At 42.5% G+C, this 57,671-nt stretch carries 60 protein-coding genes (2 of these 60 running past the window's edge); 6 read left to right on the forward strand and 54 right to left on the reverse strand.

Translation table 11 applies throughout. From position 1 onward, the window contains the following. The 9 genes from recA to rpoB form a co-directional block, all read right to left on the reverse strand. Positions 1-462, reverse strand: partial view of a recombinase RecA gene (gene recA / locus EL140_RS08405; protein ID WP_001085515.1) — the beginning only. The gene continues 687 nt to the left of window position 1, outside the view; the window shows 462 of its 1,149 coding nt (coding positions 1-462); the start codon lies at positions 460-462; its stop codon lies off the left edge, out of view. A 54-nt stretch (positions 463-516) separates the two neighbouring features. Next, the gene (locus EL140_RS08410) at positions 517-1,773 is read right to left on the reverse strand and encodes a competence/damage-inducible protein A (protein ID WP_000642669.1); all 1,257 of its coding nucleotides are present in this window, start codon (positions 1,771-1,773) and stop codon (positions 517-519) included. A gap of 72 nt (positions 1,774-1,845) precedes the next feature. After that, a complete protein-coding gene (gene lytR, locus EL140_RS08415) occupies positions 1,846-2,886 on the reverse strand; it encodes a glycopolymer--peptidoglycan transferase LytR (protein ID WP_000592174.1) in 1,041 nt (346 codons plus the stop codon). Positions 2,887-2,890: 4 nt separating this feature from the next. Next, a complete protein-coding gene (locus EL140_RS08420; RefSeq protein ID WP_000455521.1) occupies positions 2,891-3,412 on the reverse strand; it encodes a GNAT family N-acetyltransferase in 522 nt (173 codons plus the stop codon). Further along, complete coding sequence (tsaE, locus tag EL140_RS08425; protein WP_000556960.1) at positions 3,402-3,845, reverse strand: tRNA (adenosine(37)-N6)-threonylcarbamoyltransferase complex ATPase subunit type 1 TsaE; 444 nt, start codon at positions 3,843-3,845, stop codon at positions 3,402-3,404. Before tsaE ends, EL140_RS08420 begins: the two co-directional genes overlap by 11 nt. Positions 3,846-3,928: 83 nt before the next feature. Then, the gene (locus EL140_RS08430; RefSeq protein WP_000240908.1) at positions 3,929-4,552 is read right to left on the reverse strand and encodes a hypothetical protein; all 624 of its coding nucleotides are present in this window, start codon (positions 4,550-4,552) and stop codon (positions 3,929-3,931) included. Positions 4,553-4,686: 134 nt separating this feature from the next. Next, positions 4,687-5,106, reverse strand: a complete 420-nt coding sequence (gene ndk, locus EL140_RS08435; RefSeq protein ID WP_000438309.1) for a nucleoside-diphosphate kinase — start codon at positions 5,104-5,106, stop codon at positions 4,687-4,689. Positions 5,107-5,217: 111 nt separating this feature from the next. Then, the gene (rpoC, locus tag EL140_RS08440) at positions 5,218-8,916 is read right to left on the reverse strand and encodes a DNA-directed RNA polymerase subunit beta' (protein WP_000228752.1); all 3,699 of its coding nucleotides are present in this window, start codon (positions 8,914-8,916) and stop codon (positions 5,218-5,220) included. A 32-nt stretch (positions 8,917-8,948) separates the two neighbouring features. Next, positions 8,949-12,560 carry a DNA-directed RNA polymerase subunit beta gene (gene rpoB, locus EL140_RS08445; RefSeq protein WP_000907178.1) on the reverse strand — a complete coding sequence of 1,204 codons (3,612 nt, stop codon included), beginning with the start codon at positions 12,558-12,560 and terminating at the stop codon, positions 8,949-8,951. 442 nt (positions 12,561-13,002) lie between these two features. On the opposite strand from rpoB, the gene EL140_RS08450 reads away from it, so the two are divergent. Next, positions 13,003-16,719 (forward strand): pullulanase, encoded by a 3,717-nt coding sequence (locus EL140_RS08450; RefSeq protein ID WP_000723746.1) that lies wholly within the window; start codon positions 13,003-13,005, stop codon positions 16,717-16,719. A 202-nt stretch (positions 16,720-16,921) separates the two neighbouring features. On the opposite strand, the gene EL140_RS08460 is transcribed toward EL140_RS08450, so the two are convergent. Genes EL140_RS08460 through EL140_RS08490 form a run of 7 tightly spaced genes read right to left on the reverse strand, consistent with a single transcriptional unit; the run spans position 16,922 to position 22,257 of the window. Further along, positions 16,922-17,686, reverse strand: a complete 765-nt coding sequence (locus EL140_RS08460; protein WP_000942256.1) for an amino acid ABC transporter ATP-binding protein — start codon at positions 17,684-17,686, stop codon at positions 16,922-16,924. Between the two features lie 9 nt (positions 17,687-17,695). Continuing rightward, the gene (locus EL140_RS08465; RefSeq protein WP_000350563.1) at positions 17,696-18,418 is read right to left on the reverse strand and encodes an amino acid ABC transporter permease; all 723 of its coding nucleotides are present in this window, start codon (positions 18,416-18,418) and stop codon (positions 17,696-17,698) included. Between the two features lie 3 nt (positions 18,419-18,421). Beyond that, on the reverse strand, positions 18,422-19,114 hold the full coding sequence (locus EL140_RS08470) for an amino acid ABC transporter permease (protein WP_000255460.1): 693 nt from the start codon (positions 19,112-19,114) through the stop codon (positions 18,422-18,424). A 32-nt stretch (positions 19,115-19,146) separates the two neighbouring features. Next, complete coding sequence (locus EL140_RS08475; RefSeq protein WP_000037003.1) at positions 19,147-20,025, reverse strand: transporter substrate-binding domain-containing protein; 879 nt, start codon at positions 20,023-20,025, stop codon at positions 19,147-19,149. 11 nt (positions 20,026-20,036) lie between these two features. Further along, positions 20,037-21,035, reverse strand: coding sequence for a uroporphyrinogen decarboxylase family protein (locus EL140_RS08480; protein WP_001291552.1), 999 nt, complete (start codon positions 21,033-21,035; stop codon positions 20,037-20,039). Positions 21,036-21,037: 2 nt separating this feature from the next. After that, complete coding sequence (locus EL140_RS08485; protein ID WP_000837741.1) at positions 21,038-21,241, reverse strand: hypothetical protein; 204 nt, start codon at positions 21,239-21,241, stop codon at positions 21,038-21,040. Positions 21,242-21,252: 11 nt separating this feature from the next. Beyond that, a complete protein-coding gene (locus tag EL140_RS08490; RefSeq protein ID WP_000157303.1) occupies positions 21,253-22,257 on the reverse strand; it encodes a uroporphyrinogen decarboxylase family protein in 1,005 nt (334 codons plus the stop codon). 367 nt (positions 22,258-22,624) lie between these two features. On the opposite strand from EL140_RS08490, the gene EL140_RS08495 reads away from it, so the two are divergent. After that, entirely contained in the window at positions 22,625-23,482 is an 858-nt protein-coding gene (locus tag EL140_RS08495; protein WP_000703382.1) for a 5'-nucleotidase, lipoprotein e(P4) family, read from the forward strand. A gap of 229 nt (positions 23,483-23,711) precedes the next feature. Here the strand turns inward: EL140_RS08495 and EL140_RS08500 are convergent, their stop codons facing one another. Then, the gene (locus EL140_RS08500; protein ID WP_000229786.1) at positions 23,712-24,764 is read right to left on the reverse strand and encodes an LLM class flavin-dependent oxidoreductase; all 1,053 of its coding nucleotides are present in this window, start codon (positions 24,762-24,764) and stop codon (positions 23,712-23,714) included. A 110-nt stretch (positions 24,765-24,874) separates the two neighbouring features. Continuing rightward, on the reverse strand, positions 24,875-26,683 hold the full coding sequence (gene glmS / locus EL140_RS08505) for a glutamine--fructose-6-phosphate transaminase (isomerizing) (RefSeq protein ID WP_000334293.1): 1,809 nt from the start codon (positions 26,681-26,683) through the stop codon (positions 24,875-24,877). Between the two features lie 215 nt (positions 26,684-26,898). Here glmS and EL140_RS08510 point away from each other — a divergent pair, with 215 nt between their 5' ends. Then, a complete protein-coding gene (locus EL140_RS08510; RefSeq protein WP_000264208.1) occupies positions 26,899-27,312 on the forward strand; it encodes an EamA family transporter in 414 nt (137 codons plus the stop codon). 38 nt (positions 27,313-27,350) lie between these two features. Here EL140_RS08510 and EL140_RS08515 read toward each other — a convergent pair whose 3' ends face one another. The 10 genes from EL140_RS08515 to leuS all read right to left on the reverse strand — a co-directional run bounded on the left by EL140_RS08515 (position 27,351) and on the right by leuS (position 39,514). Further along, positions 27,351-28,730, reverse strand: coding sequence for a glycoside hydrolase family 1 protein (locus tag EL140_RS08515; protein ID WP_000911347.1), 1,380 nt, complete (start codon positions 28,728-28,730; stop codon positions 27,351-27,353). A gap of 98 nt (positions 28,731-28,828) precedes the next feature. Beyond that, entirely contained in the window at positions 28,829-30,682 is a 1,854-nt protein-coding gene (locus EL140_RS08520; RefSeq protein WP_000814019.1) for a proline--tRNA ligase, read from the reverse strand. A 16-nt stretch (positions 30,683-30,698) separates the two neighbouring features. Beyond that, positions 30,699-31,955 carry an RIP metalloprotease RseP gene (rseP, locus tag EL140_RS08525; RefSeq protein WP_000579739.1) on the reverse strand — a complete coding sequence of 419 codons (1,257 nt, stop codon included), beginning with the start codon at positions 31,953-31,955 and terminating at the stop codon, positions 30,699-30,701. 15 nt (positions 31,956-31,970) lie between these two features. Further along, a complete protein-coding gene (locus EL140_RS08530; protein WP_000159117.1) occupies positions 31,971-32,774 on the reverse strand; it encodes a phosphatidate cytidylyltransferase in 804 nt (267 codons plus the stop codon). An 8-nt stretch (positions 32,775-32,782) separates the two neighbouring features. Continuing rightward, complete coding sequence (locus EL140_RS08535) at positions 32,783-33,541, reverse strand: isoprenyl transferase (RefSeq protein WP_000466699.1); 759 nt, start codon at positions 33,539-33,541, stop codon at positions 32,783-32,785. A 204-nt stretch (positions 33,542-33,745) separates the two neighbouring features. Beyond that, positions 33,746-34,330, reverse strand: coding sequence for a nucleotidyltransferase family protein (locus EL140_RS08540; protein ID WP_001098877.1), 585 nt, complete (start codon positions 34,328-34,330; stop codon positions 33,746-33,748). Next, the gene (ruvB, locus tag EL140_RS08545; protein ID WP_000086801.1) at positions 34,311-35,309 is read right to left on the reverse strand and encodes a Holliday junction branch migration DNA helicase RuvB; all 999 of its coding nucleotides are present in this window, start codon (positions 35,307-35,309) and stop codon (positions 34,311-34,313) included. The genes EL140_RS08540 and ruvB overlap by 20 nt, the downstream gene beginning before the upstream one ends. Positions 35,310-35,693: 384 nt before the next feature. Beyond that, positions 35,694-36,110, reverse strand: a complete 417-nt coding sequence (locus EL140_RS08550) for a GNAT family N-acetyltransferase (RefSeq protein WP_000628400.1) — start codon at positions 36,108-36,110, stop codon at positions 35,694-35,696. 11 nt (positions 36,111-36,121) lie between these two features. Further along, a complete protein-coding gene (locus EL140_RS08555; RefSeq protein WP_001144889.1) occupies positions 36,122-36,817 on the reverse strand; it encodes a GNAT family N-acetyltransferase in 696 nt (231 codons plus the stop codon). Between the two features lie 195 nt (positions 36,818-37,012). Then, positions 37,013-39,514 carry a leucine--tRNA ligase gene (gene leuS, locus EL140_RS08560; protein ID WP_000011738.1) on the reverse strand — a complete coding sequence of 834 codons (2,502 nt, stop codon included), beginning with the start codon at positions 39,512-39,514 and terminating at the stop codon, positions 37,013-37,015. Positions 39,515-39,832: 318 nt separating this feature from the next. Between leuS and EL140_RS08565 the strand changes: the two genes are divergently transcribed. From EL140_RS08565 to EL140_RS08575, 3 genes are read left to right on the forward strand one after another with little or no spacing between them, the layout of a single operon-like run. After that, positions 39,833-40,873 (forward strand): ABC transporter substrate-binding protein, encoded by a 1,041-nt coding sequence (locus EL140_RS08565; protein ID WP_000753273.1) that lies wholly within the window; start codon positions 39,833-39,835, stop codon positions 40,871-40,873. A 12-nt stretch (positions 40,874-40,885) separates the two neighbouring features. Beyond that, positions 40,886-41,977, forward strand: coding sequence for an ABC transporter ATP-binding protein (locus EL140_RS08570; RefSeq protein ID WP_001289678.1), 1,092 nt, complete (start codon positions 40,886-40,888; stop codon positions 41,975-41,977). Then, positions 41,967-43,625, forward strand: coding sequence for an ABC transporter permease (locus tag EL140_RS08575; protein WP_000676640.1), 1,659 nt, complete (start codon positions 41,967-41,969; stop codon positions 43,623-43,625). The genes EL140_RS08570 and EL140_RS08575 overlap by 11 nt, the downstream gene beginning before the upstream one ends. 94 nt (positions 43,626-43,719) lie before the next feature. On the opposite strand, the gene EL140_RS08580 is transcribed toward EL140_RS08575, so the two are convergent. The 26 genes from EL140_RS08580 to rplV all read right to left on the reverse strand — a co-directional run. Then, complete coding sequence (locus tag EL140_RS08580; RefSeq protein ID WP_000049286.1) at positions 43,720-44,421, reverse strand: histidine phosphatase family protein; 702 nt, start codon at positions 44,419-44,421, stop codon at positions 43,720-43,722. A gap of 236 nt (positions 44,422-44,657) precedes the next feature. Then, complete coding sequence (locus tag EL140_RS08585; protein WP_000354908.1) at positions 44,658-45,995, reverse strand: PFL family protein; 1,338 nt, start codon at positions 45,993-45,995, stop codon at positions 44,658-44,660. A gap of 9 nt (positions 45,996-46,004) precedes the next feature. After that, positions 46,005-46,271 (reverse strand): ACT domain-containing protein, encoded by a 267-nt coding sequence (locus tag EL140_RS08590; RefSeq protein ID WP_000644135.1) that lies wholly within the window; start codon positions 46,269-46,271, stop codon positions 46,005-46,007. 263 nt (positions 46,272-46,534) lie between these two features. Beyond that, positions 46,535-46,921, reverse strand: a complete 387-nt coding sequence (gene rplQ / locus EL140_RS08595) for a 50S ribosomal protein L17 (RefSeq protein ID WP_000331493.1) — start codon at positions 46,919-46,921, stop codon at positions 46,535-46,537. An 11-nt stretch (positions 46,922-46,932) separates the two neighbouring features. Beyond that, on the reverse strand, positions 46,933-47,868 hold the full coding sequence (locus tag EL140_RS08600; protein WP_000568984.1) for a DNA-directed RNA polymerase subunit alpha: 936 nt from the start codon (positions 47,866-47,868) through the stop codon (positions 46,933-46,935). Between the two features lie 42 nt (positions 47,869-47,910). After that, positions 47,911-48,294: a 30S ribosomal protein S11 gene (rpsK, locus tag EL140_RS08605; protein WP_001118385.1), complete on the reverse strand. Its 384-nt coding sequence runs from the start codon at positions 48,292-48,294 to the stop codon at positions 47,911-47,913. A 17-nt stretch (positions 48,295-48,311) separates the two neighbouring features. Further along, the gene (rpsM, locus tag EL140_RS08610; RefSeq protein WP_000090781.1) at positions 48,312-48,677 is read right to left on the reverse strand and encodes a 30S ribosomal protein S13; all 366 of its coding nucleotides are present in this window, start codon (positions 48,675-48,677) and stop codon (positions 48,312-48,314) included. 17 nt (positions 48,678-48,694) lie between these two features. Next, positions 48,695-48,811, reverse strand: coding sequence for a 50S ribosomal protein L36 (gene rpmJ, locus EL140_RS08615; RefSeq protein ID WP_001808836.1), 117 nt, complete (start codon positions 48,809-48,811; stop codon positions 48,695-48,697). Positions 48,812-48,835: 24 nt separating this feature from the next. Next, entirely contained in the window at positions 48,836-49,054 is a 219-nt protein-coding gene (infA, locus tag EL140_RS08620; RefSeq protein WP_001029883.1) for a translation initiation factor IF-1, read from the reverse strand. A 116-nt stretch (positions 49,055-49,170) separates the two neighbouring features. Next, the gene (locus tag EL140_RS08625; RefSeq protein ID WP_001050433.1) at positions 49,171-49,809 is read right to left on the reverse strand and encodes an adenylate kinase; all 639 of its coding nucleotides are present in this window, start codon (positions 49,807-49,809) and stop codon (positions 49,171-49,173) included. Positions 49,810-49,954: 145 nt separating this feature from the next. Continuing rightward, a complete protein-coding gene (gene secY / locus EL140_RS08630; protein ID WP_000465385.1) occupies positions 49,955-51,265 on the reverse strand; it encodes a preprotein translocase subunit SecY in 1,311 nt (436 codons plus the stop codon). 12 nt (positions 51,266-51,277) lie between these two features. Next, the gene (gene rplO, locus EL140_RS08635; RefSeq protein WP_000766089.1) at positions 51,278-51,718 is read right to left on the reverse strand and encodes a 50S ribosomal protein L15; all 441 of its coding nucleotides are present in this window, start codon (positions 51,716-51,718) and stop codon (positions 51,278-51,280) included. Between the two features lie 144 nt (positions 51,719-51,862). Next, positions 51,863-52,045, reverse strand: coding sequence for a 50S ribosomal protein L30 (rpmD, locus tag EL140_RS08640; protein ID WP_000057241.1), 183 nt, complete (start codon positions 52,043-52,045; stop codon positions 51,863-51,865). Positions 52,046-52,058: 13 nt separating this feature from the next. Further along, a complete protein-coding gene (gene rpsE / locus EL140_RS08645) occupies positions 52,059-52,553 on the reverse strand; it encodes a 30S ribosomal protein S5 (RefSeq protein ID WP_000874204.1) in 495 nt (164 codons plus the stop codon). Between the two features lie 17 nt (positions 52,554-52,570). Next, positions 52,571-52,927 (reverse strand): 50S ribosomal protein L18, encoded by a 357-nt coding sequence (gene rplR / locus EL140_RS08650; RefSeq protein ID WP_000624044.1) that lies wholly within the window; start codon positions 52,925-52,927, stop codon positions 52,571-52,573. Between the two features lie 83 nt (positions 52,928-53,010). Next, complete coding sequence (gene rplF, locus EL140_RS08655; RefSeq protein ID WP_000086626.1) at positions 53,011-53,547, reverse strand: 50S ribosomal protein L6; 537 nt, start codon at positions 53,545-53,547, stop codon at positions 53,011-53,013. 192 nt (positions 53,548-53,739) lie between these two features. Further along, complete coding sequence (rpsH, locus tag EL140_RS08660) at positions 53,740-54,138, reverse strand: 30S ribosomal protein S8 (protein WP_000245504.1); 399 nt, start codon at positions 54,136-54,138, stop codon at positions 53,740-53,742. Positions 54,139-54,422: 284 nt separating this feature from the next. Continuing rightward, positions 54,423-54,608, reverse strand: coding sequence for a type Z 30S ribosomal protein S14 (locus tag EL140_RS08665; RefSeq protein WP_001085697.1), 186 nt, complete (start codon positions 54,606-54,608; stop codon positions 54,423-54,425). 17 nt (positions 54,609-54,625) lie between these two features. Then, entirely contained in the window at positions 54,626-55,168 is a 543-nt protein-coding gene (rplE, locus tag EL140_RS08670) for a 50S ribosomal protein L5 (protein ID WP_000013542.1), read from the reverse strand. A 23-nt stretch (positions 55,169-55,191) separates the two neighbouring features. After that, positions 55,192-55,497, reverse strand: coding sequence for a 50S ribosomal protein L24 (gene rplX, locus EL140_RS08675; RefSeq protein ID WP_000497691.1), 306 nt, complete (start codon positions 55,495-55,497; stop codon positions 55,192-55,194). A 78-nt stretch (positions 55,498-55,575) separates the two neighbouring features. Then, positions 55,576-55,944: a 50S ribosomal protein L14 gene (gene rplN, locus EL140_RS08680; protein WP_000616545.1), complete on the reverse strand. Its 369-nt coding sequence runs from the start codon at positions 55,942-55,944 to the stop codon at positions 55,576-55,578. A gap of 25 nt (positions 55,945-55,969) precedes the next feature. Beyond that, positions 55,970-56,230 carry a 30S ribosomal protein S17 gene (rpsQ, locus tag EL140_RS08685; protein WP_000440801.1) on the reverse strand — a complete coding sequence of 87 codons (261 nt, stop codon included), beginning with the start codon at positions 56,228-56,230 and terminating at the stop codon, positions 55,970-55,972. 24 nt (positions 56,231-56,254) lie between these two features. Then, positions 56,255-56,461 carry a 50S ribosomal protein L29 gene (gene rpmC, locus EL140_RS08690; RefSeq protein WP_000772918.1) on the reverse strand — a complete coding sequence of 69 codons (207 nt, stop codon included), beginning with the start codon at positions 56,459-56,461 and terminating at the stop codon, positions 56,255-56,257. Positions 56,462-56,470: 9 nt separating this feature from the next. Beyond that, a complete protein-coding gene (gene rplP, locus EL140_RS08695) occupies positions 56,471-56,884 on the reverse strand; it encodes a 50S ribosomal protein L16 (protein WP_000960946.1) in 414 nt (137 codons plus the stop codon). Between the two features lie 3 nt (positions 56,885-56,887). Further along, the gene (gene rpsC, locus EL140_RS08700; RefSeq protein WP_000529936.1) at positions 56,888-57,541 is read right to left on the reverse strand and encodes a 30S ribosomal protein S3; all 654 of its coding nucleotides are present in this window, start codon (positions 57,539-57,541) and stop codon (positions 56,888-56,890) included. Positions 57,542-57,553: 12 nt separating this feature from the next. Continuing rightward, on the reverse strand, positions 57,554-57,671 hold the end of the coding sequence (gene rplV, locus EL140_RS08705; protein ID WP_000818137.1) for a 50S ribosomal protein L22. It continues 227 nt past the right edge of the window; only the last 118 of its 345 coding nucleotides appear in the window; its start codon lies beyond the right edge, outside the window — the gene reads right to left on this strand; the stop codon is at positions 57,554-57,556.

Genomic DNA, 57,671 nt, shown 5'->3' on the forward strand with positions numbered 1-57,671 from the left:
AAGGTCAACTGCACCTGAGTCAATCAATTTTCCAGCAATTTCAAGACCTTGTTCACCTGAGTCTGGTTGTGACAAGAGCAATTCGTCAATATTCACACCAAGGGCTGCAGCATAGGCTGGGTCAAGAGCATGTTCCGCATCGATAAAGGCTGCAATACCACCTTCTTTCTGTGCTTGCGCAACAGCGTGAAGGGCAACCGTTGTCTTACCAGATGATTCTGGTCCATAGATTTCGATGATACGTCCTTTAGGATAACCACCTGAACCAAGGGCAATGTCAAGAGCCAATGAGCCTGAGCTCATCACTTGCACCTTTTGCTCTGCACGTTCACCCAAGCGCATGATTGAACCCTTACCAAAGTCTTTCTCAATCAATTTAAGAGCATCGTTCAATGCTTTTTCACGGTCAGCTCCAAATTTTTTCCCAATTTCATCTAATTTTTTTGTTGGTTTTTTCGCCATTTTGTTCTCCTATATTCTACTGGTCCTTCGACCTATCTTTCATTATACCAAAATTTAGTCACTTAATAAAGTCTTGCGAACTAGGTTAAAGGCATGCATAACCGCGATGTGACGTACATCTGCTCGACTCCGTCCTGCGATATTAGCCTTGATCACTTCTGTCCCTTTTGCATGTGCCAGTCCAATAAAAACTGTGCCAGCTGGATGCCCCTCTAGGCTATCTGGCCCAGCTACACCTGTCAGACTGACTCCATAATCAGACTGAGTCTTGAGCCGTGCCTGCTCTGCCATTTTTCGAGCCGTAAACTCAGAAACGACCCCGTGTTCTTTTAGCTCTTGCTCGGAAATATCCAACATCTTAGACTTTTCTTCTAAACTGTAAGTGACAAAACCGCCATTAAAGATTGCTGAAACGCCCGAAAAGTCTGCTAATGTCGCTTGAAAGAGACCTGCCGTCAAGCTTTCTGCCGCAGTAATGCTTTTCTGTCTCTTCTTTAGCTCTTCTACAACGACACTTGCGAGGCTGGTTTCTTCCCCATATCCATAACAGATATCTCGTAGAGAAATCCCCTCGAAAGTTTGACGATCCAAGATTTGATTTTCTAAGATGTCCAGTGCTTGATCAGCCTTTTCTTGACTAACTGCTTTTGTAGACAAGCGCAAGGTCACTTCTCCTGTTTTGGCATACGGTGCCAAAGTCGGATCGGTTTGATGGTCAATCAAATCCGCCAAAATGGTCACCAACTGACTCTCCCCAATTCCAAAGAAACGGAGCACTCGTGAGTACAGTTTGGTTCCTGTCATCAGCATGGGCAAGAGTTGATTTAATACCATAGGTTTCAATTCACTAGGTGGTCCTGGAAGGACCACGTAGGTTACACCATCCACTTCCAATACTCCTCCTACTGCTAAACCTGTCTCATTTGGCAGTGGAGTCGCCCCTTCTACAATTTGGGCTTGGCGCTCATTATTCGGTGTCCGAGCATAGTCAGGTCTATGAGCAAAGAAAATATCCAGTTTCTCTTGCGCTTGAGGGTCAAACACTAGATCTTTTCCTAAAAATTTTGCCAGGGTTTGTTTGGTCAAATCATCCTCAGTTGGTCCCAAGCCCCCTGTCAAAATCACAAGATTACTACGTTGACTCGCAATCTCAAGCAAGGACAAAAGACGAGCTTCATTATCTCCAACAGCAGTTTGGAAGTAGACATCTACCCCGATTTCGGCTAGTTTCTCTGATAAAAACTGAGCATTGGTATTGACAATCTGCCCTGTTAAAATTTCTGTTCCGACAGCAATAATTTCTGCTTTCATGTTTCCTCCTACTTATCTATTCGAATTTTTTTGAAAAAATCGCAGGAAATTTCCCACGATTTGATTCTTTTCTTATTCTGCTTCTTCGTTTGAAGCGTTAGTACTGGTTGAAGGTGCTGTCCGACCAAAGGCTGTTTCGTACAGTACCGCATTGGTTTCCAATTCTGTCACTGGCTCTTTACCTAGTGAACGACGCAAGAGATTTTGCATCTCGAGCATATGTTCTGAAGTGACGATTTGATAAGAAATTCCCTGTAGCTCAGCATCTTCCCCACGCAATTGATGCGTTTCGATATTCTTGAAAGAATCTTGATAGCCAAGCAATTGTGGAATGCTCTTAGCTGACAAGTCCACATTGGTCTGCATGTTATCACTCAAAGCTTTGAGGATACCTTGATAATGACTCACACTGTTTAGGCTCAAAACCTTCTCAACGATTTTTTGAATGACTTCACGTTGACGTTTTTGACGACCATAGTCTCCCTCTGGGTCTTGGTAACGCATCCGTGAATACACCAAGGCTTCCTCCCCATTCAAGGTTTGTTCTCCAACACCGATGGAAATCTTATTGAACTCTTCTTGGTCAGCAATCGAAATTGGGAAACCGAGTGTATTGTTGACGGTGATCCCACCAACTGCATCCACCAATTGTTGAAGCCCCTGCATGTTAACCATCACATAGCGGTCAATGTGGATATTCATCATCTTTTGAATAGTAGAAATTGCAAGTTCCGCACCACCATTAGCATAGGCCGCATTGAGTTTGGCTTCCTGAACTTGACCGTTTCCAGTCTCAATCTTGGTCAAAATATCCCGTTCCAAACTCATCATAGTGGTTTTCTTTGTTTTGGGATTAACCGTCAGGAGAATCATGGAATCACTATTTCCCGCCCACGGGTCTGTACGTTCCACATTTCCCGTATCTACCCCCATCAAGAGGATGGTCAGAGGCTCCGTCGCTTCGATAACGTTGGTTTCTTCCCCGATTTTTTTGTAAGTCTTTTTACTTAGGGTTTCTGTTCCCTGTTGGTAGATGGTATAGCCATAAACCGCTACACCTAAAACTGTTACTGCTAGGAAACCTAGCACCATTCCAATTAATTTTTTAATCATCTCGTTATTTATTTATCAGCTTGCCCATAAGACAAACATCTAAAAATATCCCTTCTGCTAAATAGGCTCCTCTTTCTTGTAAGCCTTCTGTGATAAATCCCATTTTTGAATAGAGGTGGACTGCAGCCTCGTTTCGTTTTTGTACACTAAGTTGCAAACGGCGCAAGACGCCACTGACTTTAGCCCACTCGATGCCTTCTTCTAGAAGTATAGTCGCCAAGCCTTGGTTCCAAAATTTCTTGCGAACTGCTAAAAAAACATCACCGATATGTCGAACTCTTAAATGTTGGTCCGCTGTGATATTTAAAACTCCTGCAATCTCATCATTCAGTAAGGCGAGGAGAGTAATTTGATTCTCTGATACAGCTTGTTTTTCGATAAAAAGAGCCATTTCAGAAGCTGTCATCATGATACCATTTTCATCCAAACTGGTAAAATCTGTCTCTTGACCGACACAATCTAAAAATGCAATTAAGGCTGTAGCATCTGATGTCTCTGCCTCACGAATACACAACTCATACTCCATCTTGAAGCTCCTTGATGAGTTGTCCAGCCCGAGAGCCATGAGCCGTAAAATGAAGACAACGACCCTCAGCTTCTTTCAAAATTTCCAATTCCAAGTAAGAATCTGGTAAATCTTCACCCAAAAGATGCCCCCACTCAATAACAGTCACACCACCTCCAAAGAGAAACTCATCCAAGTCAATAGAATCAGCATCACCTTCGATACGGTAGACATCCAAGTGGTAAAGTGGCAAACGCCCTTCGTACTCTCTAACAATGGTATAGGTTGGACTTTTAATCATCTGACGGATATCCAAGCCCTTAGCAAGGCCTTTTGTAAAGGTTGTTTTACCCGCTCCCAACTCTCCAGTCAAGATCAGAACATCGTCTTTTTGAAGCAAATGACCTAATCTTTCTCCGAGAGCTAGAAGCTCTTCTTCATTTTTTGTGTGCATGCTACTATTATACCAAAAAGTTTTCTTTTGTGTGAATTTTCTTTATGGACTTACTATAACAATTTTGAAAGATTCTCCTCCACTTAAAAGAATACAACTATTGAAAAAACAAACAGGATATCCCGAATCAGGTGCCCATAAAAGGAGATTTCCCTTTGGATACATTTGGGAAAAAGGAAACGTGCGCATAGAAAACCAACACTGATATAAAAGAAAATCGAGGAAATCACTAAGGGATTCCTCAAGAAAACCATCGTAGCTAGAACGGAAATGACGACTGTTTTCTTTTTATTTAGGTGATTTTCTATATCGCGAAAAATTTTATCAAAAGGTAAGAAAATCAATAGATCTACTCCTAGCAAGAAAAAGAAGGAGGGTAAAAAGAGGTCAACCAGTTCCTGCTGCAATTTGCTAGTGGTTTGGATGCTTTCTGAGAGAACCAGACAGGTTGCCAGAAGATTGACTACTAAAAGGAGGCAATAAACAAGGCTCACTTTCTTTTGAACATGTAAAATACTATGTCTAGACTGGTCTGCTGTATGGAAATAATTTATCCCAGCGCACAAAACAGAAATTCCTACTATCAAAATCAAAAAGTAAGCATTGGTCTGTTTTAAAGATAAAAAGGATTCTTTCCATAATAGGCAACTACTAAAACTAATCTGGATGACTGCAATCAGTAACAATAGGCGAATTGATTTTACCATTTCTTTTCCCTCCCTATATGGGATTATACCTTGTGAGGAGTTTGAAATGATTGTTTCCGCCTCAAGTGTTCTTTTTTTGTGCTCAACTGACCAAAAAACAGCTCTCTTGTGCACAGAACTGTTCTTTTACCAGTCTAATCCTTAAACCAGAGAGCAATTTCACGTTTTGCAGAAGCTTCCGAATCGGAGCCATGAACTACATTTTGAATAGCTTGATTGTCTCCTGCTGCTTTAGCAAAATCTCCTCGGATAGTTCCAGGCAAGGCTTCTTCTGGACGAGTAGCTCCCATCATACTACGCCAAGTTTCAATCACTTTCGGACCTGATAGAATGCCCACCACTACCGGTCCTGAGGTCATAAACTGACGGATAGGAGGATAAAAACTTTTTTCAACCAAGTCTTGATAGTGTTGGTCAATCAAAACTTCTGAAACTGCTGAACGCAACTCTAATTTTTCGATTTTGAAACCACGCTCCTCAATTCTTTTCAGAACCTGACCAACCAGCCCTCTTTTCACACCATCTGGCTTAATGATAAAGAATGTTTGTTCCATACGGACACCTCCTTGGCATTTTAGTTCTTCTATTCTACCATACTTTATGAAAAAGTGGGAAAATTTTTCTGAAATAAAACAAAGAGAACCCAAAGGTTCTCTTGTTTGCTTTTATTCTACTGTTTCTTCAACTTGGATTTCCACAACTTCCTCTACAGGAGCAAGTTCTGCCTCTTCTTGTTCTGGAGCCAGATATTCTGCTTCATTGATAGCTTGTGGTTCAAGGTTACGGTAGCGAGCCATACCAGTACCAGCTGGGATGATCTTACCAATGATAACATTTTCCTTGAGTCCAAGGAGATGGTCTTTCTTACCACGGATGGCCGCATCTGTAAGGACACGAGTTGTTTCCTGGAAGGAAGCCGCTGACAAGAAACTATTTGTTTCAAGTGAGGCTTTGGTGATTCCCATAAGAACTGGGCGACCAGTCGCTGGAACTCCACCTGCGATAAGAACATCCTTGTTAGCATCTGTAAAGTCGTTGATGTCCATGAGAGTACCCATAAGAAGGTCTGTGTCACCTGGATCCATGACACGAACTTTACGGATCATTTGACGAACCATTACCTCGATGTGTTTGTCACCGATTTCTACCCCTTGGCTACGGTAAACTTTTTGTACTTCACCGAGAAGGTAAGTTTCAACTGACAAGACATCACGAACAGCAAGGAGACGTTTTGGTTGGATAGAACCTTCTGTCAATGCCGCACCGCGAGAGACTTGGTCTCCAACTTCGACACGCATACGGGCTGTAAATGGTACCACGTATTCGCCTTCTCCAGTTTCACCCTTAACGAAGACTTTCTTGGTACGAGTTGACGCGTCTTCTTCGATAGCTGTAACTTGTCCTTTGACCTCTGTGATGACCGCTTCCCCTTTAGGATTGCGGGCTTCAAAGATTTCTTGGACACGAGGAAGACCCTGAGTGATATCGGTATTTGAGGCAACCCCACCCGTGTGGAAGGTGCGCATTGTAAGCTGTGTACCAGGTTCCCCGATAGATTGGGCAGCGATTGTACCAACTGCTTCACCAACTTCAACCGCATCACCAGTCGCCAAGTTGATACCGTAACAGTGACGGCAGACACCATGACGAGTGTTACATGTAAATACAGAACGGATAGTAACTTCCTCGATTGCATTTACAAGTTCACCATCTTCATTCTTGATCTTAAGATTTGCAATTTCAGCAGCTTTTTCTTCTGTAATCAATTCATTTGGACCGATGATCACTGCACCAGTTTCTGGATGTTTAACAGTTTTCTTAGTGTAACGACCGATAAGACGTTCTTCAAGAGACTCGATCATCTCTTTTCCTTCTGCGATAGAACGAATCAAGAGACCACGGTCTGTTCCACAGTCGTCCTCACGGATGATAACGTCTTGGGCAACGTCAACCAAACGACGAGTCAAGTAACCTGAGTCGGCTGTCTTAAGGGCCGTATCGGTCATACCTTTACGGGCACCGTGAGTTGAGAAGAACATTTCGAGTACTGACAAACCTTCGCGGAAGTTTGAAAGGATTGGCAATTCCATGATACGTCCGTTCGGAGCGGCCATCAGACCACGCATACCGGCAAGCTGTGAGAAGTTTGAGATGTTACCACGGGCTCCAGAGTCCATCATCATAACGATTGGGTTCTTAGGATCTTGGTTGGCAACCAAACGTTTCTCCAATTTTTCACGGGCTGCACGCCATTCAGCTGTAACAGCGTTGTAGCGCTCATCGTCCGTGATCATACCACGACGGAATTGTTTGGTGATTTGTTCTACACGTTTGTGTGATTCTTCGATGATTTCAGCCTTGTCTTCAACAACTGGGATATCGGCAATACCCACTGTCAAACCTGCAAGAGTTGAGTGGTGGTAACCGAGGTTCTTCATGCGGTCAAGTAGGGCAGAAGTTTCTGTCGTACGGAAACGTTTGAAGATTTCAGCGATGATATTCCCAAGGTTTTTCTTCTTGAATGGAGGGTTGAGTTCAAGATTGCTGATTGCTTCCTTGATATCTCCACCTAGTGGCAAGAAGTATTTAGCTGGAACACCTTCTGTTAAGTTGGCATTTGTTGGTTCTTGCAAGTAAGGTAGACCCTCTGGCATGATGTCATTGAAGAGGATTTTACCAACCGTTGTCAGCAAGACCTTGTGTTTTTGCTCTTCTGTCCATGGTTTGTTAAGGCTGTCTGTTGCAATACCAACACGTGAGTGGAGGTGAACATAACCATTGCGGTATGCCATAACCGCTTCGTCACGGTCTTTGAAGACCATTCCTTCACCTTCACGACCAGCTTCTTCCATGGTCAAGTAGTAGTTACCCAAAACCATGTCCTGAGATGGAGTAACAACTGGTTTACCATCTTTCGGGTTCAAGATATGCTCAGCAGCCAACATCAAGATACGAGCTTCTGCTTGAGCTTCTTCTGAAAGCGGTACGTGGATGGCCATTTGGTCCCCGTCAAAGTCGGCATTGTAGGCTTCACAGACAAGCGGGTGCAAGCGAAGGGCTTTACCGTCAATCAAGACTGGCTCGAAGGCTTGGATACCCAAACGGTGAAGGGTCGGTGCGCGGTTCAAAAGTACTGGGTGTTCTTTGATTACTTCTTCAAGAATATCCCAGATACGTTCGTCTCCACGTTCCACCAAGCGTTTAGCCGCTTTGACGTTCTGCACGATGTCGCGCGCAACGATTTCACGCATCACAAATGGTTTAAAGAGCTCAATCGCCATTTCACGTGGCACACCACATTGGTACATCTTAAGAGTTGGACCAACGGCGATAACGGAACGTCCTGAGAAGTCAACACGTTTACCGAGCAAGTTTTGACGGAAGCGCCCTTGTTTCCCTTTAAGCATGTGGCTCAATGATTTCAGTGGACGGCTACCTGGTCCTGTGATTGGACGACCACGACGACCGTTGTCAATCAAAGCGTCAACCGCTTCTTGAAGCATACGCTTCTCATTTTGAACGATGATACCTGGTGCATTCAACTCAAGCAAACGAGCCAAACGGTTGTTACGGTTGATAACACGGCGGTAAAGGTCATTCAAGTCAGATGAGGCAAAACGGCCACCATCCAACTGCAACATTGGACGAAGATCTGGTGGAATAACCGGAAGGATGTTGAGAATCATCCATTCAGGTTTGTTACCAGACTTATAAAAGGCATCCAAAACATCCAAACGACGGATAGCTTTGACACGTTTTTGTCCAGTAGCTGTTTTCAACTCTTCTTTGAGTTCAGCAATTTCTTTTTCAAGATCTACTTGTTTCAAGAGGTCTTGGATGGCTTCGGCACCCATTTTGGCAACGAATGAACCATAACCATACTCACGCAAGCGCTCACGGTATTCGCGCTCTGTCATGATAGACTTGTGCTCAAGTGGTGTATCCTTAGGATCAATCACCACATAAGCCGCAAAGTAGATAACTTCCTCGAGGGCACGAGGACTCATATCAAGGGTCAAGCCCATACGGCTTGGAATCCCCTTGAAATACCAGATGTGAGATACAGGAGCTTTCAACTCGATGTGCCCCATACGCTCACGACGAACTTTCGTACGCGTTACTTCAACCCCACAGCGGTCACAAACAATCCCTCTGTAACGAATGCGTTTGTACTTACCACAAGCACATTCCCAGTCTTTTGTAGGACCAAAGATGACTTCGTCAAAGAGTCCTTCACGTTCTGGTTTCAACGTACGGTAATTGATTGTTTCAGGTTTTTTGACTTCTCCATAAGACCATGAACGGACTTTGCTTGGAGAAGCTAGGGTGATTTGCATACTTTTAAAACGATTTACATCAACCACTATTTCTTCCCTTTCTATTCTAAGTGAACTGCTTATTCTTGTTCAGCAGCTTCTTCTGTTGCTTCCGCTTTTGTTGCTTTCTCAGCTTCTTCAGCTTCAAAGGCTGCTTTCGCCTCTTGGGCTGCTTTTTCGCGGGCTTTTTCAAGGTCATCTACGTGGATGACATCTTCGTCCATTCCTTCATCTAAATCGCGAAGTTCCACTTCTTGATCATCTTCGTCAAGGACACGCATGTCAAGACCAAGAGATTGCAATTCTTTCACAAGAACTCGGAAGGATTCTGGAACACCTGGTTTTGGAATTGGTTTTCCTTTTGTAATAGCTTCATAAGCTTTCAAACGTCCATTGATATCGTCAGACTTGTAAGTCAAGATTTCTTGGAGAACATTTGACGCACCGTAGGCTTCAAGAGCCCAAACTTCCATCTCACCGAAACGTTGTCCACCAAACTGAGCTTTACCTCCAAGTGGTTGTTGGGTAACGGTTGAGTATGGTCCGACTGAACGCGCGTGCAATTTATCATCAACCATGTGGTGGAGTTTGATCATGTACATGACACCAACTGATACACGGTTGTCAAACGGCTCACCTGTACGTCCATCGTAAAGGATTGTTTTGGCATCGCTATCCATACCTGCTTCTTTAACAGTGTCCCAAAGGTCTTCCGAACTTGCTCCGTCAAAGACTGGTGTTGCGATGTGGATACCAAGAGTACGGGCTGCCATACCAAGGTGGAGTTCCATAACCTGACCGATATTCATACGTGATGGCACCCCAAGTGGGTTCAACATGATATCGACTGGAGTTCCATCTGGAAGGTAAGGCATGTCTTCTACAGGAACGATACGAGAGACAACCCCTTTGTTTCCGTGACGTCCGGCCATCTTATCTCCGACCTTGATCTTACGTTTTTGAGCGATGTAGACACGAACCAGCATATTCACACCAGATTGCAACTCATCACCATTTGCACGTGTAAAGATCTTAACATCACGAACGACACCATCGGCACCGTGAGGTACTCGAAGAGAAGTATCACGCACTTCACGAGACTTGTCTCCGAAGATAGCGTGCAAGAGACGTTCTTCAGCAGAAAGGTCTTTTTCACCCTTAGGTGTGACTTTACCTACAAGGATATCTCCTTCTTTAACCTCAGCACCAATACGGATAATACCCATTTCGTCAAGGTCTTTAAGGGCATCTTCACCAACGTTTGGAATTTCACGAGTAATTTCTTCAGGCCCAAGCTTTGTATCGCGCGTTTCTGATTCGTATTCCTCGAGGTGGACAGATGTGTAGACATCGTCTTTGACCAAGCGTTCGCTCATGATAACGGCATCCTCGAAGTTGTAACCTTCCCATGTCATGTAGGCAACGATTGGGTTTTGTCCAAGCGCCATTTCCCCTTTTTCCATAGAAGGTCCGTCAGCGATAAAGTCGCCTTTTTCAACGACATCGCCAACTTTAACAAGTGTACGTTGGTTATAGGCAGTACCTGAGTTTGAACGACGGAATTTTTGGATGTGATATACGTCCAATGAACCATCTTCACGGCGTACTTCTACCTTGTCAGCATCTGCGTATGTAACTTTACCATCATACTGAGCAATAACAGCAGCACCAGAGTCATGGGCTGCTTGATACTCCATACCAGTACCAACGTAAGGTGCTTTTGGATCAATCAAAGGCACAGCCTGACGTTGCATGTTGGCACCCATGAGGGCACGGTTGGAGTCATCGTTTTCCAAGAAAGGAATACATGCTGTCGCAACGGCAACTACCTGTTTTGGTGACACGTCCATGTAGTCAACCACTTCTGCTGGATACTCCTGGTTGACCCCTTGATGACGTCCCATGACAACTTTCTCAGCAAAAGTACCGTCCTCGTTAAGACGAGAGTTAGCCTGCGCTACAGTAAATTCATCTTCTTCATCGGCTGTCAACCAAACGATTTCGTTTGTGACTACACCAGTTTCACGGTCAACCTTACGGTATGGTGTTTGAACAAAACCATACTTGTTCAAGTGCCCGTAAGATGACAAGTTATTGATCAAACCGATGTTAGGTCCTTCAGGTGTCTCGATTGGACACATACGACCATAGTGAGTATAGTGCACGTCACGTACTTCATATCCAGCACGGTCACGTGTCAAACCACCAGGTCCTAAGGCTGACAAACGGCGTTTGTGAGACAACTCAGAAAGTGGATTGTGTTGGTCCATGAACTGTGACAACTGTGATGAACCAAAGAATTCTTTAACCGCAGCTGTTACAGGACGGATATTGATGATTTGTTGTGGTGTTAAAACTTCATTGTCCTGAACAGACATACGTTCACGGACATTACGTTCCATACGAGAAAGTCCAAGACGTACTTGGTTGGCAAGCAATTCACCAACTGCACGGATACGACGGTTCCCAAGGTGGTCGATATCATCCACACGTCCGATACCTTCTGCCAAGTTAAGGAAGTAGCTCATCTCTGCAAGGATATCCGCAGGAGTTACAACACGAACCTTGTCGTCTGGATTGGTATTTCCGATGATGGTTACAACACGGTCTGGGTCCGTTGGGGCAACAACCTTGAATTTTTGCAGCACAACTGGTTCTGTCAGAACAGCTGCATCGTTTGGAATATAAACGATCTTGTTCAAGTCGCCATCCAAGTGACTCTCGATACTTTCAATCACGCTACGAGTCATAACGGTACCAGCTTCTACCAAGATTTCACCAGTTTCAGGGTCTACCAATGGCTCCGCAATGGTTTGGTTGAGCAAGCGTGTTGTAACGTTGAGTTTTTTATTGATCTTGTAACGACCAACAGCTGCCAAATCGTAGCGGCGTGGGTCAAAGAAACGTGCTACAAGCAAGCTACGTGAGCTTTCAGCAGTCTTAGGCTCACCTGGACGAAGGCGTTCGTAGATTTCTTTCAAGGCTTCGTCTGTACGAGAGTCCATTGGATTCTTGTGGATATCTTTTTCAACAGTATTGCGAACCAATTCGCTATCACCAAAGATATCAAAGATTTCATCATCACCTGAGAAACCAAGCGCACGAACCAAGGTCGTAAATGGAATCTTACGAGTACGGTCGATACGAGTATAAGCGATGTCTTTTGAGTCGCTTTCAAGTTCCAACCAAGCTCCACGGTTAGGGATAACAGTTGAGCCGTATCCCACTTTACCGTTCTTGTCTACTTTGTCGTTAAAGTAAACACCTGGTGAGCGGACCAACTGAGAAACGATAATACGTTCACCACCATTGATGATGAAAGTACCCATTTCGGTCATGATTGGGAAATCACCAAAGAAGACTTCTTGGGTCTTGATTTCGCCTGTTTCTTTATTAATCAAGCGGAAGGTTACAAAAATTGGTGCTGAGTAGCTAGCATCGTGGATACGAGCTTCTTCGAGCGTGTATTTTGGTTCCTTGATTTCATAGCCAACAAATTCCAACTCCATTGTGTCTGTGAAGTTTGAAATTGGCAATACATCTTCAAATACTTCCTTAAGACCGTGATCTAGGAAATCTTTGAATGAATCCGTTTGAATTTCAATCAAATTTGGTAAGTCAAGAACTTCTTTGATTCTTGAAAAACTACGACGGGTACGATGTTTCCCGTATTGAACGTCATGTCCTGCCAAGATGATTCTCCTTTGTAAATAAATTCCAAGCCTTGTCAATCAGGCTTTTCTAATCGTCATATGGTTTTAAAAACCCCTATCACCGTGTCCCTTTGACGAATTTTCAGAATCTTTAAATCTTTGTTACAAGCACTCAAAAACCTGAAAAAAAGCACAAAAAGAGCAGCTAAATCTGACTTTTTCAGAAGATTTAACTGCTGTGAGCCTTGTCTGGACAATATTTCAGACAAAACCTACGACAAATGATTATTCATATTATACCTTATTTAGCTAGATTTTTCAAGGTTTTTTTACTATTTTTTAAACAATCTTTTCCTATATATTATTTTAAAATTTTAAGAGAATGAAGCATTATATTTTCTCTTAAAAGTTAGGAAAACGCTTGCACTAATGTTTACCTCGTGCTATACTGATAGGGAACAACTACACAAGGAGAATTGTGATGAAAAAGATCCCATCTCAAACTGAGAAAAAAATGATTTACGGTATCCGTTCCTTGAAGAACGGAACTGGTTCTGTCCTTATTGGTGCCAGCATTATCCTGCTTTCTGCTGCAATGCCAACTATTTCGGCTAACGAAAACCTGCCTCAAACTCAGGAAAATACCAGCGCTGTGACCAAGGCCCCTACTGAGACTGAAACGAGTCAAACTCAAAAGGAAACGCCTATTTCTGAACAAAAGAATGCAAACGCTTCCCTTGATTCTAAAAAAGAAGCTCCAGCTGGGGAAACTACTACAGCACCAGAAACACCTAAAACAGAAGATGCTACTACAAGCCAGGCTAACAGCAAGGAAGAGAAAGTAGATAACAGCACTGCAACGCCAACTTCAGAACAAAAACCACAAGCTGACACATCTTCTGAAGAGCCCATCGCAGACAACCACTTCCGTATCCATGTAAAAAAACTCCCTGAAGAGAACAAAGATTCTCAAGGTCTTTGGACTTGGGATGATGTTGAAAAGCCGTCTGAAAACTGGCCCAATGGAGCCAAGTCCTTCAAGGATGCCAAGCAAGATGACTACGGTTATTACCTAGATGTCAAACTCAAAAACGAGCAAGCCAAGAAAGTCAGCTTCCTTATCAACAATACCAAAGGCGATAACTTGACAGGGGACCGTTCAGTAGAGCGCCTCTCTCCAAAAATGAATGAGGCCTGGCTAGATGAAAACTACAAGGTATACAACTACCGTCCTCAGCCAGCAGGAACTATTCGTGTCAACTACTACCGCACCGATGGCAACTATGACAAAAAATCGCTTTGGTATTGGGGCGATGTCAAGAACCCAAGCAGTGGAGAATGGCCTGACGGTACTGACTTTACCGCAACTGGAAAATATGGTCGCTACATTGATATCCCACTCAATGAAGCTGCGAGAGAATTTGGATTTTTATTACTAGACGAAAGCAAGAAAGGCGATGATGTGAAAATCAGAAAAGAAGATTATAAATTCACTGATCTAAAAAATCACAGTCAGATTTTCCTCAAAGATGATGACGAAACCATCTACACTAACCCCTACTATGTGCACGATATCCGCATGACTGGTGCCCAACACGTGGCTAAATCTCGTATCGAAAGCAGTTTTTCTACCCTCGTTGGGGCTAAGAAAGACGATATCCTCAAACACTCCAGCATCACTGATTACCAAGGGAATAAAGTAGCTATCACAGACGTGGAAGTGGATGAGGCAGGTAAAAAAGTGACCTACATCGGCGACTTCTCTGACACTCAACACCCTTACACTGTCAGCTACAATTCAGACCGCTTTACCACACGTTCAAGCTGGCGCCTCAAGGATGAGTCCTACAGTTACGATGGTCCACTCGGCGCAACTCTAAAAGAAGATGGCAAGCGTGTTGACCTCACCCTCTGGTCTCCAAGTGCTGATAAGGTTTCCGTTGTTGTCTATGACAAGAAAGACCCTGAAAAAGTAGTTGGAACTGTCGCCCTTGAGAAAGGAGAGAAAGGAACCTGGAAACAAACTCTGGATGCAAACTCTGGTCTCGGTATCAGCAACTACACTGGCTACTACTACCACTACCAAATCGAGCGCCAAGGTAAAACTGTCCTCGTTCTTGACCCTTATGCCAAATCATTAGCGGCTTGGAACAGTGACCTAGCAAAAACAGATGCCGCTCATAAGGTCGCTAAAGCTGCCTTTGTCGATCCAGCGAAGTTAGGTCCGCAAGACTTGACCTATGGAAAGATTCGTAACTTCAAATCACGTGAAGATGCCGTTATCTATGAAGCTCATGTACGTGACTTCACTTCGGATCCTGCCATCGCAAAAGACTTGACCAAGCCATTTGGTACCTTTGAAGCCTTTATTGAAAAACTGGACTATCTCAAAGACTTGGGTGTGACCCACATCCAGCTCCTTCCAGTCTTGTCTTACTACTTTGTCAATGAATTGAAGAACCAAGAACGTTTGTCTGCCTACGCTTCAAGCAACAGCAACTATAACTGGGGATATGACCCTCAAAACTACTTCTCCTTGACTGGTATGTACTCAAGCGATCCTAAGGATCCAGAAAAACGTATCGTAGAATTCAAAAACCTCATCAACGAAATCCACAAACGTGGCATGGGTGCTATCTTGGACGTGGTCTACAACCATACTGCAAATGTTGATATTTTTGAGGATATTGAGCCAAACTACTACCACTTTATGGATGCAGACGGAACTCCTCGTACCAGCTTTGGAGGTGGCCGTTTGGGAACTACCCACTACATGTCTAAACGTGTCTTGGTAGACTCCATCAAGTATCTGGTTGAAACCTACAAAGTAGATGGTTTCCGCTTCGATATGATGGGTGACCACGATGCAGCTTCTATCGAAGAAGCGTACAAAGCTGCACGCGCCCTCAATCCAAATCTTATCATGCTAGGTGAAGGCTGGAGAACCTATACTGGTGATGAAAATACGCCTGTACAACCTGCTGACCAAGATTGGATGAAGAAAACAGATACTGTCGCTGTCTTTTCAGACGACATCCGTAACAACCTCAAGTCTGGCTATCCAAACGAAGGTCAACCGGCCTTTATCACAGGTGGAAAACGCGATATCAACACTATCTTTAAAAATCTCATTGCCCAACCAACCAACTTTGAAGCAGACAGCCCTGGAGATGTTATCCAGTATATCGCAGCCCATGATAACTTGACCCTCTTTGACATCATTGCCCAGTCTATCAAAAAAGACCCTAGCAAGGCTGAAAACTACGCTGAGATCCATCGTCGTTTGCGACTTGGAAACCTCATGGTCTTGACTGCTCAAGGAACTCCGTTTATCCACTCTGGGCAGGAATACGGACGTACCAAACAATTCCTTGATCCAGCCTACAAGACTCCTGTTCCAGACGATAAGGTCCCAAACAAGTCTCACTTGTTGCGCGACAAGGACGGCAAGCCATTTGTCTATCCTTACTTTATCCATGACTCTTACGACTCTAGTGATGCTGTCAACAAGTTTGATTGGACCAAAGCTACAGATGGCAAAGCTTATCCTGAAAATGTCAAGAGCCGTGACTACATGAAAGGATTGATTGCTCTTCGTCAATCTACAGACGCTTTCCGACTCAAGAGTCTGCAAGATATCAAGGAGCGCGTCCGACTCATCACTGTCCCAGGCCAAAATGGCGTTGAAAAAGAAGATGTGACCATCGGCTACCAAATCACCGCTCCAAATGGAGATATCTACGCTGTCTTTGTCAATGCAGATGATAAGGCTCGTGAATTTACTCTAGGAACTGCTTTTGCTCACTTGAGAAAGGCTGAAGTCCTCGCAGATGAAAATCAAGCCGGACCAGTAGGAATCGCTAAACCTCAAGGTCTCGAATGGACTGAAAAAGGCTTAAAATTGAACGCTCTCACTGCCGTTGTTCTCCGCTTGTCTCAAGGTGGTGCCATTGTCGCCCCAGCTGTGGAAGAAAAACCAGAGTTTAATCTTTCTAGCTTGGAAGTTGAACCAGAACAAGGCCTAGCCCAAAACCTAGTAGCAAATCCTGACTCTCAAGAAACTGCTACAGAGGCTCACTCTCAGAACCTCCTTCCAAATACAGGAACCGAGAGCAAATCCCTCCTTGCCCTTGCTGGATTCAGTATCCTTGCCCTTCTCGGACTTGGATGGTTGATAAAAAACAAGAAAAAGAAATAACACTCAATGAAAATCAAAGGGTAAACTAGGAAGCTAGCCGCAGACTGCTCTAAGCACAGCTTTGAGCTTGTAGATAAGGCGAAGCTGACGTGGTTTGAAGAGATTTTCAAAGAATATAACCTAGCCCTCCTATAGAGAAAACACCCCATGGTCAGAAGAATCTTCTAGTCATGGGGTGTTGTTTTTATGATACACTTAGCTATCAAATCATATATTCTACACTATAGCTAGCGTCTGATAAGATACGAGCCAGGAACTGCTTGGTTCGTTCTTCTTGTGGACGACTAAAGAAATCGTGGGGATTGTTCTCCTCTACGATACGACCTCCATCCATGAAAATAACGTGGTTGGCGACATCTCTAGCAAATCCCATCTCATGCGTGACGACCACCATGGTCACACCTTCTCCCGCCAACTGTTTCAGAACATCCAAAACATCTCCAACCAACTCAGGGTCTAGTGCTGATGTTGGTTCATCTAGCAAAATGACCTCGGGTTTGACGGCAATAGCACGCGCAATTCCTATTCGTTGTTGTTGCCCTCCAGATAGTTGTGAAGGGTAGTAGTCTTTGTAGGCCAGTAAACCAACTTTTTCCAAGGCAGATTCTGCACGTTTAAGTGCTTCTTCCTTGGGAACTTTACGAGCCACGATTAGGCCTTCTAGAATATTTTCCAGAGCAGTTTTGTTTGCAAAGAGATTGTAGTGTTGGAAAACAAAGGCTGTTTTTTGGCGAATTTCTAGAATGTCTTTCTTGCTCAATTTGGATAAGTCATAGGTCTTTCCTGCCAAGGTCAAACGGCCACTGTCAGCTTTTTCTAAGTGATTAAGACAACGGAGAAAGGTCGTTTTCCCCGAACCTGATGGTCCTAAAATAACGACGACATCCCCTTGGTTAACCTGAAGATTGACATCCTCCAAGACCTGCCTCTCACCAAATGTTTTTGCGATATGTTCTACTTGTAACATCCTGTCCTCCTATACGAAACGCGCGCTAGATGCTTTTGCACTTTTTTCTTTTTTCACATAGCCTTTTTCCAGTAGGGAGAAGCCCCACTGAATCAAACCACAGATCAAAATATACTGCAAAAAGATCACAAAATAAGACTCAAAATACTGGTAACCGTAGGACGCTTCTACACGAGCAATAGCGGTGATGTCCTTGATAGTCATAACAAAGACCAGGGAGGTCCCTTTGACGATATTGATCACCAGATTGGCCAAGTTAGGCAAGGCTGAGCGCAAGGCTTGAGGAAAAACAATCCTTAGATAGGCCTGGGTCGTAGTCAAGCCAATCGCATGCGCTGCCTCTAGTTGTCCCTTGTCCACCGTCAAGATGGCTGAACGCAAAATCTCCGATAAACTCCCGACTGTCATCAAACTATAAATGATAAAGGCATAATAGAGAGGATCAAGCTTGAAAATATCAAAGTCACTTCCTATGCTTTTGAGAAATTGATTCAGCAGGCTTGGAAACAAACTATAAAAGAAGAGAATCAATAAAATCGGAGGAGTCGCTCGGATAAAGGCCAGATAGACCAGAGAAAAACTCCTCACACCTCGAACCTTGTAAATCTGCCCCAAGGCTAAAAATAGAGCCGGTAAAAAGCTTAAGACCATAGCCACAATCATGATAATCAAGGTGATTGGCACACCCTTCAAGGTCTCCAGAAAGGTCTTTACAATATAGTCTATATCCATTTCTTACCTCCCTTTTGTTTCCAAAGACTTCTCAAGCAAACGACTCAAGCTAGAAATAACCAAGGCAATCCCCCAGTAAAGAAGCGCAACTGCCGTATAGGTTTCCAGAGAGTAGTTCCCTAAATTGCGACTAATCAAGAGATTGCCTGCCCCCATAACATCAACAAAACCAATCGTATAAGCCAAGGCAGCATCCCGCATGAGATTGAGAATAGCGGTCGTTATATTGGGAAGAGCAACTTGAAAAGCTTGAGGAAAAATGATTCTCCAAAAAGTCTGACTTGGAGTCAAACCAATACTAAGCCCGGCCTCTGTCTGCCCCTTTGGAATAGCTTGATAGGCCGCCTTGAAAACCTCGGCAACAATAGCCGCAAACAAGAGAATCATCGTCAAGAGAACAAAAATAGTTTTAGACCAGTTGTTGATGTCCAAACCAAGCCACCATTTCAGAAATTCTGGCAAGCCATAAAAGACTAGAAAAAGCAAGACAATCGGCGGTGTACAACGTAGGGTAAAGATATAGCCTTTGGAAATCGCTGCAAAACTCTTGTCTTCTCCTACTTGTGCCCAGGCCAAGAGACCTCCAAAAAGGGAACCAAGAAGAGTGGTAAAAAAGAGAATGGACAAGGTCATAGGAAGCGCCTGCCATAAGGTCGGCAAAAACTGAAAGACCTTGGAAAAATCATAAGAAACCATGCAAAACCCTTTCTAGTCTTGGAATTTCTGGTCTAGTCTTTGTCTACGTAACTAAAGACATCTTCTTTAAAGTATTGCTGAGATAGCTTAGCAAGCGTGCCATCTTCTTTCAACTCTTTGATTGCTTTTTCGTATTCTTTAGCGAATTTCTCACCCTTTTCATCACGGTGAATCAAGGGATAAGTTGGAATGCCCTTGTATGGGAACCAGCTGAGTTTATCCGCATATTGGTGGTAAGGGCCATCTTCTGCGGTAACTGCTTTTTCAAAGGACAGTTTGATATCAAAGAAGGCGTCATAACGTCCTTCTAAGACCCAGGCATAGGCATCTGCCACTTTAAAAGATTCAGCTGCTGTTAGCTCAATCGGTGCATCCTGATGTTTTTCATTGTAGCTGGTGATAACATTCCATTGAGCATTCTGTGGCGAGATGGGAACCAATTTCCCTTTATTCTTAGCAAAGTCATCAATGGTTTTGTATTTCTGTTCATCTTCTTTTCTGACAGTAAATCCGATGATGCTCGCTCCGACTGGTTCAGATGGAATGACAAACTTTTTAGCTCGTTCATCTGTGTACCAAGCTCCCTTGGTTCCGATGTCATACTTGCCTGATTCCAGACCAATCAAGAGGTCATCATCACTGGTGCCCGTATATTCAAATTGATAGTTTGCCAACTTCTCATCAACAGCCTTCAAAACAGCTACTTCATAACCATCTGATTCCCCTTTTTCATTGACAAAGTCATAAGGCACATAGTTTTGTGTATGGGCAACCTTCAAGGTTATGACTTCAGCAGACGAAGCTGTTTCTCCCTCCTTGGCTGGAGCGCCAGCTAAACTTCTCCCGATAATCGTCGCCCCAATTACTGCAACAACTGCTACACCACCGATAATCCATGCTTTTTTACTCATCTTTTTCTCCTTTAGTTTTCAAGCGCTTCTCTCACCCACTGGATACGTTCAACTGCGATATCACTTGGAATGGTACAATCTGCCCCAAGTACCAAGCCCTGTTCCCCAGCTTCTGCAACTAGTTTCTTTGCCTCAGCCTGAATGGCATCCTTGCTACCAGTATACAGCAAGCCTGTCTTACCATTTTCGAATCCTCCAAGAACCGTACGTCCCTTGAAAATCTCACGACCTTCCTTGAGAGTGATTCCCTCTGGTCCTACAGCCCAGTTAAAGACTTGGGCTGGGTAGTCTGCAAAAAGATGAATATCATTTCGCGCTCCCTCGTAGCCACAGATATGAAGAACAGTGACGCCACCAACAGCACTAGCTGCTTCCAGAACCGTTATCTCGCTAGGGGCAATGACGGCTTGATAATCTGCTGCCGACACTCGTTGATCTTGGATACTCTGCACGCTGAGATAGATTCCATCAGCACCAGCCTCTTCGATGACAGCTCGGCTGAGACTCGCAATATCCTCTGCAATCACATCCAACACCTTTTTAAGGGCTTTAGGATCTTCCACCAGAAAGTCCGCAATAAGGTCATCCCCGCCAGACACTTCCCCAAGCAGCCACTTGAGATAGGTCACAGGAGCAAAAACATTGTAAATCGCAACGATATCTTCTGTAAATTCTTGCTTGATTTTCTTAACCAAGTCCACCTGCTCTTTTATCCAAGCGTGATCTGGTCCGAGTGGTTGAATGGTTGCCAATTCTTGAAGTGATTTGCCTTTGGCAATCGCTGGATTTGGATAAGCAAAGTAGCCATCACTCATGAGTTTGATAAAGTCTGGCTGAACTTCTCGGATAAAGCGCTTATGTCCCTCGATATTCTTCTCGATAATGACTGGATTTGAGAAACCATGTAGCCATTCGTCTTCGGATGTGAAATGGTGCCAAAAGCCAACTGGCACACGATCAACCTTTTCACCTTTAAATGCTTTTAAAACCCATTCTCTTTTTTCTGACATTCTTATTCTCCATTTCTTACTTTTTCAACTAATAAACTGCTTGCGATATCATTCGAGCGTAGAAAGGGGAGACTGGACTTGGAAAAATCCTGAACTCCACGACATCTCTCTCCATTTTTGCAGTGCTGATTTTTTACGACGCTTATGGCAACCAAAGCCAGCAAACCGACAACTGCAATGAAGATGCCCCATCTTTTACTTTTCATAGCTCCTCCTTTTAGAGAACAGCTGCCTGTCGAATCCAGTCCAACCTCTCTAAGTCAAAGTCATCTGGAACAGTACAGTCAGCTCCCAGAAGAACGCCTTTACTACCAGCTTCAGCCAGCAACCGTCTTGTTTCATTTTGCAATTCCGCCTTGGAACCTTGATAAAGCAAGCTTTTCTTGCCATTTTCAAATCCACCTAAAACGGCCTTGCCTCGAAACAACTCCTGACCCTGTGTCAAACTAACATCCTCATGATGAGTCGCCCAGTTGACCACTTGAGCTGGATAGTTCTTAAATATCGTCACATCATTGCTCGCACCTTCAAAACCACAGATATGGAGGATATTGGTCCCACCAACCTGATTGGCTGCCTCCAAAATCGCTATATTGCTCGGTTCGATATAGGTTTGGTAGAGTGCTGGTGTGATGCGCTGATCTTGAATTTCCTGGGTACTGAGGTAAATCCCGTCAACACCGCCTTGCTGGATGATTTTCTGAGTTAGGATAGCAATATCTCCTGCAATCACATCTAGAATCGCTCTGAATTGCTCAGGATTTTCAAGCAATAGATCAGCCACTTCCCTATCTCCTCGAGAAGTTTCTGTACGGAACCAGCGCTTGAGGTAGGAGATAGGGGAAAAGATATTGTAGAAAGAAGCAATCTCTTCGGTAAAGGTCTCTCGAATCGCTTGTACCACTTCCACCTGTTGCTGAATCCATGGGTGTTCCTCACCAATCGACTCAATAGAAGTCAGCTCCTGAATGCTTGCAATCTTAGGATTATAGACATTACTTGGATAAAGGAAAAAACCGTCACTCATAATTTTGACAAAATCAGGGCGAATCCTTTCCACATAGTTGCGATGCCCATCAACACTTTTTTGAAAGATACGTGGATTATTTAATCCCTGCCCCTTTTCTTCGAGTGTTACAAAATGAAACCAAAATCCCACAGGAACTCTTTCCACTTCATCGCCTCGAATCGCTCTAAAGACTAGATCTCTTTTACTTGCCATACCTCTCTCCTTCCATTTGGATTGAAACCATCTTACCACTCCTTTTCCCCTTTTCCCAATATATATTGACTATCAACTCGATTGGAAATTTTTATATCTATAAAGAAAAAAATCCCTGAAAAGCTTGATGTTACTAGCCTTTCAAAGATTCTCTTTATTTTCATCTATTTTTCAAAAAGGAGCTGATATAGATTTTCTATCAAGTCGATTGGATTTTTTTATATCCATCTTCATTCCCAAATTAAGTACATAATTTTATCCTAATACCAAATTACTACTGAAAAATTTATTTTCTCCCGATATTCCCTTGCACAAATCCCGTGAAAACGCTACAATATTAGTAGACTATTATTAGGAGGATGGGATTATGAAAATATCCAAAGTTACCATTACAATTGCTTCTACACTTGCTTCCGTCATTTTACTGACTGGCTGTGGCACAAATTCGGCAAATTCACAGACAACACAAAGTAGTACATCTGATAATCAGGTTACAATGACCTATGATCAGTTGCGTTCAAGAGAGAACACTATGTCAACTCTTTGGTATCAAAAAGCAGCTGAGACCAAGGCACTCTATCTACAAGGTTACAATGTCGCTACTGATCGTTTAAAAGAACTACTAAAAACACAGACAGATAAACCCTACTCTATCGTTTTGGACTTAGACGAAACCGTATTAGACAACAGTCCTTATCAAGCTCAAAATGTCAAAGACGGAACAGCATTTACCCCAGAAAACTGGGATGTCTGGGTAAAAAAAGCCGCAGCCAAGGCTGTACCAGGTGCTAAAGACTTTCTCCAATTTGCAGACAAAAACGGTGTCCAAATTTACTATGTATCTGACCGCACGATAGATCAGGTAGATGATACGATCAAAAACCTAGAAAATGAAGGAATTCCTGTACAAAGCCGCGATCATCTCATGTTCTTAGAAAAAGGCGTCAAATCTAAAGAAGGTCGTAGACAAGCAGTCCAAGAAAAAACCAACTTAGTCATGCTACTAGGAGACAATCTTGTGGACTTTGCAGAGTTTTCAAAGACCTCTGAAACTGAGCGCGACCAAAAATTAGAGGAATTACAAAAAGAGTTTGGTGAGAAATTCATCATTTTCCCTAACCCAATGTACGGATCATGGGAAAGCACTGTTTACAATGGTAATAAATTGGATGCCAAGGGTCAAACTGAAGAGCGCCAAAAAAACTTACAAGGTTTTGATAAATAAAATAAGGGAGCTATCTACCAGTTTACACCAACCACAAGATATCGTATTTGCGAGAATATCAAAAAAGACGACTTCCAAGCGGAAATCGTCTTTTTTACTATTTTATCTTGTACTTGGTATAAACTAGTATATATTCCACTAGATAGTATGCTCTATCTCTTGTACCACTTCCACCTATTGCTGAATCCATGGGTGTTCCTCACCAATCGACTCAACTGATTGAATTTTTTTATAACTCCTCTTTCATAGCAAAGTAAGCACGTATTTTGGGCGCCACTTGTGTGCCGAAGAGTTCAATAGCTCTCAGAACTTGACCATGAGGCATAGAACCAAGCGGTAGATGGAGCATGAAACGGTCCAAGTCTAAATCCTCAATCATGCGAATCAATTTTTCTGCTACCTGATCTGGATTTCCCACAAACATGGCACCATTTGGCCCAACTTGCTCCAAATATTGCTCATAGGTCAACTCCTGCCAGTGTGGACGGTCCTTGGAAATCGCATCCACTACTTGCTTGGTCGGATGGAAATAATCTTTTATCGCCTGCTCGCCATCTTCAGCAATCCAGCCCCAAGAATGAGCGCCCACTTTCAGGTCTTTATCCGCATGACCGGCTTCCCTACCAATCTCACGATAAGCTTGAATCAGCTTTTTAAAATAACGCGGATTGCCACCAATAATAGCATAGACAATTGGCAACCCCGCCTGAGCAATCTTCACTGTTGACTCTACATGACCACCTGTCGCCACCCACAATGGCAATTTGTCCTGAACTGGACGAGGATAAACTTCTTTTCCAGCAATGCTTTGGGTCAATTGCCCCTGCCAGTCTATCTTGGTCTTTTCATTGACTAACTGGAGCATGTCTAATTTCTCATCAAAGAGAGCTTCATAGTCTTTCAAGTCATAGCCAAACAGTGGGAAAGACTCGGTAAATGAACCACGCCCAGCCATAATCTCCGCACGTCCATTTGACAAAGCATCGATAGTAGCATATTGTTGGAACAAGCGAATCGGATCCATACTCGAGAGTATGCTGACTGCACTCGTCAAACGAATTTTCTTGGTATTGACTGCACCAGCTGCAAGAACAATCTCTGGCGCCGATACCGCAAAGTCCTCCCGATGATGCTCCCCAATCCCGTACACATCCAAACCAACCTTATCAGCCAGCTCTATCTCTGCCACCAGCTGACGAATGCGTTCATCATGACTGTAAAGTTGCCCAGTCGCTTCCAGAGCTGTTGTTTCACCAAATGTTGAAATTCCTAATTCTACCATCCCGTTTCCTCGCTATCTCTTTTAGTTTTAGGGTATTTTATCACTAATTAGTTTTATTTTCAATACATTTGCTCATTAGAAAAAGTCTAGATGAACTAGACTTTCTTAGCTTATTCTACTGTTACTGACTTAGCAAGGTTACGTGGTTTGTCCACATCAAGGCCACGGTGGAGTGTTGCAAAGTAAGCGACCAATTGCGTTGGTACGACCATTGAGATTGGTGAGAGGTAAGGGTGGACGGTCGTAAGGACGATATCGTCTGTCTCTTTAGCAACATTCTCTTCTGCAATAGTGAGAACCTTGGCACCACGGGCTGCGACCTCTTGGATATTTCCACGAGTATGGTTAGCAAGGACTGGATCTGACAAGAGGGCCAAGACAGGCGTTCCTTCTTCAATCAAGGCAATGGTCCCGTGCTTGAGTTCTCCTGCCGCAAAGCCTTCACACTGGATGTAAGAAATCTCTTTTAGCTTAAGACTGGCTTCCATGGCTACGTAGTAATCTTGACCACGTCCAATGTAAAAGGCGTTGCGTGTTGTTTCAAGAAGCTCATGAACTTTAGCATCAATGGTTTCTTTTTCAGAAAGAGTTGATTCGATAGACTGAGCTACGATTGACAACTCATGAACCAGGTCAAAGGCTTGCGCTTTAGCATTGCCGTTTGCTTCTCCGACTGCTTTTGCAAGGAAGGCAAGTGCTGCGATTTGTGCTGTGTAGGCCTTGGTTGAAGCCACAGCAATTTCAGGACCCGCGTGAAGCAACATAGTATGGTTGGCTTCACGTGAAAGGGTTGAACCTGGCACGTTGGTCACTGTCAAGCTCGGGATTCCCATTTCATTAGCCTTGACCAAAACCTGACGGCTATCCGCTGTTTCACCAGACTGGCTGATAAAGATGAAGAGTGGTTTTTTGCTGAGAAGTGGCATACCATAGCCCCACTCAGATGAAATTCCAAGTTCAACAGGTGTATCCGTCAACTCTTCCAGCATCTTCTTAGAAGCAAATCCTGCGTGGTAAGATGTCCCAGCTGCAAGGATGTAGATGCGATCTGCATCTTGAACAGCCTTGATGATAGCTGGATCTACAACAACTTGACCTGCCTCATCCGTGTAGGCTTGGATGAGTTTACGCATAACCGTTGGTTGCTCGTCGATTTCCTTGAGCATGTAGTAAGGATAAGTTCCCTTACCGATATCAGACAGGTCAAGTTCGGCAGTGTAGCTAGCACGCTCACGACTGTTACCATCATAGTCTTGAACTTCGACGCTGTCAGCCTTGACGATTACCAACTCTTGGTCATGAATTTCCATGTATTGGTTGGTCTCACGAATCATGGCCATAGCATCAGAGCAGACCATGTTATAGCCTTCTCCAAGACCAATCAAAAGTGGCGATTTGTTCTTAGCGACATAGATGACATCTGGATTTTCAGAGTCAATCAAGGCAAAGGCATAAGAACCACGGATGATGTGAAGGGCTTTTTTGAAGGCTTCAAGAACTGACAAACCATCTTCTTCTGCAAATTTCCCAATCAAGTGAACGGCAATTTCTGTATCGGTTTGCCCCTTAAAGTGGTGACCTGCAAGGTATTCTTCCTTGATTTCAAGGTAGTTTTCAATCACTCCATTGTGCACCAAGACAAAACGTCCCGTCTCAGAGCGGTGTGGGTGAGCATTGTCTTCCGTTGGTTTCCCGTGAGTCGCCCAACGCGTATGTCCGATACCAGTTGTTCCCTCAACACCTGCTGTCTTGGCAGACAATTCTGCGATACGACCGACAGCCTTGACTAGATGATTTTCAGCACCACCTAGGACAAAAATTCCCGCAGAATCATAGCCACGGTATTCGAGCTTTTCAAGCCCTTGAATCAAAATATCAGTTGCATTTGTGTTTCCAACAACGCCAACAATTCCACACATAGTATATACGACACAGACCAGCTGTGCTTTCTCCTTAAATTGGTATAGTCTAATTCTCGCTTTACGGAATCAGCAAAAACAGTATATACTTGTTTTTCTCACTTGTCAAGAATAAAAATTGGTATAGTTTTTCTATCTGGTATTTTATCAAGATTTCACTTGATACCTGACAAGTCGGTATCAATTACTTATAATAAGGGGAGGAGGTATTTGCCATGTGGTTTTTCTTCGCACTTTTATCAGCTATCTTTGCAGCCTTAACGTCAATTTTAGCCAAGATTGGGATTGAAGGAGTCCCATCCAATCTAGCAACCGCTATTCGTACAGTCGTCGTCATTCTTATGGCCTGGGCCATGGTTTTCTTGACCAATAGTCAGACCGAAATTGTCAACATCAGTAGAAAAAGTTGGCTCTTTCTCATCTTATCTGGCTTGGCCACTGGCGCCTCCTGGCTCTGCTACTACAAGGCCTTGCAGATGGGCAATGCGACTGAGGTATCTGCTGTCGATAAATTCAGTCTCGTCATTACCCTCGTTCTAGCCTTTTTCTTCCTACAGGATGTCCTGACGTTTAAAACAATTATTGGCTGTATCCTGATTACGATTGGGACCTTGGTGATGATATTGTAATAAAAAGTGAGATGAACACCATCTCACTCTTTTTATTCTTAAAATCCATTACGGTCGCTGAGTTCCTTGAACCAGTGGCCTGATTTCTTCAGACGGCGTTCTTGTGTTTCCAAGTCTAATTCAACCAAACCATAGCGGTTTTTATAGCTATTGAGCCATGACCAACAGTCGATAAAGGTCCAAATCAAGTAGCCCTTACAATTGGCTCCGTCTTCAATCGCACGATGGAGTTCACGAAGATGCCCTTTGACAAAGTCGATACGATAGTCGTCCTGAATCATGCCATTCACACGGAATTTATCTTCACCTTCAACACCCATGCCATTCTCTGTCAGCATCCACTCGATATTGCCATAGTTTTTCTTGATATTCTGAGCGATATCATAAATCCCCTGCTCGTAGATTTCCCAACCGCGGTGAGGATTGATTTTACGGCCCGGCATGATATAAGGCTCGTAAAAATGTTCTGGCAAGAGGGGACTGTCTGGATGTTTAGCAAAACGTGGCGCCATAACGCGCAAAGGTTGGTAGTAGTTGACTCCTAGGAAATCAACTGTATTCTCACGAATGAGTTCTAACTCTTCAACAGTGTACTCTGGCAGCAAATCATGCTCAGCTAAAATTTCCACCAATTCCTCTGGATAAGCTCCCAAGACAGACGGATCTAGGAAAGATTGAGCTTGGAAGAGGTCGGCAATGCGCGCAGCCTTGACATCCGCAGGATGCTGGCTACGTGGATAGGCTGGTGTCAAGTTAAGTACAATCCCAATCTTAGAGCCAGGCAGAATCTCATGACAGGCCTTAACCGCAAGACTACTAGCCAGTTGCGTATGATAGGCAACCTTAACCGCTGCTTTGGCATCCACCTTGTGAGGGTAATGGGCATCGTAAAAATAACCAAATTCTACAGGGACGATGGGCTCGTTAAAGGTAATCCATTGGTCCACCAAGTCACCGTAAGTCTCAAAACAAAAACGAGCATAGTCTTCATAGGCTGAGACAGTCGCCTTATTTTCCCAGCCATCCCCATCTTCTTGTAGAGCAAATGGCAGGTCAAAGTGATAGAGATTAACTAAGAGACGAATTCCCTTGGCCTTAATGGCTTCAAAGACCTGACGGTAGAAAGCCACCCCTTGCGGATTGACCTCTCCACGGCCTTGTGGGAAAATGCGAGACCACTGGATAGAAGTTCGGAAGGCTGTATGCCCAGTCTCTACCAGAAGCTCAATATCCTTTTCCCAGTTTTCATAGAAAGTCGATGTTTTGTCAGGTCCAATCCCATTGTAGTAGCGATTGGGCTCCACCTGATACCAATAATCCCAGAGATTATCTCCTTTACCATCACCAAGCACTCGTCCTTCTGTCTGTGGTCCAGAAGTGGAGGAACCCCAAACAAAATCCTTTGGAAATTTTAGCATAGCTTTACCTCTTCGTTTACTCATTTTCCCCATTATATAGAAAAAACAAGGTAAAAACTAGTTACATTTTTGCCTTGTTTTTCTTCTGATTATAGTTTTTATTTCTTACTAAGGATTTCAAGGGTTTCGAGCAAGTTGTCTACGTGAACTTCGATGGTATCACCAGTCGCTTTGATTTTGACTTCTACAATACCGTCAGCTGCTTTCTTCCCAACAGTGATACGGATTGGCAACCCAATCAAGTCGCTATCGCTAAATTTGACTCCGATACGTTCGTTACGGTCGTCTGTCAAGACTTCGTAACCAGCTCCCATCAAGCTCGCTTCAAGTTTCTCTGTCAGAGTTTGTGCTTCTTCGTCTTTGACATTGACAGTAATCAAGTGCACATCAAATGGTGCCAATTCTTTAGGGAAGTTAACTCCCCAAGCGTAACGGTATTCACCTTTAGGCGTTTTGTTGACAAAGAGGCGAGCGTGTTGTTCCATAACTGCAGAGAGAAGACGGCTAACACCGATACCGTAACATCCCATGATGATTGGCACAGCACGGCCATTTTCATCCAAAACATCTGCACCCATACTTGCTGAATAACGAGTTCCGAGCTTAAAGATGTGACCGATCTCGATACCACGGGCAAAGTTAAGAACACCTTGTCCATCTGGTGAAATTTCACCCTCACGAACTTCACGAATATCCACGTATTCTGCAGTGAAATCACGACCTGGGTTCACACCTGTCAAGTGGTAGCCATCTTCGTTAGCCCCCACAACAGCATTGCGAACATCTTGTACCTTACGATCTGCAATGATTTTCACATTTTCTGGCAAACCAACTGGACCAAGCGAACCAAAGCCAGCTGAGATAACATTTGCTACTTCTTCCTCGCTCGCAACATCAAAGAAATCTGCACCCAAGTGGTTTTTCAACTTGACTTCATTGAGTTGGTCATTTCCAACTAGAAGGGCTGCAACAAGCTCACCATCTGCCATGTAGAAGCGAGTTTTAATCGTTTGCTCTTCTGGCACGTTTAGGAAGGCTGCCACTTCATCAATTGATTTAACATCTGGTGTTGCGACACGAGTCACTTCTTCTTCCGCAACGACACGGTTGCTTGGTTTGTACTCGTTTGTTGCCATTTCTAAGTTAGCTGCATAGCTAGACTCACTTGAGTAGGCAATAGTGTCTTCACCAGAAACCATCCATTTGAGCAATTCTGCCTTGATTTCTTCTTGCACTTCTGCAGGAATCTCATCAAATGAGGCAACTGACTTGTCTAAGACAACCCAGCGGTCGAGGTCTGTACGGGCTGGTGTAATGGCCATAAACTCTTGGCTATCCTTACCACCCATGGCACCACCGTCACCGATGATAGCCTTGAAATCTAAGCCACTACGAGTGAAAATTCGTTCATAGGCCGCCTTGTACTCGTCATAAGTCACATCCAAACTATCGTAATTAGCATGGAAACTATAGCCGTCTTTCATGATAAATTCACGCGTACGGAGAAGTCCGTTACGTGGACGTTTTTCATCACGGTATTTCGGTTGGATTTGGTAAAGGTTGAGTGGCAATTGCTTGTAAGATTTCACAGAGTCACGAACAATAGCCGTAAAAGTTTCTTCGTGTGTCGGACCTAGGATAAAGTCTGACTTTTCACGATTTTTCAGTTTATAAAGGTCTTCACCATAGGTTTCGTAACGACCTGATTCGCGCCAGAGATCGGCACTGAGAAGGGCAGGAGCCAACATTTCCACCGCACCAATCTTATCAAACTCTTGGCGCATAATGTTTTTAGCCTTTTCAATCACACGGTTAGCGAGTGGCAGGTAAGAATAAACACCGGCAGAAACTTGACGAACATAACCAGCACGCAACATAAGGGCATGGCTGATAACTTGAGCATCGCTTGGCATTTCGCGAAGCGTTGGGATTAGCATTTTACTTTGTTTCATAATATTCCTCGATTATCTAAAAGAAGAGTCGCATAATGTCATTCCAGGTTACAGCTAGCATCAAGACAACCATGATAACTACACCAGCCATGGTGACATAGGTTTCAATTTCTTGTTTAAGGGGTTTCCGGCGGATAGCCTCTAGGATATTGAGCACAATCTTTCCACCATCCAAAGCCGGAATCGGAATCAAGTTAAAAATCCCGATATTGATGGAAATCACGGCTAGGAAATAGAGGACATTCTCAATTCCATTTTTAGCAGCATCGCTACTTGCCTTAAAAATAGCAACGGGACCACCGAGTTTGTTCAAATCTGGATGGAAAATCAAGTTTTTCAGAGCCGAAAGGATACGAAGTCCTGAGTCAGCTGCAGTTGTAAATCCACCAACAAACATGGATAGAAAGTCTGACTTGACTCCCGGTTGAACCCCAAGAATATAACGTCCTTGATTCTCTTCTGGAGTCACCGTGACTTGTTTTTCACTACCATTTTCGGAAATGGTCACATCTAAGGTCGGGGCTGTCTTGTCCTTGGTATCTGCTTCCACAGCCTGGATCAAGTCTTGCCAATTCTTAACCTCATGCGAGCCGACCTTAGTAATTTGGGCGGTCTCAGCTACACCTACCTTAGCCAAAGCTCCCTCTGGCATGACATGAAAGAGATTGGTCTGAGTATCTCTAACACCGCCCTGCAAAAAGATCAAGATCCAAAAAACAACAACACCTAAGATAAAGTTATTCATAGGACCTGCAAAGTTGGTGATGAGCTTGCCCCAGATAGAAGCATTTTGATACTGTACATCCAAAGGAGCGATGCGCACTTCGGTTCCGTCTTCTTCAACAACCGTTGCATCATGATCCACTGCAAAAGTCTTTTCTTCTTCCAGGACCAAACCCTTAATAAAGAGCTTGTCTTCAAAGTCAAACTGGGTTACCTGCATAGGAAGAGCCGTTTGATCCAGTTTCTTCCCTGAGAGGTTGATCCGTTTGACCTTACCATCGTCAGCAAGTGTTAAACTGACTGGAGTTCCTGTCTTGATTTCTGTCGCATCATCACCCCAGCCTGCCATACGAACATAGCCTCCTAGAGGAAGGATTCGAATGGTATAAGCCGTGCCATCCTTACCGATATGGGAAAAAATCTTGGGCCCCATACCAATGGCAAATTCACGAACTAAAATGCCTGATTTCTTGGCAAAATAAAAATGTCCAAACTCATGCACCACCACAATAATCCCAAAAACGAGGATAAAGGTTAGCAATCCAATCATTCAATATTCCTTTCTTTAAAACAGGCCAAATAAGTGCATCATTGGAAACACAATCAGCATGCTGTCAAAGCGATCCAACACACCGCCATGTCCAGGGATAAATTTCCCAGAATCCTTGACACCGAAATGGCGTTTCATGGCACTCTCAATCAAGTCACCAAACTGACCTGCCACACTGAAGAAGGCAGCAAAGAGACTCATTCTATAAATCCCATAAGGAAGAGCAACTGTACTGTCCACTAGCATGAAGATTACCGTTATCAGTACCGCACCTAGAATACCCCCGACAAATCCCTCAATACTCTTATTAGGAGAAACTCTCGGAGCCAACTTATGTTTACCAAAATTCATCCCTGTCAGGTAGGCTGCGCTATCTGTCGCCCAAACGATAAAAAGGGCCAAAAGTACCTTGTCAAAACCTGCCACCCGAGCATCTAGTAAGGCATTGAAGCCAAAACCAACATAAAAGCTCACAGCAATTGGGAAAGCGGCATCTTCAATCGTATAGTTTTTACTGAAAACGGTCGTCCCTAGCATTATGGTAATCAAAACACTGTAGGCAACTACATTCCCATCAACAGGCAAAAAAGTTAGGTAATTTTCTAAAGGGATTGTGAGAGCAAAGGTCGCAAAAAGAGTCAAAGCGCCCTCAATGGTCATAGTCTTTAACCCCTTCATATGCAAAAGTTCATGGACGCCTAGCATCGCTAACAAGCCAATCCCTATCTGCAACAAGAGGCCTCCTGCAAACAAGACTGGAAGGAAAATCGCCAGGGCCAATACCGCAAACAATGTTCTCTTTTGTAAATCCTTGGTCATATCTTCTCCTAAACTCCTCCAAAACGGCGATTGCGATGGTTAAAAGCAGCAATAGCTTCCTGCAAAGCGGCTTCATCAAAATCAGGCCACAAGGTATCCGTAAAGTAAAGCTCACTATAGGCTGCTTGCCATGGTAAGAAATTACTTAAACGCAACTCACCACTCGTACGAATAATCAAGTCCGGATCTCGCAAATCCTTTGGCAGGTGTTGCGTGAAAAGATAGTCCCCAATCATATCTTCTGTGATGTCACCAGGGTTTATTTTAGCATCTAGAACATCTTGAGCCAAGCTCTTAAGAGCTTGCGTAATTTCAGCACGACCACCATAGTTAAGCGCAAAATTGAGAATCAAGCCCGTATTGTTCTTAGTCAACTCCTCTGCTTTTTTCAAAGCTTCAAAAGTCGGCTTAGGCAGACGGTCTGTCTCCCCAATCATCTGAATCTTAACGTTATTTGCATGCAATTCAGGGACATAGTTATCATAAAACTCGACTGGCAAGTTCATGATAAACTTGACTTCTTGATCTGGGCGCGTCCAATTTTCCGTTGAAAAGGCATAAACCGTGATGACCTTAACTCCCATCTTGTTAGCTGCCTTGGTTATCTTTTGGAGGGCTTCCATCCCCGCCTTATGACCAAAAACCCGTGGTTGCATCCGTTTTTTAGCCCAACGACCGTTCCCATCCATGATGATGCCAATATGAGCAGGAACCTGTGTTGGAACCTCAACTTCTGCAGCTTTATCTTTCTTAAAAAATCCAAACATGTTCTTATTCCTATTCAAAAATCTATCGTTTCATTATACCATATTTCCCTATTTTCTTCTATTGCTAAGTTATTAGCTCTCCGTACAGAAAAAATAAGCCGCCTGATTGGGCGACTTAATTTTATAGGGAGATTATTATGAAAAAGTTTTAGGAGTTTAAGTTAAGTTTCTCTTAACTTATGAACCTAGTATACCGCCCCTAACTTAAATTTTTCTTAAGTTTTTTGAAAAAGTTAGATTTTTCCATTTTTCTTGCCAATTTTTCTTGGATAGCCGTGTTTGATGGAGTTCCATTCGGTCCTCATTCTCTAAGAAATGAGGAGTTGGGGATACCTGAAAATTCAAAACATCCTCTAAACCATAAGGCGCAAAGAGCTCTAAAGTTGCGTCGGCATGCAAGCGGAGTCCTATAGCCGTACAACGTTCTGGATACTTACTCATAGCATCACGAGAACTGGTATAGGGCGCAGTGTGAGGACTGTGCAGATGCATATAGACCTGATTTTTCAACTCCCACTGATACTGAGGAAAATCTTCTCTCAGTTTTTTCTCTAGGGATACTGTTTCCTCATAAGAAATATCTGGATCAAAGAAAATCACATCCACATCCGTCTCACTATCAAAAGGCGATTTATCAGACAAGAGATTCCAGATGAAATTCCTGACAGAACCTGCTGCCAACCACGAGTCTTTCAGATCAAGGTCACGAATGATGGTCAAAATGGTCATAATATCCAGATCTTCTCTGAAAGCATCTAGAATTTTTTGTTCATTTTTCACTGTATTCATACCCTAAATGCTCATATGCCTTAGCCGTTGCAACCCGCCCAGAACGAGTTCGCATGATGAAACCTTTCTGAATCAGGTAAGGTTCATACATATCTTCTACCGTCTCACGCTCTTCAGCAATATTAACAGAAAGGGTTCCCAGTCCTACAGGACCACCACCATACATCTCAATCATGGTGCGAAGGATTTTTTGGTCCACATAGTCCAAACCTTCACGGTCTACATCCAGCATGGTCAAAGCCTTATCCGTAATCACATCATCAATCAAGCCATCCCCCATAATCTGGGCAAAGTCGCGCACGCGCTTGAGGAGACGATTGGCGATACGAGGAGTTCCTCGACTGCGCAAGGCCAGCTCAGCAGCCGCCTCATGAGTGATTTCCATCTCAAAAATATCTGCTGTCCGCTCAACAATTTCCGTCAAATCAGCATGAGCATAGTATTCCATATGACCTGTAATCCCAAAACGTGCCCGTAGAGGATTTGAGAGCATCCCCGCACGTGTCGTTGCACCAATCAAGGTGAATGGTGGCAAGTCCAAATGAACACTGCGACTGCCTTCACCAGCACCAATCATGATATCAATGTAGAAGTCTTCCATGGCACTATAAAGCACCTCTTCCACCGACATGGGCAAGCGATGAATCTCGTCAATAAAGAGAACGTCTCCAGGCTCCAAATCATTCAAAATCGCTACCAGGTCACCCGCTTTTTCAATGACAGGACCTGACGTTTGCTTGAGATTGACTCCCAGTTCATTGGCAATAACAAAGGCCATGGTTGTTTTCCCGAGACCTGGAGGACCAAATAAAAGAACATGGTCCAGTGCCTCATCCCGCATTTTGGCAGCTTCGATAAAGATTTGCAGCTGGTCCTTGACCTTATCCTGCCCAATATATTCACGTAAATACTGAGGACGGAGGGTACGTTCTACCAACTCCTCATCCCCCATGATTTCATTATCTAAAATTCTACTCATGGCTCTATTATATCAAAAATCCAAGCCACAAACAAAAAAGCCACCTGATTGGGTGGCTTCTTTAGGGAGATTATTATGAAAAAGAAAAGTTTAGGATTTCATTAAATAAAGTTAGGAGGTCTTTATTTAATGATTATATGATACAAGATGAATCTTAAAGCTAACTTAACTTTTTCTCTGATTTATCATTTTTTTAAAAAATTCTTTTCAAATGGAATTTTCCTCTCCAAGCCACAAAAAAGCCACCTGATTGGGTGACTTCTTTAGGAGATTATGATGAAAAAGAAAAGTTTGGGATTTCATTAAATAAAGTTAGGAGGTCTTTATCTAATAACTATATAATACACGAGGAGACTTAAACTTTACTTAAGAAAAAATATTTTTTTATCTTTTTCTATCCACCCAAATCATTCCTGTACAATCATAAGTAGATAAGGTTTCAAATCCCAGAGAACGATAGAATCCCAAGGTTTTTTCTGTCTGATCGGTCACTAGTTGGACTTGATAGGCATCTTTGTAATCACCTAAAGCCTCTTTCATTAAGTCGCTACCAATCCCTTGGCGTTGATAGCTAGGCAAAACGATCAAATCCTGGACAAAAATCGATGAGAAACCATCTCCAACCAAACGGACCAAACCCACCACAGCATCTCCATCAAGTGCCAGATAAATCGCTAATGAGTGAGACAAGGCCTTCTCCAGCATCTGAGGTTGATGGGTATAATTTGTCCAACCGACAGCCTGATAGAGATGCAAAACATCCTCTAACTTGACAATTTCTTGCTTTTTAATAGTGATCATGTCAACACCTCTTAAAGTTCTCTCAAGCTCTTGTACTGTCGTCCATTTTTATCAAAATTTTCAGGAGCCAACCATGTTTCTAAACGATCTTTGACTTGAGGCCAGTCCTTATCAATCATAGACAGCCAATCCGTATCACGTGTACGTCCCTTATAAACAACTGCCTGGCGGAAGGTTCCTTCATAAACAAAGCCCAAACGCTCCGCAGCTCGTCTTGATGGCAGATTTAGAGCATCGCATTTCCACTCATAGCGACGATAGTTAAGCTCCTCAAAAACATAGCGAGCTAGGAGATATTGAGCCTCTGTCCCTATACGTGTTCCCCTTAATTCTGGAGAAAAAGTGACGGCACCCACTTCTATTACTCGGTTATTCTGGTCAATACGCATGAGAGAAAAAGTCCCCAAAGCCTTACCAGTTGCCTTGTCTATAATCGCATAGTAAAAACGGTCCTTACGAGCCAACATCTGATTTAAGACGGTAACCAGTTCCTCCATATCTGCCACCGGCTCCTGAAAGAGGTAGGTCCACATCTCCCGAGGAGTATCTGGACCATAAACAGCTAATAAATCCTCCGCATGCTTTTCCACCGAAAGAGCCTCTATCCGAGCGTAGCGCCCTTCTAAGAAATCAATGGAAGGCAATTCTCCTGGAGTATAACCTTCCATTGACTCACCAATTATCTGACCATATTCATTTACTGGCATTGTTTTCTCCTTGTTTTACTTTTCAAACTTTATAATTGCACATAGTATATCATACTTTCATGAAAAAATTCAAAAAATCCTCCAGAGTTCAGCTCTGGAGGATTCCTATCTTATTTCACAACAATATTAACCAATTTAGTTGGCTTCAATAGTCCAGTGGACTATTGAAGGTGGCAGATAGAGATAATAAACTCGTTATTTAACGACGATATTAACGAGTTTGTTAGGTACCGCAATCACTTTCACGATTTCCTTGCCGTCAATTTCTGCTCTAACTTTTTCATCAGCCAGAGCGATTTCTTGCAATTCTTCGCGTGATAGGTCTTTAGCAACCATCAATTTGGCACGGACTTTTCCTTTGATTTGAACGACGATTTCGATTTCGTCTTCAACCAATTTACTTTCGTCCCAAGTTGGCCAAGCCACGTAAGAGATGGATTCACCTGTTGCTGTAACTGTTTGCCAAAGTTCTTCTGCCAAGTGAGGTGCAAATGGGGCAATCAATTGGATAAAGCCTTTGGCGTAGTCCACATAGAGTTTGTCTTCCTTGTTAGCAGCGTTGACAAAGACCATGAGTTGGGCAATAGCTGTGTTGAATTTCATGGATTCGATTTGCTCAGTAACAGATTTAACGGTTTCATTGTAAACCTTGTCAAGAGCACCATTGTTTTCCGCAACGATTTCTTTACTTGTAATCAAACGGTAAACACGGTCGAGGAACTTACGGCTTCCTTCCAGGCCTTCTTCTGACCAAGCGATAGAAGCATCAAGTGGTCCCATGAACATTTCATAGACACGAAGGGTATCGGCACCATATTGTTCCACCACATCGTCTGGATTGACAACGTTCTTGAGTGATTTAGACATCTTGGCTGGTGCTTGCTCCAACTCTTCTCCTGTTTCCACATGGAAGAAAGAACCGTCACGTTTTTCAACCTTATCAGTCGCTACAAGAGCTCCACGGTGGTCACGGTAGCTTGTTCCCAAAATCATTCCTTGATTAAAGAGTTTTTGGAATGGTTCTTTAGTTGGAACAACACCGATATCATAGAGGAATTTATGCCAGAAACGAGCGTAAAGCAAGTGAAGTACAGCGTGCTCTGCACCACCCACGTAGATATCTACTGGCAACCATTGTTTTAGAAGGTCCTCATCAGCCAATTTCTCAGTATTGTGTGGGTCAATATAGCGGAGGTAGTACCAGCTTGAACCAGCCCATTGTGGCATAGTGTTTGTTTCACGACGACCTTTGACACCATCTTCACGAGTCACTTCAAGCCAGTCAGTCAAGTTAGCCAATGGGCTTTCCCCAGTACCTGAAGGGCGGATGTCCTTGGTTACTGGCAAGACAAGTGGCAATTCATTTTCAGGGACAGCTGTTGAAGTTCCATCTTCCCAATGAATGATTGGAATTGGCTCACCCCAGTAACGTTGACGGCTAAAGAGCCAGTCACGGAGACGGTAGGTGACTTTTTCTTGACCGTAGCCTTTTTCTTCCAACCAAGCCACAATCTTAGCAATAGCGTCTTCTTTGTTAAGGCCATCTAGGAAGTCTGAATTGACATGAAGGCCGTCTTCTGTGTAGGCAGCTTCTGCTACATTACCACCTTCAAGTACTTCTACGATTGGAAGGTCAAATTGTTTGGCAAATTCCCAGTCACGTTGGTCATGGGCAGGCACGGCCATGACAGCACCTGTTCCATAGCTTGCAAGAACATAGTCTGCAATCCAGATTGGAATTTCTTTACCATTGACAGGGTTGATGGCATAAGCGCCCGTCCAAACCCCTGTTTTTTCCTTGGCAAGATCGGTACGAGCCAAGTCAGACTTGAGACTAGCTTGGTGTTTGTAGTCAGCTACTGCCTCAGCTTGCTCTGAGCTTGTGATGGCATCTACTAGTTCATGCTCAGGAGCCAAGACTGTGAAGGTCGCACCGAAAAGAGTATCAGGACGAGTAGTAAAGACGGTGAATTCCTTGTCAGTCCCTTTCACTTTGAAAGTTACATTGGCACCAGTTGATTTCCCAATCCAGTTGCGTTGCATATCCTTGATAGACTCTGGCCAATCCAACTCATCCAAGTCATTAAGCAAGCGCTCTGCATAGGCCGTGATTTTAAGCATCCATTGGCGCATTGGTTTGCGGACAACAGGATAGCCACCACGCTCAGAAGTTCCGTCAGGAAGGACTTCTTCGTTGGCGATAGCTGTTCCCAATTCTTCTACCCAGTTTACTGGTACTTCGGCTTCATAGGCCAAGCCTTTTTCGTAAAGCTTGGTGAAGATCCACTGAGTCCATTTGTAGTAGTTTGGATCTGTTGTGTTGACTTCACGGTCCCAGTCGTAAGAGAATCCAAGCGCATTGATTTGACGTTTGAAGTTGGCAATGTTTTCTGCTGTAAATTCTGCTGGGTCATTCCCCGTATCCATAGCGTATTGCTCAGCTGGCAAACCAAAGGCATCCCAACCCATTGGGTGAAGGACATTGTAACCTTGGGCACGTTTGTAACGGCTAAGGATATCAGTCGCTGTGTAGCCTTCTGGGTGTCCTACGTGCAATCCAGCTCCTGAAGGATATGGGAACATGTCGAGAGCATAAAACTTCGGTTTTGATGCATCTGTTCCTGTCTTAAATGTATGATGTTCTGCCCAGTAGCCCTGCCACTTAGGCTCAATTTCTTTATGATTGTAAAAACTCATGGTCTCTCTCCAATTTTGTGATGTTACTATTATACCATTTTTGGGGGAATTTGAAAGACGAGAAATGTTCTTTTAGACTTGGATAACAAGAAATACTGAGTCGCAAATCCACCTTATTTAACAGGAAAAAAATTAGCTCCCACTTGGAGCTAACTTCTATTGATTATTTGTCTCTTGTAGCTACTTCCCCTAACTTCTTTAACTCATATTTCTCGTTTTAGATTTCTTTAAGGTTTTTATTATATGATGTAGAACTCTGTAATTGAAAACATTAGGTAAACAAACAGAGAATAATGTTCGTAAAAAAGGAGAAAAATTATGAAAAAAACACTATCACTTCTCTATTTCAGCTGGATATTTCTACTTTTGTCAGGATGTTCTTCAACAACAGAAGCTGAAACTAGCATTGAAAATGATACGGATAAGACTTTAGTTGTTTATTCGCCTAACCCTGAAGATCTTATTGAAGAAACAATCCCAGCCTTCGAAGAAAAATATGGCATCAAGGTTGATTTAGTCCAAGCTAGTACTGGTGAATTATTCAAGAAAGCTGAGGCTGAGAAAGAAGCTCCTGTAGCTGATGTCATTTTTGGAGGTTCCTACGCACTCTTCTCTTCTAACGAAAAACTCTTTGAGCCGTATACTTCCCAAGAAAACGACCAAATTATCCCTGAATACCAAAATAAAACCGGATTCTACACCCCTTACACACTTGACGTCAGTGTCATCATTGCCAATTCAGCTCTTACAAAAGACATTAAAATTGAAGGCTACAATGATCTACTCAATCCCAAATTAAAAGGAAAAATCGCTACTGCTGATCCAAGTAATTCTTCTAGTGCCTTTGCTCAATTAACAAACATGCTTGTGGATCAAGGGGGCTATGAAAATGAGCAAGCTTGGACATATGTGAAAAATCTATTTAGCTTAGTAGATGGGAAAATTGCTTCTAGTTCTTCAAATGTCTACAAATCAGTCGCTGACGGAGAAATGGCTGTCGGACTCACCTATGAAGATCCTGCATTGAAACTCTTAAACGATGGCGTTGATGTAAAAGTCATTTATCCAAAAGAAGGAACCGTCTTTTTGCCTGGTAACGCAGCTATTATCAAAAATGCCAAACATATGGAAAACGCTAAAAAATTTATCGATTTCCTTCTTTCTCAAGACATTCAGGATGAACTAGGAACTGAAACAACCATCAGACCTATTCGAAAAAATGCTAAAACCAATAAAAATATGAAATCAATGACAGAAATCAATATCGCTACTGAAGATTCAGATTATGTCATCCAAAATAAATCAGCTATTCTTAAAAAGTACAATGATATTTTCACTAACATTCAATCGAAACAGTAAAAGAGGGTCACTATGAGTGAGATCAAAATTATTAACGCAAAAAAAATCTACCATGATATTCCTGTCATTGAGAATTTAAACGTTACGATTCCAAAAGGAAGTCTTTTCACCATTCTTGGACCTTCAGGTTGTGGAAAAACGACCCTTCTTCGAATGATTGCAGGCTTCAACAGTATTGAAGGCGGAGAATTTTACTTCGATGATACTAAAATAAATAATATAGAACCCAGCAAACGCAACATCGGCATGGTTTTCCAAAACTACGCTATTTTCCCACATTTGACTGTCCGAGATAATGTTGCTTTTGGTCTTAAACAAAAAAAGGTTCCAAAAGATGAATTAGTTCGACAAACTAATAAATATCTGGAACTAATGCAAATTGATCAATACGCAGATCGAAAGCCCGATAAGCTCAGTGGTGGACAACAACAACGTGTCGCCTTAGCACGTGCATTAGCTGTTAATCCAAGTGTTCTCCTCATGGACGAACCACTTAGTAACCTGGATGCGAAACTTCGCTTAGATATGCGCCAAGTTATTCGAGAAATTCAACACGAAGTGGGAATTACAACTGTATATGTGACCCACGATCAAGAAGAAGCGATGGCTATTTCAGACCAGATTGCCGTTATGAAAGATGGGATCATCCAACAAGTCGGACGACCAAAAGAACTCTATCATAAACCAGCTAATGAGTTTGTGGCAACCTTTATTGGACGCACAAATCTCATCCCAGCCAAACTACAAAAAAAGAGCGACAGTGCTTATATCGTCTTCTCAGATGGCTATGCCCTCCCTATGCCAGCTCTTGATCAAGCTAAGGAACAAGCTGTTCTTGTGAGTATCCGTCCCGAAGAGTTTATCAAAGATGAATCTGGAGATATTGAAGGAATCATTTCCGATAGTGTTTATCTTGGACTCACCACTGAATATTTTGTAGAGACTGCATTTTCTTCAAAAATACAGGTCAGCGAAGAATCAACTTTTGAAGAAGATCTTCAAAAAGGGGATCGAATTCGTCTACGAATCAATACTCAAAAGTTAAATGTCTTTTCTGCAGATGGTTCCCAAAATCTTATTACAGGAGTTGGCTATGAAAGGTAAAAAATTAAATATTTGGACAGCCTCCTCATTCTTCATCTTTCTTACCTATCTTATTTTTCTTGTTTATCCAATTATTATTGTACTCAAGCAAGCACTCATACATGAAGGTCAATTCTCACTCGCTAATTTTGAAGATTTCTTTAGTAAATCCTATTACTCTGAGACACTAGTAAACAGTTTTAACGTCTCCATTACTTCTACTGTAACTTCCCTAGTTTTAGGGACCTTATTAGCTTACCTCTTTTCTATATATGACTTCAAAGGAAAGAAATTTTTACAGATATTGATTATCATCGCTTCCATGTCAGCTCCTTTCGTAGGGGCATACTCTTGGATTCTCTTGTTGGGACGAAATGGTGTCATCACTAAATTCTTGACAAATGCCCTTCATCTTCCAGCTATTGATATTTATGGCTTCAAAGGAATTGTACTTGTGTTTACACTCCAGCTATTCCCATTAGTTTTTCTATACGTGGCTGGAGCCATGAAAAGAATTGACCATTCTCTTCTTGAAGCCGCTGAAAGTATGGGGGTATTTGGATTCAAACGTATGATAACAGTTGTTTTGCCCCTTTTAGTTCCAACTTTACTTGCCGCTGCCCTACTCGTATTTATGAGAGCATTCTCCGACTTCGGAACTCCTATGTTAATTGGTGAAGGATATCGAACTTTCCCTGTTTTAATTTATAATCAATTCATTAGTGAGGTTGGCGGAAATTCTGCTTTTGCATCTGCTTTAGCAATCATGGCGATTATCATTGCTTTAACAATCTTTCTTATTCAAAAATATATTTCCAATCGCTATAGTTTCAGCATGAATTCTCTCCATCCAATTGAGCCGAAAAAAACTACAAAAGGAAAAATGGCAGCAATTTATGCAACAGTTTACGGAATTGTCTTATTTTCTGTTCTACCTCAATTATTTTTGATTTATACCTCTTTCCTAAAAACATCAGGTATGGTATTTGTCAAAGGCTATTCTCTAAACAGTTACAAGATTGCCTTCAATCGCATGGGAGCTACTATTTTTAATACGATTCGCATTCCTTTGATTGCTTTGATTCTAGTTGTTTTATTTGCATCATTTATCTCCTACCTAGCTGTTAGAAAACGAAATTTGTTTACAAACTTAATTGATAGCCTTAGTATGGTACCTTATATCGTACCAGGAACAGTTCTCGGTATTGCCTTTATCTCTTCATTCAATACAGGTATCTTCGGAAGTGGCTTCCTTATGATTACAGGAACAGCCTTCATCTTGATTATCTCCTTATCTGTAAGAAGACTCCCTTATACAATCCGCTCATCTGTTGCTAGCTTACAACAAATAGCACCTAGTATTGAAGAAGCAGCTGAGAGTTTAGGAAGTAGCCGTCTCAATACTTTCAGTAAAATCACTGTTCCAATGATGTTACCCGGTATTATTTCTGGATCTATTCTATCATGGGTAACAATGATTTCAGAACTATCTACTTCTATCCTGCTATATAATGCCAAAACAAAAACTATGACCGTAGCTATCTACACTGAAGTACTTCGTGGAAATTATGGCGTAGCAGCTGCTTTGTCAACTATCCTCACTGTCTTGACAGTTACTTCATTATTACTATTTATGAAAATTTCTAAAAACAATAGCATTACCCTCTAGTTTTCCCCTATCAAAAACAGCCAAAAGGATATCCCTTGGCTGTTTTTTCTTATTTTGATATGGTTATCAAATCTCTAGTTTATGGCAAGCCGTTCTATTTTGACTGAATAGAGGGCTCTTCCATCTTCTCACGTCCGAGCTCTCGATAGCTACGGTCACCAACAACTTCTACGCTAAACTGACCGTCCTCATATTCAAGAATCGTCACGCTACCATTATCTAGACCATGTGGATGCATACCATTGATCAGATACACAATAGTCCCAATAGTCATTCCATGGCTGACGACGAGAGCATTGCCCCCACCTTGTTCTTCCATTTCTTTGGCAATCGTTTCAAAACCTTCCTTGATTCGACCACTGAGTTTTTCCCAGCCTTCTGCCCAACCAGCAGTATCAACCTCTACCAAACCTTCTGCTAGTTCTGCATAGGACAACTGATGAACATGGTCCACATTAAAAATACGAGGAATCAACCCCATAAAGAGGTCCCCATCATAGGCCCCATCAAAACTACCAAAGCACCACTCACGGATTCGCTTGTCCATGCGGTAAGGGATTTTCCCCTGCAGGCCAAGTTCTTCTAGGATAATTCCCATGGTTTGAATAGTGCGACCTGAATCACTGGAATAAGCGCGGTCAAACTGCAAGCCAGACTCTCTCAAGCCAATTCCCAGTTCATGGATTCCCAACTCACCTTCTGCAGTCAGAGGTGTATCACTCCATCCTTGAGCACGTCCAATGGTGTTAAACATCGTTTTCCCATGACGGACCAAATACAATCTTACTTTAGACATTTTCTATCCTCCATTTTCTTCTATTATATCATGGATCAAAGAAATATTCGGCTTTCAAAAGCAAAGCCAACATTTGTAAATTATCCAAAAGAAAAGCTACCCTCATGGTAGCTTCCCTAGGAGATTATTATGAAAAAGTTTAGGATTTCTATTAAATAAAGTTAGGAGGTCTTTATTTAATGATTATAGTATACACAGTCATCCTTAAACTCAACTTAAATCCTCTCGCTTTTTTATTAATTTTTAAAACTATGGATTGGAGCTGGGATTTGCCCACCGCGAGAGATGAAATCAACAGACGAAGCCCCGTTGACTTTCATCACTGGAGCTGTCCCTAGCAAGCCACCAAACTCAATCATATCGCCTTCTTTTCCCTTTGGAATAATACGGACAGCCGTTGTTTTCATGTTAATAACACCGATGGCCGCCTCATCCGCAATCATAGCTGCAATGGTTTCAGCAGGCGTATCTTCCGGAATGGCAATCATATCCAACCCAACAGAACAGATAGCCGTCATGGCCTCTAGTTTCTCTAAATTCAGAGAACCATCTTGCACCGCAGCAATCATTCCCTCATCTTCAGAAACGGGGATAAAAGCACCTGACAAGCCACCGACTTGGTTACAAGCCATCACTCCGCCCTTCTTAACTTGGTCATTCAAAAGAGCGAGGGCAGCCGTCGTCCCATGCGTACCAACTGTTTCTAGACCCATTTCCTCAAGGACACGAGCCACAGAATCACCAACTGCAGGAGTAGGTGCCAAACTTAGGTCAACAATTCCAAAATCAACACCCAGTCTCTCGCTGGCCATCTGACCAACTAATTGACCGATACGAGTAATCTTGAAGGCCGTTTTCTTGACCGTTTCCGCCACTACATCAAAGCTCTGTCCACGAACCTTTTCCAAGGCGCGCTTGACCACACCAGGACCCGAAACCCCGACATTGATGATGACATCTGCTTCGCCAACACCATGAAAGGCCCCTGCCATAAAAGGATTGTCCTCAACAGCATTGGCAAATACGACCAACTTGGCCGCACCCATATCTGATAGCGCAGCTGTTTCCTTGATGATACGTCCCATATCAGCGACCGCAGTCATGTTGATACCTGACTTGGTCGAGCCGATATTGACGGACGAACAAACCTTGTCTGTCTCAGCTAGAGCGCGTGGGATAGAATTGATGAGAATTTCATCTCCTTTTTGGTAGCCTTTTTGTACCAAAGCTGAGAATCCACCGATAAAGTCAACACCGATCTCCTTGGCCGCCTTGTCAAGTGCCTTTGCCAAAACAACATAGTCTGTCGCATCAGTCGCAGCACCAATTAAAGAAGTCGGAGTCACCGATACCCGTTTATTAACAATAGGAATCCCTAGTTCCGCAGCAATTTCATCTCCTACAGCCACTAGATTTGCAGCTTTAGTGGTGATTTTTTGGTAAATCTTTTCAGCAGCACGATTGATATCTGGATCAATACAGTCCAAAAGGGAAATCCCCATGGTGATGGTTCTGATATCGAAGTTCTGCTCTTCAATCATGGCAATGGTTTCCGTAACTTGTCTAATATCCATAGCCACCTCCTAGATATTATACATAGCATCAAAAATCGCTGCACTTTGAATATTGATTTTAACATTCAAGGTTTGGCCGAAAGTTTCAAACTCATTTCGAAGATAAGTGAAATCCTGTTTTTCGTCACTAGAAACGACCGCCATCATAGTAAAGTATTCATCCAACACCGTCTGAGAAATATCGTCAATATTCAAACCCAACTCTGCAATCTTAGTAGACACGCCAGCAACAATGCCAGTCTTGTCCTTGCCAACCACTGTAATAATAGCCTTCATCTTTAGACTCCCATTCTACGATTATTAGAAAACCTGAACGTTTTTGGTTTTCTTTTTCCTTAGTATAGCATATTTCCGTAAAAAATACTAAAAAACGCCTGCTTACGAAGTTGTTCTTAAGAAAAAAACAATTTCGTAAACAAGCGTCTACCCTATCAAATGATGATGAGTGTTCCCGCTAGGACCGAAGTCCCAGCGGTAGACCAGAGCTAGACTAAGAGCACAAGACTCCATCATCATAACACTCAACAAAATTGATGATTTTATACTAATTCGATGATCGCCATTGGCGCAGCATCACCACGACGTGGTTCAGTTTTAAGGATACGAGTGTATCCACCGTTACGTTCAGCATAACGAGGTGCGATTTCTGAGAACAATTTTTGAAGTGCTGTAGTAGAAGTGTACTTATCAGTTGCTTCATCATAGTTTTCAGATGCGATTTCATTACGTACGAAAGCAGCTGCTTGACGACGTGCATGCAAATCACCACGTTTACCTAGAGTAATCATTTTTTCAACAGTTTTACGGATTTCTTTAGCACGAGCTTCAGTTGTCACGATTGATTCGTTGATCAAAAGGTCAGTTGTCAAATCGCGAAGCATTGCTTTACGTTGTGAGCTAGTGCGTCCTAGTTTACGGTAAGCCATGTATTCCTCCTTTATTTATCTTTTAATCCAAGACCCAAGTCAATGAGTTTGAGTTTCACTTCTTCCAAACTCTTGCGTCCAAGATTTCGTACTTTCATCATCTCTGCTTCAGATTTTTCTGTCAAATCATGCACAGTGTTGATACCGGCACGTTTCAAACAGTTGTATGAACGCACAGACAAGTCCAGTTCCTCAATCGTACGATCCAAAATACGATCGTCAGATTCAGTATCAGCTTCTTTCATCACTTCAGTTGACTTAGCAATCTCAGTAAGATTTGTAAACAAATCAAGATGTTCTGTCAAGATACGTGCTGAAAGCCCTAAAGCATCTTCTGGAATAATTGTTCCATTAGTCAAGATTTCAAGGGTTAATTTGTCAAATCCATCATTGCTACCTACACGAGCAGGCTCTACTTGATAGTTGACTTTTGTAACTGGTGTATAAATAGAATCTACAGCAAGTGTTCCAACTGGTGCATTATCTTTTTTGTTTTCATCAGCAGGTACATATCCACGACCACTGTTAACAGTCATTGTCGCTTTTAGAGAAGAACCTTCACCAATTGTAAAGAGATAATGATCTGGATTTACAATCTCAATATCACTGTCAGTCAAAATGTCTCCAGCTGTAATTTCAGCAGGACCTTCAACGTCAAGTTCAATGATTTTTTCGTCTTCAACGTATGATTTCACTGCAATCCCTTTAATGTTCAGAATGATTTGCATCACGTCTTCACGAACACCTGGAACTGTGTCAAACTCATGTAACACACCATCAATATTGATAGATGTCACTGCTGCTCCTGGTAGAGAAGCTAGTAGTACACGACGAAGAGAGTTACCAAGAGTTGTACCGTATCCACGTTCAAGTGGTTCGATTACAAACTTGCCATAATCTTTATTTTCATCAATTTTTGTTATATTTGGTTTTTCAAACTCAATCATTTAGTTACTCCCTCTTAAACGAAAAGCAGTGTAATGCGATGATTATACACGGCGACGTTTTGGAGGACGAGCACCATTGTGTGGCACTGGAGTCACATCACGAATTGCTGTTACTTCAAGACCAGCGGCAGCAAGCGCACGAATAGCTGACTCACGACCAGAACCTGGACCTTTTACAGTAACTTCAACTGATTTAAGACCGTGTTCTTGTGCAGATTTAGCAGCAGCTTCAGAAGCCATTTGAGCAGCGAATGGTGTAGATTTACGAGAACCTTTGAAACCAAGAGCACCAGCTGATGACCAAGCAATTGCATTACCATGCACATCAGTAATCATAACAATAGTGTTATTAAATGTAGCGTGAATATGAGCAATACCAGATTCGATATTCTTTTTCACACGACGTTTACGTGTTGGTTTAGCCAAGACTTTTACCTCCTATATTATTTTTTCTTACCAGCAATCGCAACAGCTTTACCTTTACGAGTGCGAGCGTTGTTTTTAGTGTTTTGTCCACGGACAGGAAGTCCACGACGGTGACGAATACCACGGTAAGAACCGATTTCCATCAAACGTTTGATGTTCAAGTTTACTTCACGACGAAGGTCACCTTCAACTTTGATTGCATCCACTTCACGACGGATAGCATCTTCTTGATCTGATGTAAGGTCACGTACACGAACATCTTCTGAGATTCCAGCAGCAGCCAAAATTTTCTTAGATGTTGCAAGTCCGATACCATAAACGTAAGTCAATGAGATTACTACGCGTTTGTCATTTGGAATGTCAACTCCAGCAATACGAGCCATGTTTTCTCCTTTCTATCTTATCCTTGACGTTGTTTGTGTTTTGGATTTGCTGGGCAAATTACCATAACACGACCATTACGACGAATTACTTTACAGTATTCGCAAATTGGTTTGACCGATGGTCTTACTTTCATTTTTTATCCCTCCAAGTTTTTCGATTATTTAAAGCGGTAAGTGATACGTCCACGTGTCAAGTCATATGGACTCATCTCGACAGTAACACGATCTCCCGCTAAAATACGAATATAGTTTTTACGAATTTTACCAGAAACTGTTGCTAAAATCTGATGTCCATTTTCAAGTTCAACCGTAAACATTGCGTTAGGCATTGTATCGACTACTTTGCCTTCAACTTCAATCACATCGTCTTTTGCCACGCAAAAGCACCTCCATAAATTTCGATTCGATGCCTCTGAAAACAGAGACAACAATTATAAGTCAGACTATCTCAGTATAACATTTGTAGCGATTTTTTGCAAGTGTGAAAAACGCTTTATTTCAAATTTGTCAATACTTTTTCGATGTCTTTGAACACATCATTGATATCTTGATTTCCTTCGATATCGTGGACCAATCCTTTGGCACGGTAGTGAGCAATGATTGGTTCACCTTGGGCGATATTCACATCCAAACGACGCTTCACTGTCTCAGGTTTATCATCTTCACGTTGGTAGTAATCTTCCTCTTTATAGTCAACTGGTGGGTTGAAAACTTTGTGGAAGGTTTCACCTGTTTCGCGGTGGATGATACGACCACTCAAACGTTCTAAGAGACAATCTGGATTCACTTCGATATTGATCACGCCTTCTAGTTCGATACCAAGTTCCGCCAATGTTTTGTCCAAGGCATGGGCTTGTTCAATCGTACGTGGGTAACCATCCAACAAGAAACCTGTTTCCTTGATGTCGTCCTGTGAAAGGCGTTCTTTAACGATTCCATTTGTAACTTCATCTGGAACTAACTCACCTTTGTCAATATATGACTTGGCAAGTACACCCATTTCAGTTTGATTTGCCATAGCAGCACGGAACATATCTCCAGTTGAAATGTGTGCCACGTGGAATTGCTCCACAATTTTAGCTGCTTGCGTTCCCTTACCTGCTCCAGGTAAGCCCATAATCAAAAGATTCATGATAGGATCTCCTTATTTTGTATTTAAATAGAAGTAGAAATCTCATTCAACCCCTATTTAAAAACAAAATAGAAGAGGGGAGACGAAAATCTCTCTGATAGATAGATCTTCATACTCCACTCTCTAAGCAAAAGTAATTTTGCTTTTATTCTGTTTTATCCATGAAACCAACATACTTACGTTTCAATAGGTAACCTTCTAGCTGTTTGATTCCTTCGATACCGGTTGAGATAATGATCAAAAGACTAGTTCCCCCAAAAGCAACAGCTTCTGAAAGACCAAAGACATCTTTTGCCACAATCGGCAAGATTGAAATCACACCAAGGAAGATTGATCCGACAGTCGCAAGGCGACGAAGAAGTTTCGACATGAACTCTTCAGTACCCTTACCAGGACGGACACCATGAATGTAGGCTCCACTCTTTTGCAAGTTTTCTGCTGCTTTCTCTGGATTGATCTGTACAAATGTATAGAAGAATGTAAAGAGAATGATTAACAAGGCATACATAGCAACACCTGTCGGAGATGTTGTAGATAACATTTCCTGTGCTGTACGTACCCAAGCCCAATCATGACCTGTAGCACTCAAAAATTGAAGAATGGCTGCAGGTGCTGCTGTGATGGAACTTGCAAAGATAACTGGGATAACCCCCGCTGGGTTTACCTTCAATGGAAGGTATGAGCTTGATGGGGCTCCTTGAGCAACTTTTGTATATTGGATTGGAATTTTATATTCTGCCTGTTGAACAAAGGTTGTAAAGTAAACAATCAACAAGACAGCGATAATCAAAATAACGACAAAGATAATAGATGAAGTCAAACGGCTACTTGGAATATTGACGAAGTAGTCAACATAGATGCCTTTAATCATCTCAGGAATTGAAGCAACAATACCTGCAAAGATGATCATAGAAACACCATTTCCGTATCCCTTATCTGTAATTTGTTCCCCGAGCCAAGTTACAATCATACTACCTGCTGTGAGGATAATACCAATAGTAACAAAAACTTGTGGAGTTAAAGCTGTCGTTAATAATTTCGCTCCAGATAGAGTATTAAATCCTGCTGTAATCCCGATAGATTGAACAAATGCAAGCACAAGCGCAATGTAACGAGTAGCCTGGTTTAGTTTTCTCCGTCCCACTTCCCCTTGTTTGCCCCATTCTACAAACTTCGGTAAAATATCCATTTGTAGCAATTGAACAACGATGGAAGCAGTGATATACGGACTCACACCGAGTGCAAAAACGGAGAAGTTCTTCATGGCATTCCCTGAAACAAGACTAAGCATGTTCAAGAAAGATAAACCACTGAGAGCTTCTAAACTTTTTGCATTCACACCTGGAACAGTGATACTTGTCCCAATACGGAAAACAAGGATGATAAAAATCGTAAAGAGAATTTTTGATCGAACTTGTTTAACCTTGAGCGCTTCTTTTAGTAATTTAAAAAACATGGGTCACCTCTCTTAGATGACTTCTACAGAACCACCTTTAGCAGTGATAGCTTCCTCAGCTGATTTAGAGAATTTAGCTGCTTTCACAGTCAATTTCTTAGTCAACTCACCGTTACCAAGAATTTTAACTCCTGATTTTTCAGCTTTCACAATTCCTGCTTCGATAAGTACAACTGGAGTTACTTCTGCACCGTCTTCAAAGACGTTCAATTGGTCAAGGTTTACAATTGCATATTCTTTAGCGTTGATGTTAGTGAATCCGCGTTTTGGAAGACGACGGAACAATGGAGTTTGTCCACCTTCAAAACCAAGGCGAACTCCGCCACCGCTACGAGCTTTTTGACCTTTTTGACCGCGACCAGATGTTTTACCGTTACCTGATGAAGTACCACGACCAACACGGTTACGTACTTTACGAGAACCTTCTGCAGGTTTCAATTCATGAAGTTTCATTATTATTTTCTCCTCTTTTGTAAAATGCTAGCGCCGATAAGAGAGAAAAGGTTGTCTCCCTTATCAACTCGCCTATACATCGTCATCTAAGATGACTATACCTAGTTTTAGGGGATGAGTATTGCCACATCCCCTAAAAATTCATTAGTTTACTTCTTCAACTGTTACCAAGTGAGATACTGCAGTGATCATACCACGGATAGCAGCGTTGTCTTCTTTGATAACAGAGCTGTTCAATTTGCCAAGTCCAAGTGCTACAACAGTTTTACGTTGTGATGGAATGCGTCCGATTGGAGACTTAGTCAAAGTAATTTTAATTTGAGCCATTTTATCCCCTTTCTTATGCCAAATCAGAAACTGAAATACCACGAAGGGCAGCAACTTCTTCAGCGCGTTTCAATTGTTTCAAACCTTCAACAGTTGCGCGAACAATGTTGATTGGAGTGTTAGAGCCAAGTGATTTAGATGTAATATCTGCCACACCTGCCAATTCCACAACGGCACGAACTGCACCACCAGCGGCAACTCCAGAACCTTCTACAGCAGGTTTCAACAATACTTTAGCTCCACCGAATTCTGAAAGAACTTCGTGTGGGATTGTTGTTCCAACCATAGGAACCTCAATCAAGTTTTTCTTAGCATCTTCTACTGCTTTGCGGATTGCTTCTGGAACTTCTTGAGCTTTACCAGTACCAAATCCTACGCGACCATTGTGGTCACCAACAACAACAAGAGCTGCGAAACGAAGACGACGTCCACCTTTAACAACTTTTGTAACACGGTTGACAGCAACTACGCGTTCTTCTAATTCAACTGCATTGTCTTTAAATGCCATTTTCTAGTGTCCTCCTATTAGAATTTCAATCCGTTTTCACGAGCTGCATCAGCCAAAGCTTTCACACGTCCGTGATATAGATATCCACCGCGGTCGAACACCACTTCTGAAATACCTTTAGCGTTTGCACGTTCTGCAACGAGTTTACCGACAGCAACGGCTTGTTCAGTTTTAGTTCCTTTTGAAACTTCTTTGTCAAGAGTTGAAGCACTTGCGAGCGTTACACCCGCTACGTCATCAATCACTTGAGCGTAGATGCCTGTATTAGAACGGAATACGTTCAAACGTGGGCGATCAGCAGTTCCAGAGAGTTTTCCGCGAACGCGACGGTGGCGTTTTTGGCGGAGTTTGTTTTTATCTGGTTTAGAAATCACAGTTTTCACCTCTTTAGTTTTAAATCGTGTGCTATGCACTAAGTTGGAAAATAGGTTGGTGGTTGAAAATCAACCACTCAACATTATTTACCTGTTTTACCTTCTTTACGGCGAACGAATTCACCAACGTAACGGATACCTTTACCTTTATATGGTTCTGGTGAACGAAGGCTACGTACGTAAGCAGCTGTTTGACCAACTACTTCTTTTGAAATTCCGCTAACAACGATTGTTGTTGGGTTTGGAAGTTCAAAAGTAATTCCTTCTGGAGCTTCAACTTCGTCTGGATGAGATTTACCAACAGCCAAAACAAGTTTAGATCCTTGAAGTTGTGCACGGTAACCAACCCCGCGCATTTCAAGTTCTTTCTTGAATCCTTCTGATACACCAACAACCATGTTGTTCAAAAGGGCACGAGTAGTTCCGTGGATTGTTTTCATTTCTTTTGAATCGTTTGGACGGTGAAGAGTTACTTCCGTACCTTCCACACGGATTTCAATATCTTTTGAGAACTCACGAGTAAGTTCTCCTTTAGGTCCTTTTACAGTTACAACGTTGTCATTGTTAGTGATTTCAACACCAGCAGGCAACACGATAACTTTATTACCAATACGTGACATGTTTATTTTCTCCTGTTAGATTGTCAGGCCATAACGGCCAGTTTTCACGGGGTTAAAGATACTTATTGAGTTCAATAGCTAAATTGAACACGCTCTAAGAACTGTGCAAAATAGATAAGTTGGCTTGTTTGTAAACAAACTTCTCCAACTTCCTAATTTTGCTTTGTTCTTTACGAGCTTTGTATCTTGATTTTACCAAACGTAAGCGATAACCTCACCACCAACATTCTTTTGGCGAGCTTCTTTATCAGTAAGCAAACCTTCAGAAGTTGAAAGGATAGCAATTCCAAGTCCGTTAAGAACTTTTGGAAGATCTTCACGTTTTTTGTAGACACGAAGTCCTGGTTTAGAAACACGTTTCAAGTTAGTGATAACTTTTTCACCGTTTGGTCCGTATTTAAGGAATACACGGATGATGCCTTGTTTGTCATCTTCGATGATTTCTACGTTCTTAACAAAACCTTCGCGTTTAAGGATTTCAGCAATCCCTTTTTTGATGTTTGATGCAGGTACTTCAAGTACTTCGTGTTTCGCTTGGTTAGCGTTACGAATACGAGTTAGGAAGTCTGCGATTGGGTCAGTCATAACCATTTTGTTTTTCTCCTCTTACTAGTAGTTTGCAAGTTGCACTTGCTAGTTAATACATGATACAAAGAGCGTAACAGCAAGAGCAAAAATAGGCAATTTGATGCAGGAGCGATGCTCCAAAGAAAATTGGTCTTTTTTGCCAAAGCTGTAGCTCGTGTTCAAATTGGCAAGCCCAACTGAACCCGGGCTAAACCCTGTGTGAAAAAGATAAACTTTCCTAGAAAATTCAGTTTCTTCGTCAAGTTTCCTATTTTCACTTGGAGTTTTAACGCCCTTGATATCTTAAATTACCAAGATGCTTTTGTTACACCAGGAATTTGTCCTTTGTAAGCTAATTCACGGAAGCAAACACGGCAAAGTTTAAATTTGCGGTAAACTGAATGTGGACGACCACATTTTTCACAACGAGTATAAGCTTGAGTAGAGAACTTCGCTGGACGTTTGTTCTTAGCAATCATTGATTTTTTAGCCATTAGATTTACCTCCTATATTATTTTGCAAAAGGCATTCCAAGGCCTGTAAGCAATGCACGTGACTCTTCGTCAGTGTTAGCAGTTGTTACGATAACGATGTCAAGACCACGAGTTTTGTCAACGTCATCAAAGTTGATTTCTGGGAAGATCAATTGTTCTTTCACACCAAGAGTGTAGTTTCCGCGTCCATCAAATGATTTTGTTGGAACACCGTGGAAGTCACGCACACGTGGAAGTGAAACTGAAACCAATTTGTCCAAGAATTCGTACATACGTTCACCACGAAGGGTAACTTTTGCACCGATCGCTACACCTTCACGAAGACGGAAGCCGGCGATTGATTTTTTAGCTTTAGTGATAAGTGGTTTTTGACCTGAGATAAGTGCCAATTCTTCAGCAGCTTTTTCAAGACTTTTAGCGTTTGATACAGCTTCACCAACACCCATGTTCAAAACGATCTTATCTACTTTAGGCACAGCCATCACTGATGAGTAGTTGAATTGTTCTGTCAAAGCAGGAACTACTTCATTAAGATATTTTTCTTTTAAACGATTTGCCATTATACTTCTCCTTTCCTTCGTGATTAATCAAGCACTTCGCCTGATTTTTTGTTGTAGCGAACTTTTTTACCGTCTACAAATTTGTAACCAACACGACCAGCTACACCATTTTTGTCCAATACTTGAACGTTTGATACGTGGATAGCTGCTTCTTTCTCGATGATACCACCTTGAGGAAGCTCGTTAGTTGGACGTTGGTGTTTCTTAACGATGTTAACACCTTCAACGATAACTTTGTTTACTTTTGGAAGGGCAGTAAGGACAACAGCTTCTGTTCCCTTATCTTTACCAGCGATTACGCGAACTTTGTCGCCTTTTTTTACAAACATTAGGTTTCTCCTTGATTTTTCTTACGCCCATAAGGGCACCCTGGAAAGTAATCCAGGGGACTAGTTTGTTTTTAAAAATTAAAGTACTTCTGGAGCAAGTGACACGATCTTCATGAAGCCACCTTCACGCAATTCACGTGCAACTGGGCCAAAGATACGTGTTCCGCGAGGAGTTTTGTCTTCACGGATGATAACTGCTGCGTTTTCGTCAAATTTGATGTATGAACCATCAGCACGACGAGCACCTGATTTAGTACGAACGATAACAGCTTTTACAACGTCACCTTTTTTAACCGCACCACCAGGAGTAGCTTGTTTTACAGATGCCACGATAACATCACCGATGTTTGCAAATTTACGTCCTGAACCACCAAGAACTTTGATAGTCAAGATTTCGCGCGCACCGCTGTTGTCTGCGACTTTCAAACGAGTTTCTGTTTGAATCATTTCAGTTTTCTCCTTTCAGGTTTGATTAGATGATGACCGCTTCTTCAACAACTTCTACAAGACGAAAACGTTTTGTAGCTGAAAGCGGACGAGTTTCCATGATACGTACGATATCGCCTTCTTTGGCAACATTGTTTTCATCATGTGCTTTGTATTTCTTAGAGTAGTTAATACGTTTACCATAGACTGGGTGGTTACGTTTTGTTTCAACTACAACTGTGATTGTCTTGTCCATTTTGTCAGATACAACACGTCCAACAAGAACCTTACGATTATTGCGTTCCATTGAAATTTCTCCTTCCCTAGTCTATTATTTCGCTTCAGATTGAACTGTCTTGATACGAGCGATTTGTTTTTTAACTTCTTTCAAGCGAGCTGTTTGTTCCAATTGACCAGTAGCAGCTTGGAAACGAAGTTCAAACAATTCTTTTTTCAATTCGTTTTCGCGCTTCGCGAGTTCTTCTTGAGAAAGACCACGAAGTTCTTTAACAAATTCTTTTACTTCATTAAGTTTCATGCCTTCTCCTTATTCTGCTTCACGTTTTACGAATTTACATTTAACTGGCAATTTGTGGCTTGCAAGACGAAGCGCTTCGCGAGCAATCTCTTCAGATACACCAGCGATTTCGAACATCACTTTACCACGTTTAACTGGTGCTACCCAACCTTCAGGTGCCCCTTTACCAGATCCCATACGCACACCGATAGCTTTAGCAGTGTATGATTTGTGTGGGAAGATTTTAATCCAAACTTTACCACCACGTTTCATGTAACGAGTCATGGCGATACGAGCAGCTTCGATTTGGCGGTTAGTGATCCAGTGGCTAGTTGTAGCTTGAAGACCGTATTCACCAAATGCTACTTCTTTTCCACCTTTTGCTTCACCGCGCATTTTTCCACGGAATTCACGACGGTGTTTAACACGTTTAGGTACTAACATTGGTTATTTACCTCCTTTAGTGTTTTTACGAGCTGGAAGAACTTCACCACGATAGATCCATACTTTAACACCAAGTTTACCGTATGTAGTATCTGCTTCTTCCCAAGCGTAATCGATATCTGCACGAAGTGTGTGAAGTGGAACAGTTCCTTCAGAGTATCCTTCAGCACGGGCGATATCTGCACCGTTCAAACGACCTGATACTTGAGTTTTGATTCCTTTAGCTCCAGCACGCATTGCACGTTGGATTGCTTGTTTTTGTGCACGACGGAAAGCGACACGTTGCTCCAATTGACGAGCAATTCCTTCACCTACAAGGTGAGCATCCAAATCAGGTTGTTTGATTTCGATGATGTTGATGTGTACTTGTTTTCCAGTCAATTTGTTAAGTTTTGCACGGAGTGCATCAACGTTAGCACCACCTTTACCGATAACCATACCTGGTTTAGCAGTGTGAAGTGAAACGTTAACTTTGTTTACTGCGCGTTCAATTTCGATAGTTGAAACTGCTGCGTCAGCAAGTTCTTTTTGAACGAATTTACGGATTGCAAGATCTTCATGAAGGTAATCCGCGTATTCTTTTTCAGCATACCATTTGGCATCCCAATCACGGATGATGCCGACACGCATACCAATTGGATGTACTTTTTGACCCACGATGTTACCTCCTTATTTTTCTGCAACAGCTACAGTGATGTGAGCTGTACGTTTGTTGATTGGTGAAGCTGAACCTTTCGCACGTGGACGGAAACGTTTCATAGTTGGTCCTTCGTTTGCGAATGCTTCA

Source organism: Streptococcus oralis ATCC 35037, from assembly GCF_900637025.1.
Classification (GTDB): domain Bacteria; phylum Bacillota; class Bacilli; order Lactobacillales; family Streptococcaceae; genus Streptococcus; species Streptococcus oralis.

What these genes read in the sequence shown, in the direction of transcription:
- EL140_RS08665 (WP_001085697.1), bottom strand. Translation starts at nt 54,608, where the DNA reads ATGGCTAAAAAATCAATGATTGCTAAGAACAAACGTCCAGCGAAGTTC.
- rpsQ (WP_000440801.1), bottom strand. Translation starts at nt 56,230, where the DNA reads ATGGAACGCAATAATCGTAAGGTTCTTGTTGGACGTGTTGTATCTGAC.
- EL140_RS08500 (WP_000229786.1), bottom strand. Translation starts at nt 24,764, where the DNA reads ATGGTAGAATTAGGAATTTCAACATTTGGTGAAACAACAGCTCTGGAA.
- rpsH (WP_000245504.1), bottom strand. Translation starts at nt 54,138, where the DNA reads ATGGTTATGACTGACCCAATCGCAGACTTCCTAACTCGTATTCGTAAC.
- EL140_RS08580 (WP_000049286.1), bottom strand. Translation starts at nt 44,421, where the DNA reads ATGTCTAAAGTAAGATTGTATTTGGTCCGTCATGGGAAAACGATGTTT.
- rplX (WP_000497691.1), bottom strand. Translation starts at nt 55,497, where the DNA reads ATGTTTGTAAAAAAAGGCGACAAAGTTCGCGTAATCGCTGGTAAAGAT.
- leuS (WP_000011738.1), bottom strand. Translation starts at nt 39,514, where the DNA reads ATGAGTTTTTACAATCATAAAGAAATTGAGCCTAAGTGGCAGGGCTAC.
- secY (WP_000465385.1), bottom strand. Translation starts at nt 51,265, where the DNA reads ATGTTTTTTAAATTACTAAAAGAAGCGCTCAAGGTTAAACAAGTTCGA.
- EL140_RS08555 (WP_001144889.1), bottom strand. Translation starts at nt 36,817, where the DNA reads ATGCCAGTAAATGAATATGGTCAGATAATTGGTGAGTCAATGGAAGGT.
- EL140_RS08490 (WP_000157303.1), bottom strand. Translation starts at nt 22,257, where the DNA reads ATGGCAAGTAAAAGAGATCTAGTCTTTAGAGCGATTCGAGGCGATGAA.
- rplF (WP_000086626.1), bottom strand. Translation starts at nt 53,547, where the DNA reads ATGTCACGTATTGGTAATAAAGTTATCGTGTTGCCTGCTGGTGTTGAA.
- EL140_RS08600 (WP_000568984.1), bottom strand. Translation starts at nt 47,868, where the DNA reads ATGATTGAGTTTGAAAAACCAAATATAACAAAAATTGATGAAAATAAA.
- EL140_RS08410 (WP_000642669.1), bottom strand. Translation starts at nt 1,773, where the DNA reads ATGAAAGCAGAAATTATTGCTGTCGGAACAGAAATTTTAACAGGGCAG.
- EL140_RS08585 (WP_000354908.1), bottom strand. Translation starts at nt 45,995, where the DNA reads ATGGATATTAGACAAGTTACGGAAACCATTGCCATGATTGAAGAGCAG.
- EL140_RS08565 (WP_000753273.1), top strand. Translation starts at nt 39,833, where the DNA reads ATGAAAAAAACACTATCACTTCTCTATTTCAGCTGGATATTTCTACTT.
- glmS (WP_000334293.1), bottom strand. Translation starts at nt 26,683, where the DNA reads ATGTGTGGAATTGTTGGCGTTGTTGGAAACACAAATGCAACTGATATT.
- EL140_RS08590 (WP_000644135.1), bottom strand. Translation starts at nt 46,271, where the DNA reads ATGAAGGCTATTATTACAGTGGTTGGCAAGGACAAGACTGGCATTGTT.
- EL140_RS08535 (WP_000466699.1), bottom strand. Translation starts at nt 33,541, where the DNA reads ATGTTTGGATTTTTTAAGAAAGATAAAGCTGCAGAAGTTGAGGTTCCA.
- EL140_RS08460 (WP_000942256.1), bottom strand. Translation starts at nt 17,686, where the DNA reads ATGTTACAAGTAGAACATATCGCAAAAACATTTGGTGAGAGGCAGGTC.
- rplN (WP_000616545.1), bottom strand. Translation starts at nt 55,944, where the DNA reads ATGATTCAAACAGAAACTCGTTTGAAAGTCGCAGACAACAGCGGTGCG.
- EL140_RS08450 (WP_000723746.1), top strand. Translation starts at nt 13,003, where the DNA reads ATGAAAAAGATCCCATCTCAAACTGAGAAAAAAATGATTTACGGTATC.
- EL140_RS08625 (WP_001050433.1), bottom strand. Translation starts at nt 49,809, where the DNA reads ATGAATCTTTTGATTATGGGCTTACCTGGAGCAGGTAAGGGAACGCAA.
- lytR (WP_000592174.1), bottom strand. Translation starts at nt 2,886, where the DNA reads ATGATTAAAAAATTAATTGGAATGGTGCTAGGTTTCCTAGCAGTAACA.
- EL140_RS08575 (WP_000676640.1), top strand. Translation starts at nt 41,967, where the DNA reads ATGAAAGGTAAAAAATTAAATATTTGGACAGCCTCCTCATTCTTCATC.
- EL140_RS08420 (WP_000455521.1), bottom strand. Translation starts at nt 3,412, where the DNA reads ATGGAGTATGAGTTGTGTATTCGTGAGGCAGAGACATCAGATGCTACA.
- rplP (WP_000960946.1), bottom strand. Translation starts at nt 56,884, where the DNA reads ATGTTAGTACCTAAACGTGTTAAACACCGTCGTGAATTCCGTGGAAAA.
- rpsE (WP_000874204.1), bottom strand. Translation starts at nt 52,553, where the DNA reads ATGGCATTTAAAGACAATGCAGTTGAATTAGAAGAACGCGTAGTTGCT.
- EL140_RS08570 (WP_001289678.1), top strand. Translation starts at nt 40,886, where the DNA reads ATGAGTGAGATCAAAATTATTAACGCAAAAAAAATCTACCATGATATT.
- EL140_RS08470 (WP_000255460.1), bottom strand. Translation starts at nt 19,114, where the DNA reads ATGGTTTCTTATGATTTTTCCAAGGTCTTTCAGTTTTTGCCGACCTTA.
- EL140_RS08515 (WP_000911347.1), bottom strand. Translation starts at nt 28,730, where the DNA reads ATGCTAAAATTTCCAAAGGATTTTGTTTGGGGTTCCTCCACTTCTGGA.
- rplE (WP_000013542.1), bottom strand. Translation starts at nt 55,168, where the DNA reads ATGGCAAATCGTTTAAAAGAAAAATATCTTAATGAAGTAGTTCCTGCT.
- EL140_RS08480 (WP_001291552.1), bottom strand. Translation starts at nt 21,035, where the DNA reads ATGTCAGAAAAAAGAGAATGGGTTTTAAAAGCATTTAAAGGTGAAAAG.
- rpmD (WP_000057241.1), bottom strand. Translation starts at nt 52,045, where the DNA reads ATGGCTCAAATTAAAATTACTTTGACTAAGTCTCCAATCGGACGCATT.
- rseP (WP_000579739.1), bottom strand. Translation starts at nt 31,955, where the DNA reads ATGATTGGATTGCTAACCTTTATCCTCGTTTTTGGGATTATTGTGGTG.
- EL140_RS08520 (WP_000814019.1), bottom strand. Translation starts at nt 30,682, where the DNA reads ATGAAACAAAGTAAAATGCTAATCCCAACGCTTCGCGAAATGCCAAGC.
- EL140_RS08510 (WP_000264208.1), top strand. Translation starts at nt 26,899, where the DNA reads ATGTGGTTTTTCTTCGCACTTTTATCAGCTATCTTTGCAGCCTTAACG.
- EL140_RS08465 (WP_000350563.1), bottom strand. Translation starts at nt 18,418, where the DNA reads ATGGATATAGACTATATTGTAAAGACCTTTCTGGAGACCTTGAAGGGT.
- ruvB (WP_000086801.1), bottom strand. Translation starts at nt 35,309, where the DNA reads ATGAGTAGAATTTTAGATAATGAAATCATGGGGGATGAGGAGTTGGTA.
- EL140_RS08495 (WP_000703382.1), top strand. Translation starts at nt 22,625, where the DNA reads ATGAAAATATCCAAAGTTACCATTACAATTGCTTCTACACTTGCTTCC.
- rpmJ (WP_001808836.1), bottom strand. Translation starts at nt 48,811, where the DNA reads ATGAAAGTAAGACCATCGGTCAAACCAATTTGCGAATACTGTAAAGTA.
- EL140_RS08550 (WP_000628400.1), bottom strand. Translation starts at nt 36,110, where the DNA reads ATGATCACTATTAAAAAGCAAGAAATTGTCAAGTTAGAGGATGTTTTG.
- EL140_RS08485 (WP_000837741.1), bottom strand. Translation starts at nt 21,241, where the DNA reads ATGAAAAGTAAAAGATGGGGCATCTTCATTGCAGTTGTCGGTTTGCTG.
- rpsM (WP_000090781.1), bottom strand. Translation starts at nt 48,677, where the DNA reads ATGGCTCGTATTGCTGGAGTTGACATTCCAAATGACAAACGCGTAGTA.
- EL140_RS08530 (WP_000159117.1), bottom strand. Translation starts at nt 32,774, where the DNA reads ATGACCAAGGATTTACAAAAGAGAACATTGTTTGCGGTATTGGCCCTG.
- EL140_RS08475 (WP_000037003.1), bottom strand. Translation starts at nt 20,025, where the DNA reads ATGAGTAAAAAAGCATGGATTATCGGTGGTGTAGCAGTTGTTGCAGTA.
- rplQ (WP_000331493.1), bottom strand. Translation starts at nt 46,921, where the DNA reads ATGGCTTACCGTAAACTAGGACGCACTAGCTCACAACGTAAAGCAATG.
- rpmC (WP_000772918.1), bottom strand. Translation starts at nt 56,461, where the DNA reads ATGAAACTTAATGAAGTAAAAGAATTTGTTAAAGAACTTCGTGGTCTT.
- EL140_RS08430 (WP_000240908.1), bottom strand. Translation starts at nt 4,552, where the DNA reads ATGGTAAAATCAATTCGCCTATTGTTACTGATTGCAGTCATCCAGATT.
- tsaE (WP_000556960.1), bottom strand. Translation starts at nt 3,845, where the DNA reads ATGCACACAAAAAATGAAGAAGAGCTTCTAGCTCTCGGAGAAAGATTA.
- rplO (WP_000766089.1), bottom strand. Translation starts at nt 51,718, where the DNA reads ATGAAACTTCATGAATTGAAACCTGCAGAAGGTTCTCGTAAAGTACGT.
- ndk (WP_000438309.1), bottom strand. Translation starts at nt 5,106, where the DNA reads ATGGAACAAACATTCTTTATCATTAAGCCAGATGGTGTGAAAAGAGGG.
- EL140_RS08540 (WP_001098877.1), bottom strand. Translation starts at nt 34,330, where the DNA reads ATGAATACAGTGAAAAATGAACAAAAAATTCTAGATGCTTTCAGAGAA.